The organism is Collimonas humicola (assembly GCF_018304945.1).
Taxonomy (GTDB): domain Bacteria; phylum Pseudomonadota; class Gammaproteobacteria; order Burkholderiales; family Burkholderiaceae_D; genus Collimonas; species Collimonas humicola.
The window spans coordinates 741,775-799,445 of the sequence record NZ_JAGQEE010000001.1 but is presented as its reverse complement, the minus strand read 5'-3'; the positions used below and the strand labels follow the sequence as shown (position 1 = coordinate 799,445).

Below are 57,671 nucleotides of genomic sequence, written 5' to 3'. Positions count from 1 at the left end.
CACATACAGCAACTGGTTCAGCTTAAGGCAAGGGCTGTCGGCGGCGAGGCGGTTGACGTCGGTTTCAAAGGTGGCCAGATTGACGCCTACGACGAAGCGATATTTCGGTCCGCCCGGTTTGCTGGACTTGTCGCTCATGATGGTCTCCGTTGTCTGCATCGAGGGAAGCGCGCTTAACAGCTCGCATGATCATGGCGTTCGCCAAGCGGCTGTACGGTCTCGCAACACTCGCACGCCGTTTCGTAACGACACAGCAAAAATGCGCGTTCCAGCTTGCCGACGTCGTGGCCGACAGTCAGCACCATGGTGTGGTTCTTGCGGCGCTGATCGATAGGTCCGATATCGACTTCGGCGACCCCGTGATATATCTTGGGCCATTCGCTGGTAGTGACGCAGTTGATCTCCGTTTCGGCGGCGTCGTCGCAATCGTCGTCCGCATGGTCGATGGTCACTTCGACCAGATGGGAGTCCTTTACGTCTTCCTGCGCGCAAGGACAGGCATCGATCTGCGGGCAGTCGTCGCGCTCGTCGCAGCGCTCTTCCAGCTCAAACAGCACTGCCAGCTTCGATATCCGCAGCGCCGGATCGGACGGCAGGAACGGAAACAGCTTACGGCTGAGCGGCAGGCGCATGCTGCGTTCCCTTGCCTGTTCAGCGCCGCGCCCGCCCTCGCGATGCTGGGGCGGACGGCGCTGGAACAGCTCCCAGGCGTCCGGATAATCCTTGCGCAAGTCGATCAGGATCCAGCCATTGCCCGGCAGTTTCCGACGGGCGCTGTCGCTCGCTGCCGCGCGCAGCGATGTGCCGCCTTCGCGCGCTGTGTAGTTCATATGCAGCACCAGGTCGGTCAGGCTATCCATGTCAAAGTAGTTGTTTTCCGGCGGCATTTCTATGCGCCAGCAACTGACCGCGCCGAAAAATTCAAACGGCAGGTGCCGCTCGTCGTGGAAGTTCAGCTCGAACAGGCCTGCGTCATTGCGCCCGCTGGAGGTGGCGATGGCTTCGCGCGCGCCATAATGCCGTACAGCGCGCCGGTCGTCGCCGCAGAGCGCGTAGTGCTCATGCGCGGCATGGCTGCAGCCGCAATGATTGCGCGGCCGCTCGTGACAGCACTCGGTGACCGGGCAAGGCAGGCAAGGATCAATGCGAGTCCTGCTGCTCAGCAAGGTCAGGCGGCAATGCACGCCGGTATAGGGGCCGGTGACGCAGGGGATGGTCAGGCTGACGTTCTTGATGCGGCGCATGTACTGGCCCGGATAGTCCATGTCGAACATCCATTCAGGGATTTCTATTTCGCAGCTGCCCGTGATTTTCAGGCGCAGGAACTGCAGGGGAAAATGCAGCGCCAGCGAAACATGCTTGGTCAGCTCGTATTCGCGCCGGTTGCAGGCCGCATATTCGGCATCCATCCGTTGCAGCGCCAGCTGCAGTCGTTCACCGGCCAGCAAGCCTTCATGCAGATCGTCCCAGCACTCGTTGCCGATAAACTGGCGGCCGCTGCAGCCCAGTTCAAAGTTGAAAGCCCGCTGCGCTTCCAGCGCCAGATAGCGCGCCAGTTCGAACATCTTCCAATGCAATGCGGCGGTTTCCTTTTGCAGATACAGGTACAGCTCATGGTTGGTGAATTTGTCGCGCAAGGCGTCCAGCACCTCGCGCGATTGCGCAAGCTGCGTTTGCTGCAGGTTGAGTTCTTCCAGCGCCGCGCTGCGGCGCCGTTCGGCGCCCAGTATCTGGATTTCCTCCTGCTCGATTTCGATATCCAGGATCTCCACCTGGTGCACCCAGTCGTCCAGCCGCCGCTGCCAGCTGGCCTGGGTCAGGTCGAGGCCGGCATTGACGCTGGCAATCTCTGCGAACTCATTGGTGATGCGGGCGATGGCCTGGAACATCTCGCCCAGCTTGGTGCCCAGCGGCAGCCAGGTCTCTTCGCAGGGAAAGCCGACGAACAGGTCCGGGATCAGGCGCATCGCTTCGCCCGTGGCTTCAATCGGGATCGCCGACGAGCGCAGGTCGAGCGATGAGTTGGTGTTGCTTTGATAGTTCAGCTCGCCGTTGTTCAGGCCGACATCGATCAGGTGCTTGTAATAACGCCGGTTGGTTTGACTGACTTCCTTGGTTTTCTCCAGCGCCTGCACTTGCCACTCGGCGTCGCGCCATTGGTCTTGCCGCACTTTGATGGTCAGGTCGGCCAGCTGCGTTTCATGGCGGCTGCGCATCGCCGCCAGGTATTCGGCGTCGCCATTGCTGAACGCCGACAGCAGGGCCGCACCCTGTTCGCGTACCCGGGAACTGGCCTCCTGGGCCTTCTGCAGCAGATAGACATAGCGGTAAGGACTGTGGGGGCGGCACCATTCGTCATCGTCGCAGATGGCCTCCTGCATCGCTTCGCAGCCGCAGTGCTGTTCCAGCGTGGCGCAGCGGCATGGGGCCTGGCCAAAATAAGGGGCGCTGCAGCTGCCGCAGGCATCGGCGTTGCGCAGGCGGGTATCGCTCAGGCAGCGATGCACCAGCGCCAGGCCGTCTTTGACATGGCAATACAACTCCATCAGGCGCGGATTAAGCGGCGGAATCAAGGGTTTGAAAACGGCCACCGTCTGGCTTGGCGGCGGCGCATGGTTGAGCAGCACGCGCGGACAGGGGCCGAGGATGGTCGCCGCCGTGTCCAGCACCAGCCGCGTTTGCTGCGCCGATTCGCGCGAATTCTGGCGCAGCAGGGCCTGCGACCATTCCACCAGGGTTTCCAGATAGTGCAGCAGGATCGAGCGGTCGCGCGCGACTTCGGCCGAGATATGGGTGCTGTCGCAGCACATTGCCGCCGGCGGCCTGACGCCGGCGCCGCCGGGCGTGGTGTCTGCCGCGCTCGCCTCGGCGACGGCAAGCGGAGTTGCGTCACGTGCGGGGGCGGCGGTTTCCAGCGCCGCTATGCCGGGCGCGACATCGCCAGGCGGCAGGCTGGTGACCGGCGGCACATTGGCGGGCGGCTGGCGGTCGCTATCGCCTGAGCAATGCACCCAGCTGTTGTCGACCTGCAGCGGATTGTTGACCAGCTGGTACCATTTGAGCGCCGGTTCGAAGCGGCAATGGCAACGCAGCACGCCGGCGACCGCCAGCGCCGGGCTGAACAGAGATGCCGGAAACAGGCGGTCGCCAGGCTCGACGTAGGCGAAATAGGGATAGGCCGGCAAACCTGCAGGATAGGGACTTGCCACGGCCGCCGGGTCCGCCACCAGCGGCAGCGCGAGGCAGTCGTCGTCCGCCATGTCATAGCGGAAGCCGGGAGCGTCGCTGCCGTTGTAGCCGGCCGGGACAATACCGTTGCTCACCGCGAATGTCAGTGAATCGCCGACCCGGCCGACATAGGCGAGATCCGGCTCGGTGCCGGGCGTCAGCTGTACCAGGCCGTCGCTGCGCCGAGGCTGCCTGAATTCACCGTTGTGCACGCGGCACCAGGCCAGCTGGGTGGCTGCAGCCGATTTCCAGTCGAGCAGCGTCGGCAGGGCTTGATCGTCATGCCAGCGCGGCGAGGCTTGCTGGGTCGGGTCGTAATATGCATCCTGCGGCGGCGTGTTGAAAATTTGCGCGGGGGCCAGCCAGAAATAATATTCATCCACCAGCGGCGGATGAATGCAGCCGCATTCGTTGCAGCACCCCGGCTCTTCATGAAAATCGCTGGCATGAAACTCCGCTGCGGCCGGCGGTATGCCGCCCGCCGCCAGCCGCACGAACTTGATGCCGAGGCGGATCGCCGCCTGGATCCAGAACGGCAGCTTGTCATTCAGCGTGACCGCACTGGCGCTGGCCGATACGCCTACGCCAGCGGGATTATGGTTGCCGCCGCCGGTTGGCGGCAGCGTTGCTGCCGCTCCGGTATCAGGCGCAAGCCAGCTTGGCCTGGCGTCGCGTTCCGGCGTGCCAGATACGCCCAGGCCTTCTCGCGGCGGCTGCAGCAGGCGCAATGCAGAGGCGTCGCGCTTTTGCAGGAATTTGACTGCAGGATGGGCCGGCGGCAATGTTTCCGGCCAATATTCGAGGCCGCCCGGCTCGGCGATGGTAAGCGTCGAACGGCGCAATTTCTGCTCAAGGAATTGAAAAGCCTCAATCTTGCGTGCCTGCTGCAGTTCGTCCCAGTCGATCCAGTTTTCCTTGTACAGGCTCCTGCATTTGCATTTTTCCCAGGTCCGGTACGAGGCGAATTCGTGTTTCCATAGCTGCACGAAAGCGGCGCCGGCCAGCCAGTTGCCTTCCAATCCCAGCCGCGCGCGCTGCACAAAATTCTGTACCGCTGTGACGGCTTCTTCGATGCGGCTGGCGCGTTCGCAACAGCCGCTTTCGACGTCCAGCAGCAGCAAGGCGCTCAGGTCCTTGGCGCCGCGGGCATGGTCGCCCCACGGCAGCGCTACGCGCTGCATGCCGCACAGGTAGGCCAGCAGAGCGGCGCGGGCGCGCACGCGCAGCTGGTCGTTGAGGCGCTGAAGGTCGGCATAGCGGCGCGGCTCGTGGTTTTCCAGGTAACCGTCGTCAATGAAGCGCACCAGGTTGGCGTCGCCGCTTGCGGCCTGGCCCGGCAAGGCCTGGCCGGGATCGTCGGCCGCCCACAGATCGGGTTGGGCGGCGCCGATATGACGCGGCGTGAAGTGCCGCACCAGCTGCCTGACCCAACGGTCGCCGTGCCAGACGCGCACACTCCAGCGGTCGTCCTCCAGGTCGGTGGTGCCGAGCGCGCGGACAGGCGTGGCTTGACTCTGGAAGTAGTTCAACACCAGGCTTGCATGGAGCGCATCGACGTCAAGGTGGCGCAATAGCTGGGCCGGATTGTCCGGCTGCTTTTCCAGCGCTTCTTCAAATAGCAGCCAGGCCGGCCGTTCTATGGCCTTTTCGCGCTCGTGCCGCATGCAGCTGTAATCGAACAGCCGTTCCCAGTTATCGAACCAGGCCTGTTCGCGCTGGACGCTGGGGGCAACCCGTTGATCCTGGCTGGCCGCCGGCGAGTGATAAAAGTCTTTCAGCGGTAGCAGGTTGAAGTCGAAATCGGCGGCGTGGCGCATGAACGCTCCAGCCGGCGGCGGATTGCGATAGAAGCTGACGCCGGCAAACAGCGCGGCGTGGTCCAGCATGTAGCCAAGTTCGGATTGCTGGTAGGTTTTCGAGGACCGGCCGGACAAGCCGAAGCGATGGGTAAACAGCAAGGCCTTGAAGGCGCGCTGATAGGTGCGGCGGATGTCGCGCAAGCTGCTGGCGTAGCGCAATTGCAAAAATAGCGCGGCGCTGCAGTATTTGCTGTTGTCCGGGAATTTGACCGCGTGGTCCAGGCGCTGGTCCGCCTCCTCGCGGAACAGGCGGCGTAGCGGCAGGGCTTCGGGCCGGTCATGGGTGTCGGCGCCGCAATACTTCACCTGGAAACCGGTGTGCTGGGGATGCAGGTCGTCGGCTTTAGAGAAATCCGCAGCGGGCTGGATGAATTCGACCACGATATTGTAGGCGCCGCGTTTCAGGTGCAATGCCGAATCGGCCTGGCCATGGCGCTCGTGCGGATGATGGCTGTCATGCCAGCGGTGATGCAGCACGACCCAGTTCTTCTGGCCGCGGCTGAGCGTAACCCGCCAGTGGCAGTGCTGCGCGCGTTCCAGGTCGGGCTGTTCGCCGTCCGGCGTGGGAGCGCCGGCGCTGAAGGTGTATTTGCCATCCTCGTCGACCAGCAATATGCCCGACCAGTCGACGCCGAAACTTTCCGCGCCGCCCAGGTCCCTGCCATGCTGATCCTGCACGGCGAAACCATTGCGCACCACAACATATTTCAATTGCGCAGGACTCAGATCCAGGTCCATTGCCGGCAATATGGTCGGGGCCGGCGCGTTGCGCCGATTTTTTTCATGGTCGAAAGCACTCATCGGACCGCGCATCTCGCGCCACACCGGCGGCGTGGACGGACCGTCGGCGCGCCTGAACTCGCCGAGCAGGCCGGTGCCGGTCAGGCCCAGCAAGGCGGCGAAACTGCCGCCGCTCGGCGGCGGCGTCCAGGTTACGGGCGGCGTGACGCCGCTGTCGGCTTCCCAGCTGCCCAGGGCCAGGTTGCCGTCGGCGTACAGGCGTTTCAGTATCAGCCAGGCGGCCGCCAGTCCGCTGGCCGCATCTTGCCATTCTTCGCCGGTGACCGCGGCCACATGCTGCGCCAGATGCTCGGCGATCAGGTGGCAGCGCCGGTAGGTCAGGGCGAACTGGCGCCGGAACCAGGCCCAGCGCTGCTCTTCGTCATGTTCTTCTATCAAGTGTTTTTCGGCCGCGCTGAAATCCGGGAAGAGACAGGCAAACGTCGCCAGGTCGACCCGCGGCATGTGGTACAGGTTCTGCACCGCCAATTGCTCGCTCGCCGTCAGGTCGCGCAGATGCTGCAGCTTGTCGATGACGGCCTGGTCTTGCAGCGGCAGCTGGGTCCATAATTCGGAACTGGCGCCGTCGAAGCGGAAAGGCCCGTCGGGCGGGAGATTCCACATGGCCGCGGAAGGCGCCACTAGAGGGGTGCGGTATTGGCGTTCAGCCGCCGTCACCGCGGTACCGCTGTGTTCCAGTATGCCGGGGAAGAAGTGTTGTCCCAGCGATGCCAGATAATCGGGATCGCCGGCGGCGACCTGGTAGCCGAACTCGTTGCGCAAAGCGGCCTCTATCCGATGCCAGCTCCATTTGTGCTCGTCTTCTTCGCCGATATCGGCTTCCAGCAATTTATGCCGCAGCTGCCACAGGTCGTGATGACTGTCGTCGTCAGGATATGCCAATGGCGAATCCTGCGCTTCATTGCTGTCTTGCAGGGGGAAGGGATCGTCGCCGTCGAGATGGTCGTCGGCGCTGAACAGATACAGGATTTCGCCGATGCCGAACTGCGAACCCGTGATCTTGGCCAGCACTTCGGCGAACCGCAAGGTGGCAGCCGGCTTGCTGTGCCAGGTATCGGTCGGGTTGCCGGGATCGAATCCGGCCAGCTTCGACAGCGGATCGAAATTGGCCTTCAGCAGCTTGATGAATTGCGGATCGCGCCTGTGCTTGCTGCGGTCGGCATGCGTGTAATGGCGCTTGGCGAATTGCTGGATATGCTCGACCAGCTGATCGAGCGCCCAGTTCCATTTGGCCGCGCCGCTGCCCACCCACAAGGCCAGGATATGCGTACGGTTGGCGCCATGGGCGCCGGCGGCATGGCTGCCGTCGGACAGCTTCAGGCGGAACTGGTCACGCAGTATCTGGAATGCTGTCAGCTGGCGGATGAAATCCGGATTGATCGCATTGCCGATGAACAGCTGCAGCACTTCGCAAATATCGCACAGCTGCGCAAAGCTGTAACGGGCGCCGCATACCTGTTGCAGTTTGCGCCACAAGCGCAGGAAAACCGCCAGCATGCGCAGGGCGTCCTGCTGGCTGGCCGGTTTCAGGAAATGAATCAGGTAGTGCTCCAGGCAGCAGGGCTCGCAATCCGGCAACCTGCCGCGGGCGGCCTGGTCGGGATTGACGCGTTGGCCGTCGGCGTTATTCAGGGCGCCATTGGCGCTCTGCCGGCTGCGGTCCTCAACCGCAAACGTAAAGCACATCGATTTCTGCAGTTCCACCAGTTCGCAATAGCTGAGGCCGGTGCGTTTCAGGAATTCCGGCAATTGCAGGGCGATCGCGGTCCAGGCCACGCCGCCCGGCGTGGGGGTGTCGAAACCATACAGTTCATATAGCAGCAGGCGGCCAGGCGTAGGCACCTCGGCGATATCCTGGGTGAAGAGCAGGGCATATTCCTCGGGATTGATGCCCAGGTATTCGATCGCAGTGTCGATGCGCACCGGATAGCGCCACAAATGGCTTTGGAAGGCCGGCGCAGCCAGGCTCGGGTCGAGTGCGAACTCGGTGATTTCCTGGCGGAAGGTGCGCATCGTTTCGAAACGGCAGGTGCCTGCCTGTTCCAGGTAGCTGCGACAGATATCCAATGGCTCGGAGTAGGGCAGGCCGGGCGCCGAAAAATCCAGTTTAAGTTTGTCGTAGGCGACCGGTTGAGCGACCGGCACCGCCGGCGCTGAATGTTCCGGCAAGGCCTCCAGCAACTGGCAGGCCTGGTGGCAATCGTCCTGATCATGATCCTGGCCTTGGCCGGCCGTCATGCATAACTTGTGATGGCCGAGATGGCCGCTGGCGGTGTCGTACACCGCGCCTTGCGGCGTGGCCGGGACGATGGCGGCGAGATGCTCCAGGTTTTCATTGACGATGTCGATCAAGGGCAGCTGCGTTTCGGCGTTGGCGGCGCTGACCTTCAGGCTGCCCAAGTCGCCGCGGCGGGCGGCGACAGCGTCGCCCAGCGTGATTTTCCCTTTGGGAGGCGCGGCGGCAGGATCGCGGCAAGTCGAGGCTTCGGACAGCGCCAGCAATTCATGCAGGTATTCCACCGGTCCAAGCGGCGACAGATAGCAAGGCGGAATGCAATTGACCAGGCCGCCGGGATTGACCGGCTGGAACGGTTGCGGCGCCGGCGCAGGTTGCGGGCCGACGGCGCCGGCCTTGGCGTAGATCAGCGCGGCCTGGTCGAACGCTACCGTGCCGCGCAAGGCGTCGCTGAAATCGTCCAGGCTGAGCGGCAGGACATCGTCGGCGCTGGTGAAGCCGCGCGCATACAGCGCCTCGGCCACGGAGAACGCCAGGCTGGGCGCCGGCGGCATGACATTGGAAGCCACTCCGGCCAGCTGGCACAGGCTGTTGATCACATGCACGCGCTGATTCAGCCAGGCTTGCGCCGCGGGATCGCCCGGCAAGACCAGCTGTACCGCGCCATCGACCGCAGTGTCGTCAAGCGCTGCGGCGCCGAATGTGAACGGGCCGGTCAACGCGACATACTGCACGACAAATTCGCCGATAAGATCGACCGTCGGCAATGCCAGTATCGGCGCCGCGCCCGCGGCCGCGCTCGGCATGGCGCCGAGGCTGGGGTCCATATCGAAGAATTTTTGCACGCGCCGGATAAACGCCGCTATCCGCGCCGCTGGCGTGCCGGGGGCGGTGAATGGCGGCAGCAGGGCGGTATTGCTGAACAAATTTTCCCATTGGGTTGCCGACAACGCCGCCAGGGCTGCCACCGTGGCGACCGGCAGCGCCGCGATGGCGGCCATCAGCGGCTGGAAACCGAGGGTCAGGGCGCACAGCACCAATTGCAGGTAAGGCGCCGGTTGGGCGGTCAGCTCTGGCGTCCAGAATTTGACGGCGTCGTCGCCGGGTGCGTAGTTGCGCCAGGCGGCGGCGCTGGGAAAGGCCAGCCAGTCGTTGACCAGCGGCAGTACGCTTGCATCGAGCTTGCATGACGGCGCGACCGTGCCGGACGCCGGCTGCAAGGCATCGAGCCGGCGTACCGCCTGCGCCGGGTTGATGGCGGGGGCTGGATTGACGATGCCGCTGTCGAGCGCGCTGGTGAGCACCGGCAGCAGCCGTTCCTGGTTGTCGCGCACGGCCATCAGGAAACGCTGGCTGGCGTTGAGCTGTATCGATAATTGCGCGCCCAGTACGTAGAAGTATTCCGCCGGGACCGTGAATGCCGGCACCAGCGGCCCGCTGCCGCCGCTGCCGTCGACCAGCAGCACCTGCGCAGTACTGATGGTGGTGCCGACGTGGGGGCCGCCGGGATATACCGGAAAATCCAGCATGGCCGAGGCGGCGGCGGTGCTGCTGGCTTCGCACGCGACTGCCGCGCTGAGAGCGTAGATGTAGCGGGCCAAGCTGTCGACCTTGGCGTTATGGGTGGCGTAATAGCTGTTGAGGTTGCCTTCGAACTGTTGCCGGTTTTGTTCCAGCGGATTGGTCAGTGCGCCGTCATTGGCTTCAAACGTATACATCGCGCCGATGGCATCCCAGGTCGATGGCGGAGAGAACGCGGGTATATCCGGCAACGGATCTTGCGGCCCCCAAACGATTTCGTATGCGATGTGCCTGGCTTGTTCCGGCTTGAGCGCATCCAGCGCCGGGACTGGCCCCTGATCCGCCGCCAGCACCAGGTTGACAGCATCTTTCAAGGCTTTGAAATTGGGCGGCGCACCGTCGCTGCCGATGTCTACGTTCGCCAGGCCGGCACCAATCGGATGCGGCAATTGCAGGTAGAGCGCTGCAGACATGCTGGGGAAGGCGATGGCAGGCGGCAGCGGCCCGGGGCTGGTCTGGACGTCGTAGTACAACGTGCCATCGATGACGGTGGTTGCGCCGCGCACGATTTCTATGCGCAGATCTGGCGAGACATATTCTTTGTAACCGGCAGGTTCGTTAATCTGGATGACCGCCGTTGCTACTGCTTCTGGTTGAATCAGAGGCAGCGTGGTGAAGTGCTGCACGATACCGGTGGAGGGATCTGGAATCCACGGCGGTCCCGGCGGCGCGACATACGTGGCGGAACCGATCAGTTGCCCGGTTTTCGGATCGCCGACATTGAGGTCGTACACATTGATGACCAGTCCGGCCAGCCAGCTGATGAAAGTAACCCCCTGGGTTGGTTTGTCGGGGTGAAGCCGGATGGCGATCAAGGCAGACATGACTGACTCCTTTACAGGTGTGGCGCCCAACAAATTTCTATGGCGTGCGTGGGCATTTTTCCTTCTTTTAAATAATCTTAGTGCGTTACTACTTTGACACTGTCGCCAAATGCCGGATTAAGGAAATAATGGATCACCATCCTGATCGGCACCAAGCCGGTTTCCGCCTGGAATTGCTGGCTGTAGCGGAGCGATTGTTCGGACGCCTTGGTAAGCATTCCCTGGTCCATCATGTTTCCCCAATGCGTCTTCAATTCGATTTCCAGCGGCCCGCGCACCAGGTCGATGCCCCGCGCCGCCGCGCCCATCGCGTCGTGGAAGGCGGTGCCAGCCCTGCTGGCGCTTTGCGGATCCCGGTTATTCAGAAACACGTCTTTTGCGGTTTGAGCAGCCTGCGTCTCTTGCGCCGTGAAGGTGGAACTGGATTGAATAGTCACATTGGAAAGTTGCGGCACGCTGCTGGACAGGCGCGGCGCGAGCGACTGCACCTCCTGGCTGATTACCTGGGCTTCATTTTCCAGCGCGGGACCGATGCTTTCGACGACTTCGCCAGCTTCCTGGATAAGCTGCTGCCCTGCAGGCGTATTGGCAGCGTAGCCGGCGGTGGTTGCCGCAGTGGTGAGGCCGGTTGCTTGTGCGGTTGTCAGGCCGGTGGCCGTCGTGCCTGCCACGGTGGCTTCGGTGCCGACCACTGCCGTGGTTGCTACGGTGGCTTCGGTGCCCACTACTGCGGTGGTGGCCACGGTGGCCTCTGTACCTACGACCGCAGTAGTTGCCAAGGTGGCTTCAGTGCCGACCACCGCAGTGGTTGCTACGGTAGCCTCCGTGCCACCCACCACCGCAGTGGTCGCTATGGTCGCCTCGGTGCCGCCGACAACTACCGCTGCGCCGCCGACCACTTCCAGCGCCAGGCCCGCTGTGGCAATGGTTGCCGCCCCGAGCGCGATGCCTTCTGCTACATGCTGGGCCGTCTGGAGTTTGCTGTCATCTTGCAGAATCGAGCTGCCGACGTAATCGCCATGCACCAGGTATTGCGCAAACGGCGATGACGGTCCCAGATGGCTGCTGAACCAGCCTGGTTCGTCGTCGTCCAGTCCGCTTGGATCGATCCGCCTGGTCGGAGTGTTTGAAGCATATGCATACAGATTGGGGCTCGCCGTTATGCCGGCTGGATCGCAATTTATCCAGCGCCCCAGCCATGGCGCGTAGTAACGCGCGCCATGATAATAGAAACCGTTTTCTTCGTCCCGTTCCTGGCCGGTATACCGGTAGCGTTTTGCAGTGTCTACCTGACCGCGCACCGCCAGATATGAGGAATTTCCGTAGGGCGTATATTCTTCGTAGGTGAGGATCCGAGCCTGTTGATCCAGCTCCAGGCAGGAGGAACCAAGATGATTGTTGAATTGATATCGCATCAGTTGCAGCGGAGAGCCGTCATCGCCTTGCGTCCGGCTTTCTATCAGCGCTACACGCTGCTTGTCATCCATGATATGCAAGGTTTCGCGTTCCAGGTCGATGGTGTCGCCGTCGTTTTTGTATTCCCGGTAGATTTCGAAACCGCCGAGATAAATTCTCTCTTTCCAGCGCAGCGATGGCTGCCCGGCCGGTGCGTAGCGGGTCGTCACCTTGCGTACCCGCTGTCCGCCGGCGTCGTAGACGTACCAAGTGGTCTCCGGCGCGCCGTGGTGGGCGATCTGTTGCGCGCTGGCTTGCAGCTGGTCACGGTAATCCCATTGCATCAATGGCAAATGCGGCATGGCCGTGATGTTGCCGTGCAAGCCGGCCAAACCTTCATAACGATAAGCTGCGGCCGTGCTGCCGGTTTGGGCATTTGATAGCGTGCTGCTTAAGCGGTTATTCGATTGCCCGCTTTCCAGCGGACTGCTTTCTTGGTAGGTGTAAATGCGTTTCCAGCCGGGCTGGGTGGGATCGCTGCCGTGGTGCTGCATGGCGAGGATGTTTCCCACTGCGTCGTAAAGATATTGCTCGGCATATCTTCCCATCGCGTTACCGTCGCCAGGCTGTGGCAAGCCAGAGCGCAGCCCGTCGTCATGGGAATGAAGAAAACCCTCGCCAGTTTGCCCCAGATGCTCGCGACCGCTGCCTTCGATCAGGCGGTAGATGGCATCGTAGGTGTAATCATTGCTGGGCCTGGCGACGTGATTACGGAAATAGGCGAGCTGTTGCGCATCGTCGCGAATGTGTGTGATATTTCCTGCCGGATCGAATGTGTAGTGCAATTTTTGAAGTTGGCATGCATCGCCAGGGAGAGCAGCGTCGCGCCGTGTTTGCAGCCGGGTAAGGCGGAAGCTCAGTGTGTCGTAGTCATAGGAAGTACTGGTGCCATTGCCGTATTCAATGACAGTACGCTGGCCTTTTGCGTTATACGCGATGTGCTTGACAAAAATTGTCGCCTCGGCCGATCCACGCAAACGCGCTTCGACTCTTTCGACCAGGCTGTTTTTATTGTATGCGGCGCTGACTATGCTGCCGTCCGGACTGATGAGCAAGATCGGGCGGTTGTACGCATCGTAACGTGTATGGCTGGTGTAAGCCGCCTTTTCCAGGGCGACGGCGCGATTCCAGTCCAGTGCGTTCCTGTATTCGCAGGCGAGCCGACGCCGGTTGTTCAGCAAATTACCCTTGAAATCGTAATCGTCGCTGGTAACGACGCCTGCCTGGTCGAACACTTGTACCGATCTGCCGCGCAAGTTGTGCTTGAGCGGATTGTCCCAGCTTTCGCCGTACTCGGTGCGTTCGATCAGCAACTCTTCGCCCGCGCCCTCGCGCAGGAACGAATCGGTCGGCCGTCGCAACGCATCATAGGCAGTGCGGAATTGATGGGCACGGCTGTCCCAGGCGCGTATGGCTTTGTTCGTTACATCGTTCAATAGCCAACGTTCACCCGCATCCATGCTGGCCTGATGAAGGTGATTGCCGCACAGGTCGTAGTCGTAGCGTACGACGATGCGGCCATTGGCGTCGGTGACTTCGCGCTGATTGCCCTGGATATCGAAATGGGTGCGGCTGGCGAAGAATGCCTCGATGGCTGCATCCTCCTCCGCTGACTTTTCTTTGACGGCAGTGGATAGTAATGAGGTAAATGGGGCGGGTGAGCGGTTGTGCGCAATATTAAGCATCATGCGTCCCAGGGCATCCGCGTGAGAAACCCCAGGTGTAGCGGCGTGCATGGCAGCTTTACGCGCAGCGTTTTGCTCTTCATGACCGAATGCGCCGAGGATCCGATAGTCGTACCAGCTCGGTAAATAGTCGAACTCCGGCAAGCGCTTGAAAAATGCACCGATATCAGGATCATCTTCAGGATGGCTTATCAGAACGGTGTCGTTGACGTCCCAGCTTTCCTGCCGCCAGGGATCGAATTTATTTTTTTCAAAGCTGTGATTCGGATGCAAGGTCGCCACCACCCGTTGCATCGGATCGTAGAACAGGACGGAACTCACGCCAGCCAATTTGCCAAATTTAAAACCATGGGTATCATCAAAGAAGGATTCATATTGACGAACTGGCTTGCCTTTGTTGTTAAAGATAGTCCAGCCGTCAGTTATCCAACGTGAACCGACGTCGGCTCCGCCTGCGATCACCGGCCCGTCTTCCGCCTCTATCTTTTTCTGGATCTCGCGCCCAAATCCGTCTGCATAGCTGAAGCCAACCTGCATTTGGCTCTGTTGCCCGGCTGCCAGATCGCTTGCGTGGGTCGCTCGGCTCAGGGTCGCGGAGTAGGCCGGTTGCTGGGTCCGGCAGAAACGCTCCGGATCGTAGATTGTGCGGGCGCTGGCTTCGGCAAGAATCTCGGTGGCGAATGTGCCCTTAGGGTCGGCATAAAAGCGCTCGCATTCGGCTGTGGTGAGATCAGCTTGGAAGCCAGCCAGGCTATCTCCTATATTCTCGGAAATCTTACCCATGACCGCCGCCCCCGTTACCGCACCTAGCGCGTCGAACGCAACTTCCGAGCGATTGCCGTTAGCGTCGGTTATGACCTGTGGCCGCAACACGCGATAGTCGTTTTTTGCCGACGCGATATTGCCGAGGGCATCGACGGTACGGGTCGCAAGCAAGTCGTGTGAATCGAAATCGGCAAGGCTGCTATGTCCGAAAGGATTTTCAAAGCGGCGCGGCAAAAAGAAATGTTGCCTGGCTTGTATCAACTCCGCGGCCGCGGTGGCATCAGGATCAGGGTGGAAGAAAATCTTGCCGCCCGGGATCCACCAGCAACCGTTTTTTTCTGCATCCACATACGCACCGCCGTCCGGCGCTTTGCTGCCAAGCACGGCGGCCGGCTCGGGCAGCAGCGAAGTTGGCTGTTCTCCGACGATCTGAGCCGTCGTGGGATCTGTTCTGACAGGACGTGTGAAAGTCGTTGCCAGCAAACCTGGCGTGAACGCCAATGTATAGCTTTCCCCAGGCAGCGCCAGCGACTCCAGCGTGCCGACCGGCAGCAAGCGGTCCAGCCGATTGCTGCGATACACATTGCGGCTTTGCTTGAGCAGGCGGCGATATGGCGCATCATCCTTGGCTCCCAGCGCTTGCCAGTCTTCAAACGGCAGATCGTGTTCGCCATCGCCGGCGCGTGCGACTTGCCTGGCGATTTCATCGAAACTGAAAAAATTGGTGATATCCGCAAGACAGCGTTCAGGCTTGACATTGATCAGTTCGAACAGCTGCGCTTTGCAAGGCAGGGGGGCACGATAGGCATCGGCTTCATGCACTGCATTGGTGTAGCTGTTTTCCGTGAATGTCAGGAGTATCCGCGCTTGCTTGTCGCGATCCGCCTGTGTCAATTGCGGTGACAGGTCAGGGAATCGGCGGCCATAGGCAATGGCCACCGATCTCAGCACATTGCCGTAATTGTCGACTGCAAGCGTGACGCCATGCGCAATGCGAGGGTCCGCATGCAGATTGTTATCGGTTTGATCGTCAATCCGGTACAGCTTGCGGTCATAGTTGAAGTTGAATGATTCGCGGGCGTGCGTAAAGAACACGGCATGGCGGTTGCGTTGCCTGGGCTGCACCAGGCGGATGGTGTAATTATTGTCGGTTACTGCATAGGGGCGGCTTGCGGCGGCGCTTCCGTCCAGCGCGTAGACTTCTTGCCTTAGCATCGCCCCCTTCAATGATCGGCATGCTTCGCGCGCTTCTTCCGTCGTCAGGTGCTGCGGCAGCACGGTATCGGACAGTTGCATTGCTTGCGCCTGCTGTTCGCTTAACCGTGCTTCGCCATGCATCCCGTCACCTTCCCGATAATACTCGTGCGCCAGTTGCTGCGATATATGCTTGCCGTGCAAAAAAGCGCCTGTTTGAAACCAGGTTTTGGTGAGTATCGGCGGCACATTGGAGGCCGCGTCGAGGTTGGCTGCGGCGGGAAACTGGTCGCTCTCGGTCAACGTGGCAAACTCCTCGGTGTCGCACTGGTCGACCCTGGCGAAGCCGCGAAACTCTCGTTCCACGCCATCGTAAAAGCCGTGATGATAGGAATAGCGCGATACAAAGCGGTTGCGGCTGACGTAGTCGTAGGTTTCAACCCGCTTTACCACATGCACAGGAAACGGCAGGCGGGTAATCCACGGTGTGCCGGCGCTCTTGTCGGCCAGGTAGAATTCGGTCGACGAAGCGTATTCCAGGCGCGTTTCCGCGCCAAGATTGTTATTGGCCCGCACCAGGAGATGCGGCTTTTGGCCGCACATCAGGTCGACATAGCGCAACTGTCGCCCCGCATCGTGCAGCAACGGAGAAGACCATAGCAGGCATGCCGTGCCTCGTCCAAGGAAGTCGGTGACGGTGATGGATGCAACATTATCGACCGCAGGAAAGCCGCGCAGCAGGCGTGCATCGCTCCAACTGTTGCCGGCCTGGTTGAGGAAGACTCTGACGCCGTCTTTAGCCAGGTAGAGAATGTCGGCGGTGCCGCCGCCATCGGTGTCGGCCAGGCGGATGCGGTTTTGATCGAATAAATCAGGCGTATCGAAATGCGGCGCGTTGTCCATCGTGATCTTGGCGCCGAAACGGCCGTAGCCAAGATTGGGCCAATAGCAGATATCGCCGTTGCGGATGCGGACGATGTCGGACAGGCCGTCGCCGGACATGTCGGCCAGGTAGATGGATTGTTCGAGGTCGGCAAAGACTATCCGTGGCCCGGCTTCTTCATCAAGCGGCGCCGCTATGCGCAGGCCAGGTCCGAAGCCAGACCTTTGCAGGGACGGATGCCAGGTAAATGCATTGTCTTCCGTGACCAGGACATCCGCGACGCCATCGCCGGTGAGGTCGACAAAGCGCAGGTTGGGATCTTGCCAGTCCCTGACCGGAAATGCCCGGAACGGACGGAATCCTTCCCAGCCTGCATCCATCGTCCGTCCATGAAAACCCGCCAGCCCCAGATCCGGCGGCGCCAGTGCTACCAGGTCGAGCGTGCCTTCGCCAGTGACGTCCATCAGCATCTGGCTGGTATTGCTGGCGCCGGCGGCGTCCAAGGTGGCCAGCGCCGGGCGTGCAGGCACTACCTGGGTAAGGCCGAAACGACCGTCGCCCAGGTTCGGTTTATAGAACCATGCAGCTTCCTGTGCGCTGAGCACGCCGGGGATGCCTTCGGCATCCAGATCCAGCCAGCGGTTGGCGCTGCCGTCGATGCCGCCGGCCAGGCCAAGCAGGTTGTCAGGGCTTACTTCCTGCAACCGGAATCCTTCGAATTCAGGATCTTCCAGCGGGCTCGCGGTATAGGCTAGGGTCAGAGGCGGCAGGCTGCGGGTCAGATAGCGTTGTTGCTGTGCCGGCTCTCTAGACTGCTGTTCCAGCTTGTGTCCGCATAGCTGAATCTTGGTGATGAAGGAGCCGATGGCTTTTTCGTGGTATTCGAAGCCCATGGAGCGCACCAGGCATGAGGCGACTCCCAATTCCTGCGGGAAGTGATGAAACATCAGGACGCGGCGGCACAAGTGGTATTGACGCACTTCAAAACCGGCCCGATAGCTTGAAAACGGGTCTTTGCGGATCGCTGCCGAATCGCTCGCGCTGTCGCCTGCTTGCGCAAAAATGCGGCCATCCCGATCCGGCGGCTGTTCCCGGTAATGGCCTTCGCCATAGTCGAATACCAGTTCGAACATCCAGCCGGCTGGATGAAGATCGCTGTGCTCCAGCAGCGGCACGCGGTTGCCGTAGCGGATCCGTTTGATATTGCGATTGGCCGAACGCTGCCGGTTGCGCTCATTGCTGCCGGCGACCGCGAGGTCTTCATCGACGGCCGCGTAGTCGTAGATGATAGCGTTACCTTTGTTGTCAAAGCTGCGGCAGATAAGCCAGCTGAAGATGCGTGCGGGATTGGCCGGATCGGCAATGCGAGAAGCTGGATCGATGCCATACAGCGTCAGCGTGTTGTCTTTGGAAATCGAGCGCCAATGTATGTCGCCATCTGCGATGCGGGTCCAGCGTTCTATCTGTGCAAACAAGCCTTCGATGCGCGGACGATAACGCTGGATGCAATAACCGTCGCGCTCCAGCTCGTCGGGCTGCCATCGCCCGTTGCCGTCGCATTGCAGGACCGGCACCAGGTCTTCCGCGCCCGAGAGGACGAAGATGTCCGGCTGCCGGCTCTGTCCGCACTCTGTGCCGGCGTCGGCGGCGTGCTCGTCGTGACTGTCGTAATAGCGGGGGATGCCCTTGTCCGTGCGCCTGCTGATCATCGGCAAGGATGCATTCCAGCCCATGCCGAAGCAACCGTTGCCGCTGCCGGAGTCGTAGCTCAAGGAGAGTTGCGGGCCGAAGCCGGAACGTCCCGGGCTCAGCGGAAGAGGCAAGGTCAATGAACCTGTGCCGGTGACGGGATTGGCGTTGAATTTTTCGTCGATGCCGCGGATGGCGCCGCCGCCTTTAGGGATGCTCAATTGGGGCGGCGTTATGCCAGGCTGCGGCGGGTCGGAGTCAGCTTCCCCGTCAGATGCGGCAGTGTCGGCAGCCATAGCTTCCCCCCATTCAGTTATGCTTGAGCACTACCGAATTCTGATCACGGCGCAGTAGATATTTGCCGTATAGAAATATAGGCAGCACGCCATGCTTTTACAAGATTTAAAACCAGATTTTGTGTTTCCCGCAGCGCACCGATAAAGTGCGGGAGCGGGCGCTCTTCGCACTTCCAAATGACTGCCAATGGCCGGCAGGACGATCGTTTTCTGGACCCGGCGCGGCAGCCGATTTTGGGTCCGGACGCGCCTGGGCAGAAGATGATGGAGAATGTGGCAAGCAAGCATGCCGCAATCTCAAGCTGTATCAAACCATGCACGGAGAAAACCATGAACCAGCGATACGATGCAATCATCATCGGCACCGGACAGTCCGGTCCCTCCCTGGCAGTGCGGCTGGCAAGCGCCGGCCGCAAGACCGCCATCATCGAGCGCAAGAATTTCGGCGGCACCTGCGTCAATACCGGTTGCATACCAACCAAGACCCTCATCGCCAGCGCGCGCGTGGCGCACATGGCGCGCCGCGCCGCCGAATTCGGCGTCATGATCGACAGCCCGGTGGGGGTCGACATGAGAAAGGTCAAGGCGCGCAAGGATCAGGTTGTCAGCCAGTCCAACCAGGGCGTCGCCAGCTGGCTCAGGAGCACGCCCAACCTCACGGTGATCGAAGGGCACGCGCGCTTTGAGAGTCCGCGCAGCGTCAGGGTCAATGGCGAACTGCTGGAAGCCGACGAGATTTTCATCAATGTCGGCGGCCGCGCCACGGTGCCCGACCTGCCTGGGCTGAAGGATGTCGATTTCCTCACCAATTCCAGCATGATGGAGGTCGATTTCCTGCCGCGGCACCTGGTGATAGTCGGCGGCAGCTACATCGGCCTGGAATTCGCGCAGATGTATCGCCGCTTCGGCAGCGAGGTCACAGTGATAGAAGGCGGCCCGCGCCTGATCGGACGGGAAGACGAGCAAGTGTCGGCAACGGTCAGGGAAATCCTGGAAGCGGAAGGCATTCACATCAGGCTCGCCGCCGCCATCCAGCGGGTGGAGAAGCGCGGCGATGCGGTGCTGCTCGCCGTCAGCGATAACGCGGAGTCGTACCAGATCTCCGGCTCACATCTGCTGCTGGCGGTGGGGCGGGTCCCGAACACCGGCGACCTCGGCCTCGACCAGGCCGGCATCAAGACCGACGCGCGCGGCTACATCGTGGTGGACGATCAACTGCGCACCAGCGCAGCCGGCGTCTGGGCGCTGGGCGACGTCAATGGCCGCGGCGCATTTACCCATACTTCCTACAACGACTATGAAATCGTGGCGGCCAATCTGCTCGACCATGCCCCCCGCAGCGTCGCCGACCGCATCCCGGCGTATGCGCTGTTCATCGATCCGCCGCTTGCCAGGATCGGCATGAGCGAGCGCGAAGTGCGCGCCAGCGGCCGCGCTGCACTGGTCGGCACGATGCAGATGGCAAGGGTAGGGCGCGCCCGCGAACGCAGTGAAACCCAGGGATACATGAGCGTGCTGGTGGATGCGGAATCGAAGAAGATCCTTGGCGCCATGCTGCTCGGCATCGAAGGCGATGAAGTGATCCATGCGATTCTTGACGTCATGTACGCTGGTGCGCCTTACACCGCCATCCAGCGCGCGATGCATATTCACCCGACCGTTTCCGAGCTGGTGCCGACGCTGCTGGGAGACCTGAAGCCGCTGCAGCCTTGAGCTGTTGCTGTTGATTTTGCGGCAAGCCTGATTCCGCGCTATATCCGCTCTATAAGCCTTTGTTGTCAAAGGCTTATATTCCAAGCTATGTTCAATCTGTCTGCTTTTGGCTGCTGTAGTCGTACAACGGCAAGCCAATCAGGAAGGTTGCGCCTGCGCCTGGCGCGCTATGGGCGTCGAACCAGCCCTGGTGCCGTTTGACCACTGCATGCACCACCGAGAGTCCGAGGCCGCGGCTGCGCGCCGGCAGTTGCGTATCTTCGCGCGCTGCCTCGCGCGACGGGTTGGAGCTTGACATCAGCTGCGCCAGCCTTGATGCGCTGATTCCCTCACCTTCGTCGCTGACCGCCAGCACCACTTCGGCGTTATCGGCAGCTATATTCAGGCAAAGGCTGACTGTACCTCCCACCGGACTATGGCGTATGGCATTGTTGAGCAGGTTGAGCAGGGCGCGCGTCAGCATGACCGGATCCACCCGGATCGGACAATCATCGTCGCCTAGCGTAGGCACCAGCGAGATTCCCCGTACTTTCGCGTACGGCCAAGCCTGGTCGATGGCATCGAGCATGATGGCGCCGGCCTCGGTCTCCGTGAAGCGGTAATCGCCAGATTCGGCCTCAGCCAGGTCCATGAAGCCTTCTGCCAGTCCCAGCGTGCGTTGCGCTTCGCGCCGGATATCGTGGACCAGGCGCGCCACGCCGATGCCGGAACCGGGCTGCTCGTACAGATTCAGCAGGCTCAGGATCGACACCTGCGGGCTGCGCAGGTCGTGCGAGACAAAGCTGAGCCACTGCTCGCGCTTGCGTTGGGTCAGGCGTTCGATCGTGAGATCCTGGAGCACGGCCAGCCAGGCGCGCGGGGCGCCGGCGCCGCCCTCAAGCCGGGCGCTGCGCAGCCTGAACACCTTGCCCTGCGCTGTCGTGTATTCGCCGCTGAAGGCTTGCGACCAGTGGACTGCCTGCTGCGGATGGCTGCCGGCGATCTGGTGCAGCAATGATGGCAGGCTATGTCCGCGCAGCGGATCATGCGCCACGTCGGAGGGCGGCTGCGCCGGCGCCAGCAGCAATTGCGCCGCGGCGTTGCTCTGGCTGATGCTGCCGTCGTCCTGGCAGATCAGCACGGCCACCGGCATCTGCCACAAGCCTTCGCTGAGCAAGGCTTGCATTTGAGACAGGCGGTCTATCGCGCGGTCCAATGCCAGCGTCTGGTTTTCGACGGTATGCAGCGCTGCTGGCACCGGCCCGGGCGCAGGTTCGAATGCGCCGGCAGGAATGGCGTTGAGAGTGCTGACCCGGTCTCCGAAAAACAGCAGCAGGGAATTGAGCTGGCGCCAGCTCCAGAGGAAATAGGCTAGCGCCACGCCCAGGATAGGCGCAGCCGGAGGGAGCCAGCAATGCCGCCAGAGCAGGCTGACCACGCACAAAGCGAGCCATCCCAACGCGGCGCCGCAGGCAAAGGACAAGGCGTTGCGCGCCGTATGCAGGAACAGCAGGAGCACCAGCCAGATCGGAAACGCCGTCCATGCGAACAGCAGGCGGCCCTCCGCGAAAGTGATGGCGCGGTCTTGCTGCAGCACGTCGATGGCGTTCGCATGCAGCTCCAGGCCCGGCATGCGTATCTGCGGGCCTACGCCGGCGACCGGCACGTCGTCGCCCAAGCCGGAGCCGCTGACTGCCCCGATCAGCAATGTTTTCCCTTGCAGGAATCCCGCCGGGACTTCGCCGCGCAAGACACTGACATAGGGCACGGTGCGGTAAGTCCTGGAGGCGCCGGCAAGCGCGAAGCCGAACGGTTCACGCCGCTGCCAGCCGGCGGCAGCCGACGCTTCGAGCATGGCGTGCGCAGAAACAAGTTGAGGCGAAGCGATCAGTTCGCCGACATATGGCTGCAGGTCGCCGGCGCCGCCTTCGCGGCGGAACAGCCGGCGCGCGATGCCGTCGGCGTCGGGAGTCAGCTTGGCATGGCCGAGGCCTTTGGCGTTGCGGGCAAACTGGGCCAGCGGCGGGATAAAGCTGGCAGCGCCCGGCTGGCTGCTGCCGGTTTCGGCATAGCGCAGCGGCAGGAATACCGGGAGCTTCAGCATCGCCGCCGCCAGCTCCTGGTCCGCCTCGGGCTGGGGGCCCGGCTTGTCGAGAAACAGGTCGAGCAGGACGGCGCGCGGCGCGTACGCGGACAGGCGCTCCAGCAGTTGCGCATGCACGCTGCGCGGCCACGGCCAAGGCCCCAGTTCGTTCAAGCTGCGCTCATCGATGCCGATCAGCAGGATATCGGGCGATGGTTCGTGCACGTCAAGGCTGATCAGCTTGTCGTAGATCGCCAGATCGGCTTGCGCCAGGCCAGGCTGCTGGCCGAGCCACGCCATGAGAGGCGGCAGCAGCAATGCGATCAGCGCGCATTCGATCAGGAAACGATGTTTCATCGGCGCCTCAGGGAACAGGTACTTCAAAGCTGCCGCTGAAAGACGGTGCGGCGGCCGCAGCTGCAGACGCATCCTCGGGAGCGTCGCCGATGGCAATGCTGCGCCAGTAATACTTTCCCGGTACCACGAAAGGTCCTACTGTCACGTTGGTGCCATAGAATGCCGCGTCTTCCGCCACCAGCGGACGAAATTCCGCCGTGCGCGCCAGTTCAAACCTGAATTTTTGTCCCGACCGCCCCGGCCAGCGGATCTTGTAACGGCCATTTCCCAAGCTCTCCACGCCGCTTTTCCGGGAGGCGCTGGCTGCAATGTATACAGTGCTGTCGCTGGGCAAGCCCTCAAGCTGACGGCTATCGAAAGCGGTAAGCCGCAGATGGTAGAAACCCGCGTCGAGCGTATCGGGCAGCGTAAAGCGGGGCAGGCTGGAGCGCTGCTCATGCATCAGCTGCAGGAAACGGTCATCGCGTGCGAGTTGCAGCCGGTAGCCGCTCGCCTCCGGCTGCGGCGTCAGCAGGACATCGCCGTCGACAGCGGCTTCGATGCGCTCCGGCGCCGGCAGCAGCGGGTGCGACTGCATGGCGCCGCTGCCGGCCAGCAGCGAGCCTTGCGCGACGCCGACCAGGAGCTTGCGCGGGTCTGCCGCGATCTCGTCGGCTGCGACCTTGCCTTCAATCACCTCAACCGCAATCACATCGTCTTCGTCGCGCACCCGGAAATGGGTGCCGCGCACTGCCAGTTCGGCAGACTTGGTGCGAATCTCGAAGTGCCTGCCGTTCTGCTTTTCCACATGCGATTCCAGGCGTCCGCTCAACAGCTCGAATTGCACCTGCTGGCCATTGATCACCAGCACTTTGACAGCGCTGCTCGATGGCATGACAACATGGCTGTCGTCGGCCAGGGTCATGCTCAGGAACGCGTCCTGGTCAGTCACCAGCACGTCGCCGGCCTGCACGCCGGCGCCGCGCGTCAGCGGCCGTTGCGCAGCGTTGCCGCGCTTGAGCCAGGCCGAACCGGTCAGTTCCGTCACGAGCGCCACGTCGCCGCCCAGCACCAGCACCTGGCCCAGCTTCAGGCGTTCCGGAACCCGCACCGCATTGTCCTTTTGTATCTCTTGCCAGTGCAGCGGCGATTGCTTGTACTGGCGCGAGAGATCCCACAGGGTGTCGCCGGGCCGCACCACATGGGTCTGGCCTTGCTGTGCCCATGCCGGTCCCGCCAGCGCAAGCGACAATATCAGCAGAAGATTCCGGAGGGGCGCCGGCGGCCGGCGCGGAACGGCTCCGGCGGTTGGTTCAAGCGGCGGGTGGAGCGGCATCTTGTATGTTGTCATCGGTTGTTTCTAGTCGATAGCCCTGGCCGTAGACGGTTTGCAGGCGCAAGCCGCGGGCCGCGTATAAGCCCAGTTTTGCGCGCAGGCGGTAGATCTGGCTGTCCAGTGCCCGGGTTGTCAGTTCGCCGTCATGTCCCATGCTTTCCATCAGATAAGCGCGGGATACCGCCTGGCCGAGTTTGCGGAACAGGGCAAGCGCCAGCCTGAATTCGCGTTCGGTGAGTTCGAAGCGCTGCTTTTCGCCATCCTGCTCCACGCTGATGCTGGACGAGGGGCGGTCGAACACCCAGTTGCCGTAGCGTTCCAGCGATTTCGACACAGCAGGGCGATTGCGCTGCAACAGGCGCCGCACCCGCGCGGCCAGCTCCAGCGGCCGCAGCGGCTTGACGATATAGTCGTCGGCGCCGATGCCCAGCGCATTGGCGACATCGTTCTGCGACGAGCGCGAACTGAGCATGATCACCGGCGTTTCACTCTGCTGGTACTGGCGCAGCCAGTGCAGCAAATCGACGCCATCCAGGTCCGGCACGTTCCAGTCGAGCACCAGCAGGTCGAAGGTTTCGCGCCGCAGCGCCCGCCGCAAAGCCTCGCCGCGTTCGAAAGTGACGCAGGAGACGCTCTCGTCGTCCAGCGCCAGCTGGTGTTCGAGGGTGTGGACCAGATACTCCATCTGGTTAGGTTCGTCTTCAAGTACGGCGATGCGCATTGGAGCAGCTTCGGTTAAGTGGTTGGAGAGAAACAGACGATTGCCCCGATTGTAGTCCGCAACACTGCATGAAATTTACAAATTCTTGCATGGGTCCTGGCAATCGGACAGACTGAAAGCGGGCGGACTGGTGACAGCCGACCGTCCTTGCTTCCGGTACAAGATCATACAAAACACAGCAATGCTCATGATTGTCTCGCGAGAATTCGTCAGAATCTGCTGCCCAGCCAGGCCCGCAGGCGGCCAGTACAATATTTAATTCATTTGTGCAACTAAATGTCATCATAAAGCAGAATGCAATTCTGATGAATTCTCGCAGAACGATTTCGACGGATTCTTTTTTTAATAACATCGCTCCATGCAAACTCAAGACAAGGCGGCTAGCAGTATCGTCAGGCTGAAAGTGTCAGGGCTAGTGGGGCAATTTCAGGAGATGGAATCATGGTTCAAGCAGCTCGGGCTGTAATCCTGCGGACGGCGACGAAGTCCATATTGCTGTCGGTGGCCGCTGCGGGTGTTGTCCTGCTCGGCGGCTGTGCCGATCAAGGCCTGGCCGGCATGTCGCGAGAGCGAGCCAGTCTTGCGGCGCCGCAGGATAGGGATTTTCCGAATCCGAGTTCTTCCATATTGCGGCAAGGTACGGTCCCCACCACCGAAGCGTTGCGCCTGATGCGCATCGGCATGGATAAGGATCAGGTGCGCCAGCTGCTGGGTCCGCCGCATTTCAGCGAAGGAGTATTTGGCGTCCGCGAATGGAATTATCTGTTCCGCCTGCGTGGCAGCAAGGAGACGGAGGATGTGGTTTGCCAGTACATGGTGCGTTTCGACGGCAGTGTGCGCGTCAACGGCATGTACTGGCGCGACCCGGATTGCGCATTGCTGGTCGAACCGCCGCCGGTTGAAGCGGTCCAGGCGAAGGCCGCAATGACGCCGCAAAAGCTGACCTTGAGCACGGACAGTTTGTTTGGCGCGCAGGGCAAGGAATTAAAGGACATGCCGCCGGAAGGCCGCTTGAGAATCGAACGCCTGGCAAACGACATCAAGCGCAATTTCAGGCGCATCTATTACGTGGTCGTGACGGGGCATACCGACCGTCTCGGCTCCGAGGCGGACAAGATGGCGTTGTCGCTGGCCCGGGCCGATGCGGTAAGCAAGCTGCTGGCGCAGCAAGGCATCGACGCCAAGGTCATCCGCGTTGCCGGCATGGGCGACCGGCAGCCGCTGGCGCAGTGCCCAGGCACGGTGAAGACGGCGGTATTGCAGGATTGCCTGCGCACCAACCGCCGCATCGAGATTGAAGTGGTCGGGGAAGAATGAAGTGCAAGTGTGTTTGAAGGATTTGTATCGGCCGGGTTGGATAGCGGCGGAGTGATGCATGTGCCGCCAAGCCATCGGTATGTTATTGCCGGAATAATTTTTCAGTAGAGATTCTCATGGACGAACTACATAAATGCGAACTGAAACTGCGCGACGATCAATGGCTGCAACTGGAGCCGCTCATGATCGGCAAGGCCAGCGATCCTGGCATGTGCGGCAGGAATAATCGCCTGTTCATGGAGGCAATCCTGTGGATGGTGGAGAACAAAGGTTTATGGCACCGGATACCTTCCCAGTTTGGCAAATGGAACGCGACTTATATGCGGTTCCGGCGCTGGACCGAGAGCAATTTCTGGCGCTTCCTGACGCAAAGCGGGATAGAAGATCCTGGCTTGCGGCTGATGCTGGGAGAGATTGCCGACTACGCTGATTTATACACCCGGCGCAGGGAATTGCGGCGGGTCAGGAAAAACTACAAGAAGCTTTATATGGCGGAGTAGGTACAGCGAAAGATGTCGGCCGCCCCGGATTTGGGGCGGTCGCTGATCGGTTTTAATTGTCAACAAATGTTATCTAAAGGCAAGTCAAGAAGACGACGAAGCCAAATCCCACGCTAGTTGCGAACGGTTCAGCACGCATACGGCAAGTTCGGTTTTGAGTTGATCACGCCATCGCCCTTGGTCAGGCACTGCGCGAATGGGGAGGCGTGCGTTTTGAGAAAAATGATGTCCGCCAATCGTCTTGGCAATTGAGGTGCAGCAACTTTGTCGCCAACGGCAGCCCGGTAAATTCCTCATGAGAAATTTATATGTCAATCAATGTAAAAGAATAGATTTGATTGCAAACAATTGTTAAATAAAAATAACTTTGAAGAAGGAAGGTGCTAGCTTTCGTCAAAAGCCGAAAAGGCAAGCGATGAGGCATCAGATCGACAACCCTAGTTTGCCTCGGGGTGAATCGCCAGCGTTACTTCTCTATCCAGCTATTTCAATGTGCCGGCTTGAGAAAGGGTTTCCCTGGTCTGGTCGAACGAACACTGGGTTCTTGTCGGATATCAATCAGGTCCGGTTGCGGCAACAGTCAAACAATAAATTATCCGCTCCGGTTTTTTTTCAGTTTTCTTCAGGTTTTTGCACTACTGCAACTAACCCGACTAACATTTTATAGTTGCATTTATAATAATTTTTTGGCGGGGAGCCAATCATGAATAAAGTTTTTCGTACAGTCTATAGCGAGACCCTGAATGCTTGGGTTGCAGTTTCTGAATTGGTTGCGGCTAAAGGCAAACGATCGGGATCCAGTTGCGCCGCTGGCGTGCCTGTTATGGCGAGCGGTTCTGCATGGGGAGCTTTTTTCGACGGCGGATTTTCATTAAAGACTTCGGTGATGGCGCTGATACTGGCGCTGCCATTGTCCGGGTATGCCAGCACTATCAGCAACTCCGGCGGCTCTGGTTGCAGCAACACATTCACAGGTGCAGATGGTACGGTCTTTACGGCGCCTGGCGCTGGACCTACGTATCAGACCGATGGCAATGGCTATTTTTCGACGGTTGCTGGGTGCGGTGCCACTGGGGGTAATCATCTCGCCGTAACTTTGTTCGGTGCGGGTACCCAGGTTACGGGAGACTACGGTACGGCATTGGGTTTTATGAGCCAGGCTGGAAATCTGGCAACAGCGGTAGGTACGCAGGCGATTGCCTCAGGCCAAAATTCGGTAGCTCTAGGAATCTTGGCCAATGCGTCAGGGGCTCTCGCTATCGCGATTGGGGATCGCGCTAATGCCTCCACGGGCGCCAGCGCCATCGCAATCGGTTTTAATGCGATTGCTTCGTCGCCTGTTGCAACTGCTGGCGATTCTCTTGCGATCGGAACGGGGGCGCAGGCCACAGGCCAGGACGCTACTGCAATCGGTGGGCAGACCACCGCGACTGCCACCAATGCCATTGCAATAGGCAATAACGGTACGACCGCCACCGGAGTGGGCTCCATTGTCGTCGGCGTCGGGGCCAGCTCGACAGGAATCAGTGCAACCGCCTTAGGCACTGGCAGCAGCGCCACAGCGAATTACGCGACCGCATTGGGCGGGACAGGCGCCGCCGCCACCATCGCGTCCGGCATAGGCGCCACGGCAATCGGCACGAATGCGACTGCAGGTGCAGCGGCCGCGGCGCCGAATTCGATCGCCATCGGCGGCCAGTCGTCGGTCGGCGCAGCTAATACCTCGGGCATCGCGGTCGGACGTGGCGCTACTGTCAATGGCGCATTCGGTATTGCGCAGGGGGATGGCATTGTCAGCGGCGCAACCGGCCAGAACGTGGCGATTGGCTCTTCCGGCACGACTGCAAATTCCGGCACGGCAGCTGGCGGAGCTGTCGCAATCGGACGTGGGCAGAGTGCCACCGGCAACGGTGCGGTTGCGATCGGTGATCCGAACGTATCGAACGGTACCGGCGCGGTGACACTGGGGGCGAATAACACGGCAGCTGGCAATGTTGCCGGAACTACGGCTGCCAACGGCGCCGTCGCCATAGGCAACGGGAATACCGCAATAGGGCAAGGCTCGGTGGCGCTCGGCAATGCGAGCAATGCGGCCGCGGCTGGCGGTGTGGCATTGGGCGACACTGCTGTCGCGAATAACACCAACGATGTTGCCTTGGGCTCGCACTCGGCCACGGCGGCGCCGCATACCGGCACGACAGCGCAATATGGCGGCACCGCGGCAGGCGTGGAAGCTGCGGCGTCGACCAATGGCGTGGTGTCGGTGGGGGCTGCGGGTACTGAGCGGCAGATTCAGAACGTCGCGGCAGGCGTGATTTCGGCCAGTAGTACCGATGCGATCAATGGTTCGCAACTGAACTCGGTCGTCACTGGCGTCAACAATCTAGGCGCCACGACGGCGAGCACGCTGGGCGGCGGCGCGACCTACAGTCCGGCGACCGGCAACATCACTGGTTTTAGCCAGCCGATCAATAGCGTCAGCGCTACCGGCGCAGTGACGGGGCCGACGGCGCAGACTACCGTCGCAGCTGCCTTGACAGCCCTTAACACCAATGTCGACAACACCGCCAATATCGCGGTCAAGTACGATGCGGCCGGCGGCAACAAGATCACACTGGGCGCCACCGGCGGCGCCGGTGCGGGTGCACCGGTGACGATCACCAACCTGGCGCCGGCGGCACTGAATGCGACCAGCACGGATGCCGTGAATGGTTCGCAGCTGTTTGCAACCAATAGCTTGATTAACAACATCAACAACGGTGCAGGCATCAAGTATTTCCACACCAACTCGGTCCTGGCGGACAGCTCGCCGACCGGCACCGACGCGATCGCCGTGGGACCGGCAGCCAGCGCTTTCGGCAATGACTCGATAGCGCAGGGTCTGAATGCAGTGGCCGGCGTCAGCGGCACACCGGCAACGGCGAACGATATTGCCTTGGGCAACGCTGCCAAAGCGACTGGCGGCAATTCGATCGCCCTCGGCGCCGGGGCCAACGCTAGCGTTGCTGGTTCCATTGCGTTGGGTCAGTCGGCAACCACGACCAGCACGGCATCGGCAGCTACCGGCGGCACCGGCAGCGTGACCAATGCCACGATCGGCAGTACAACCTTTGGTCCGTTCGCCGGCGCCAGTTCGGGCGCAGGCGTGATAAGTGTCGGTGCGTCGGGTTCTGAACGCCGGATCCAGAACGTCGCCGCCGGACTGATTGGCGTCAGCAGCACGGATGCGATCAATGGCAGCCAGCTGTACACCGTGGCAAGCACTGTCGGGTCCAACATAAGCAGCTTGTCGACCTCGACCTCAACCGGTTTGAGCACGACTAACAGCAGTGTGGCTTCGTTGTCGACATCGACCTCGACTGGTCTGAGCACGACCAATAGCAATGTGGCCTCACTGTCGACATCAACGTCGACGGGCTTGAGCACGACCAATAGCAATGTGGCTTCGCTGTCGACCTCAACGTCGACGGGCCTGAGCACAACCAACAGCAGCGTCGCGTCTTTGTCGACGTCAACCTCAACGGGCTTGAGTACAACCAACAGCAGCGTCGCATCGTTGTCGACCTCAACCTCGACCGGCCTGAGCACAACCAACAGCAGTGTGGCTTCGTTGTCGACCTCGACCTCAACCGGTCTGAGTACGACCAACAGCAGCGTGGCTTCGCTGTCGACATCAACCTCGACTGGTCTGAGTACGACCAACAGTAGCGTGGCGTCCTTGTCGACATCAACGTCGACAGGCTTGAGCACGACCAACAGCAGTGTGGCTTCGCTGTCGACGTCGACCTCGACCGGCCTGAGCACAACCAACAGCAGCGTCACATCGCTGTCGACATCGACCTCCACCTCGGTCGTTTCGCTGTCCACCGGCATCAGCACGGTGCAAGCCCATACGGACAATCTCGGGAACAGCACCGCGAGCACGCTGGGCGGGGGCGCCACTTACAATCCGGCGACCGGCGCGATCAGCGGCTTCAGCCAGCCGATCAACACCGTGAGTGCCACCGGCGCCGTGACTGGGCCGACGGCGCAGACCACGGTTGCCGGTGCTCTGACTGCATTGAATACCAACATCGACAACACCGCCAATATCGCGGTCAAGTACGATGCGGTCGGCGGCAGCAAGATCACCCTGGGCGCCACCGGCGGCGCCGGTGCGGGCGCGCCGGTGACGATCACCAACCTGGCGCCGGCGGCACTGAATGCGACCAGCACCGATGCCGTGAATGGTTCGCAGCTGTTTGCAACCAATAGCTTGATCAACAACATCAACAACGGCGCAGGCATCAAATATTTCCACACCAACTCGGTCCTGGCGGACAGCTCGCCGACCGGCACCGATGCGATCGCCGTGGGACCTGCCGCCAGTGCTTTCGGCAATGACTCGATTGCGCAGGGTCTGAATGCGGTCGCTGGCGTCAGCGGCACGCCGGCAACGGCGAACGACATTGCACTTGGCAATGCGGCTAAAGCGACTGGTGGCAGTTCGATTGCGCAGGGTACAAACGCGACTTCCTCCGGAGGCGGTGCTGTTGCAATCGGACAAAGTGCCAACGCCAGTCAGAACCAGGCATTGGCGATCGGTACTTTGGCCAATGCCTCTGGCCTACAGTCTACGGCAATCGGGACGGGGGCGGCCGCGAGTGCTGGGGATGCGGTGGCGATCGGACAAGCAGCTTCCGCACAAGGCAGTAATTCGAGCGCGCTTGGCGCGAGTTCCAGCGCTGCCGGGGTGGCGGCGACAGCCATAGGCAATGGTGCAAATGCTGCGGGGAACAATTCGGCCGCTTTCGGGGTTGGCGCGATAGCATCTACCCTGAATGCGGTCGCGCTTGGCAGCGGGGCCAATGCCGGAGCGTTGAGTAGTATTGCAATCGGCGCCGGGGCCAACGCTAGCGTTGCTGGTTCCATTGCATTGGGTCAATCGTCAACCACAACCAGCATGGCATCGGCAGCAACCGGCGGCACGGGTAGCGTGACCAATGCCACGATCGGCAGCACAACCTTTGGACCGTTCGCCGGCGCCAGTTCGGGCGCAGGCGTGGTAAGCGTCGGCGCGCCGGGCACTGAACGCCGGATCCAGAATGTCGCCGCCGGACTGATTGGCGCCAGCAGCACGGATGCGATCAATGGCAGCCAGCTGTACACCGTGGCGAGCACTGTCGGTTCCAATATAAGCAGCTTATCGACCTCGACCTCAACCGGCTTGAGCACGACCAACAGCAGTGTAGCTTCGCTGTCGACCTCGACTTCGACTGGCCTGAGCACGACCAATAGCAATGTGGCCTCGCTGTCGACATCAACGTCGACTGGCCTGAGCACGACCAACAGCAGCGTGGCGTCCTTATCGACCTCGACCTCGACCGGTCTGAGTACGACTAACAGCGATGTGGCGTCGCTGTCGACATCAACGTCGACGGGCTTGAGCACGACCAACAGCAGTGTCGCTTCGTTGTCGACCTCAACCTCGACGGGCTTGAGCACAACCAACAGCAGCGTGGCATCGCTGTCGACCTCGACTTCGACCTCGGTCGTTTCGCTGTCCACTGGGATCAGCACGGTGCAAGTCCATACGGACAATCTCGGGAACAGCACTGCGAGCACGCTGGGCGGCGGTGCGGCCTATGACCCTACCACAGGCAACATCACTGGCTTCAGCCAGCCGATCAACAGCGTCAGTGCCACCGGCGCTGTGACTGGTCCGACGGCGCAGACCACGGTTGCAGGTGCTCTGACTGCATTGAATACCAACATCGACAACACCGCCAATATCGCGGTCAAGTACGATGCGGTGGGAGGCAGCAAGATCACCCTGGGCGCCACCGGCGGCGCCGGTGCGGGTGCGCCGGTGACGATCACCAACCTGGCGCCGGCGGCCTTGAATGCGACCAGCACCGATGCCGTCAATGGTTCGCAGCTGTATGCGGTCACCAGCGGCAAGGCGGGTCCTTTTGTCTCGGACAACAGCGTGACCGCAGTGCAGCCGGTGTCGAGCGGCGCCAATGCCAGTGCCGGCGGCTTCGGCGCCACGGCAACCGGCGCTGCTTCCACGGTGCTGGGCAACCAGTCCACCGACAACGGCAACGCCAATGCGACGGTACTGGGCCAGGGCGCCAGCATCGCGGCTGGCACGGCCGGCAGCAATGTGGCGCTGGGCCAGGGCAGCACGGTGGCAGCCGCAGCAGTGCCGACAGCAGGTGCGACGATTGGCGGCACGGCCTATACCTTTGCCGGCGGCGCGCCGACCGGCGTTGTGAGCGTCGGCAGCGCCGGCTCTCCACGTCAGGTGACCAATGTGGCGGCGGGCCAGCTGAGCGGGACCAGCACCGATGCGGTGAATGGTTCGCAGCTGTTTGCCACCAATACAGCCATCAACAACATCAACAATGGCGGCGGCATCAAGTATTTCCACACCAACTCGGTCCTGGCGGATAGTTCGCCGACGGGCACTGATGCGATCGCCGTGGGGCCTGCCGCCAATGCTTTCGGCAATGATTCGATAGCACAGGGCTTGAATGCGGTTGCTGGCGTCAATGGCACGCCGGCGACGGCCAACGATATTGCCTTGGGCAATGGCGCGCAAGCGACCGGCGGCAATTCGATCGCCCTCGGCGCCGGGGCCAACGCTAGCGTCGCTGGTTCCATTGCATTGGGTCAATCGTCAACTACAACCAGCGCGGCATCGGCAGCTACCGGCGGCACCGGTAGCGTGACCAATGCCACGATAGGCGGTACAACCTTTGGTCCGTTCGCCGGCGCCAGTTCGGGCGCCGGTGTGGTAAGCGTCGGTGCGCCGGGTACTGAGCGCCGGATCCAGAATGTCGCTGCTGGACTGATTGGCGCCAGCAGCACGGATGCGATCAATGGCAGCCAGCTGTACACCGTGGCAAGCACGGTAGGCTCCAACATAAGCAGCTTGTCGACCTCGACGTCAACCGGTTTGAGCACGACTAACAGCAATGTGGCATCGCTGTCGACATCAACATCGACGGGCCTGAGCACGACCAATAGCAACGTGGCATCGCTGTCGACATCAACGTCGACGGGCCTGAGCACGACCAATAGCAGTGTGGCGTCGCTGTCGACATCAACCTCGACAGGGTTGAGCACGACCAACAGCAGTGTCGCTTCGCTGTCGACCTCGACCTCGACTGGTCTGAGTACGACCAACAGCAGTGTGGCGTCGCTGTCGACCTCAACCTCGACTGGCTTGAGCACAACCAACAGCAACGTCACTTCGCTGTCGACCTCGACGTCAACCGGTTTGAGCACAACCAACAGCAACGTGGCATCGCTGTCGACATCAACCTCGACTGGTCTGAGCACAACCAACAGTAGCGTCGCATCTTTGTCGACCTCGACCTCGACAGGGTTGAGCACGACCAACAGCAGTGTAGCATCGCTGTCGACATCAACCTCGACTGGTCTGAGCACAACCAACAGTAGCGTCGCATCTTTGTCGACCTCGACCTCGACAGGGTTGAGCACGACCAACAGCAGTGTAGCTTCGCTGTCGACGTCGACCTCGACCGGCCTGAGCACGACCAACAGCAGTGTGGCGTCGTTGTCGACCTCAACCTCGACTGGCTTGAGCACGACCAACAGCAGCGTGGCTTCGCTGTCGACGTCGACCTCGACCGGCCTGAGCACAACCAACAGCAGCGTCACATCGCTGTCGACATCGACCTCCACCTCGGTCGTTTCGCTGTCCACCGGCATCAGCACGGTGCAAGCCCATACGGACAATCTCGGGAACAGCACCGCGAGCACGCTGGGCGGCGGCGCGGCCTATGACCCTGCCACAGGCAACATCACTGGTTTCAGCCAGCCGATCAACACCGTGAGTGCCACCGGCGCCGTGACTGGGCCGACGGCGCAGACGACGGTTGCAGGCGCTCTGACTGCATTGAATACCAACATCGACAACACCGCCAATATCGCGGTCAAGTACGATGCGGTGGGAGGCAGCAAAATCACCCTGGGCGCCACCGGCGGCGCCGGTGCAGGCGCACCGGTGACGATCACCAACCTGGCGCCGGCGGCCTTGAACGCGACCAGCACGGATGCCGTCAATGGTTCGCAGCTGTATGCGGTCACCAGCGGCAAGGTGGGCCCTTTTGTCTCGGACAATAGCGTGACGACGGTGCAGCCGGTGTCGAGCGGCGCCAATGCCAGTGCCGGCGGCTTCGGCGCCACGGCAACCGGCGCTGCTTCCACGGTGCTGGGCAACCAGTCCACCGACAACGGCAACGCCAATGCCACGGTACTGGGCCAGGGCGCCAGCATCGCGGCTGGCACCGCCGGCAGCAATGTGGCGCTGGGCCAGGGCAGCACGGTGGCAGCCGCAGCAGTGCCGACAGCGGGTGCAACGATTGGCGGCACGGCCTATACCTTTGCCGGCGGCGCGCCGACCGGCGTGGTGAGCGTGGGCAGCGCCGGATCTCCACGTCAGGTGACCAATGTGGCGGCGGGCCAGCTGAGCGGGACCAGCACCGATGCGGTGAATGGTTCGCAATTGTTTGCAACCAACCAGCAGGTGACCGCCAACAGCACGGCGATCACCAACATCAACAACGGCGGCGGCATCAAGTACTTCCACGCCAATTCGACGCTGGCCGACTCAACGGCAACGGGCACCGATTCGGTCGCCGTGGGGCCTGCAGCAGTGGCAACCGGAGCAGGCAGCTTTGCCGCCGGCAATGGCGCGACGGCGAACAACGCCAATGATGTGGCATTGGGTGCCGGTTCAAGCACAGCGGCCGCAGTGGGAACGGCGAGCACAGTGATCAATGGCGCGACGTTCAATTTCGCAGGTGCTACCCCAGCATCGACGGTGAGCGTTGGCAGCGTGGGTAATGAGCGCACGATCACCAATGTGGCGGCGGGCCGTCTCAGCACCAGCAGCACCGATGCGGTGAACGGTTCGCAGCTGAACGCAACCAACACGGCGGTAACCGGCCTCGGCAATACCCTCAACAACATCAACAACGGCGGCGGCATCAAGTACTTCCACACCAATTCGACGCTGGCCGACAGCAACGCGGCGGGTACCGACAGCATCGCCGTCGGACCGGTCGCCAACGCCTACGGCAATGATTCGATCGCCCAGGGCCTGAATGCGGTGGCAGGCGTCAACGGCACGCCGGCGACCGCCAACGACATCGCGCTGGGCAATGGCGCGCAAGCGACAGGCGGCAATTCGATTGCGCAAGGGACTGGAGCGATAGCCAATTCCGCCGGCGCCATCGCCATCGGCCAGACGGCGACGGCAACCGGCGGCAAGGCGGTATCGATAGGCGTGGGCAATACTGCCAGCGGCGACGGCGCGGTAGCGATCGGCGATCCGAACACTGCGACCGGCACGGGCGCGGTCGCATTGGGCGCCAACAATACCTCTAACGGCCAAGGCGCCTTGGCGCTGGGGAATGCCAATACGGCGACCGGCCAGGGTTCGGTAGCGCTGGGCAATGCATCGCAGGCGAACAATGCCGGCGCCATTGCTTTGGGCGATACCGCGACGGTGTCGGCGGCAGCGACGCAAGGGATTGCCATCGGTGCCGGCGCGTCTTCCAGCAATGCCGGCGCAGTAGCTTTGGGCGCAGGAAGCACCACGACGGCGCCAATAGCAACAACGGGCGCGACCATCAACGGCACTGCCTACAATTTTGCCGGCATCACGCCGGCAAGTACGGTGAGCGTCGGCAGCGCCGGCAATGAGCGCACCATCACCAACGTTGCTGCCGGCCAGGTCAGTGCGACCAGCACGGATGCGATGAATGGTTCGCAACTGTTTGCAACCAATACGGCAATCAACACCCTGGGTACGACGGTCACGAATATCACCAACGGCAAGGCCGGACCATTCGTGTCGGATAACAGCGTAACGGCAGTACAGCCGGTCTCGAGCGGTGCCAATGCCAGTGCCGGCGGCTTCGGCGCGACGGCGACCGGCGCCGCGTCCACGGTGCTGGGCAATCAGGCGACGGATAACGGCAACGCCGACGCCACGGTGCTGGGACAAGGCGCGAGCATTGCGGCTGGCACAAGCGGCAGCAATGTGGCATTGGGCCAGGGCAGTTCGGTGACAAGCGCGGCGGTAGCGACCACCGGCGCGACGATCGGCGGCACTGCCTACACCTTTGCCGGCGGGGCGCCGGCAGGCGTGGTGAGCGTGGGCAGCGCGGGGGCTGAACGTCAGATCACGAACGTGGCGGCAGGGCAGTTGAGCGCGAGCAGCACCGATGCTGTGAACGGTTCGCAATTGTATGCAACCAACCAGCAGGTCACCGTCAACACCACCAACATCGCAGGCAATACGACGGCGATCAATAATCTCACTGCGGGCAAGGCTGGCCCATTCGTGTCGGACAGCAGCGTGACGGCGACGCAACCGGTCTCGAGCGGCGCCAATGCCAGCGCCGGCGGCTTCGGCGCGGTAGCGTCGGGAACCAACAGCACGGCCTTGGGCAATGGCGCTCAGGCTACCGTTGCCAATAGCACCGCCGTTGGTCAAGGGGCGACGGCCAGTACGGCCAACAGCGTGGCATTGGGCAATGGTTCGACCACCGGAGCTGCGGTTGCGACGACTGGCACCACGATCAAGGGCACCAGTTATACCTTTGCCGGAGCAGCCCCAGTAGGGGTGGTCAGCGTGGGCAGCGCTGGCAGCGAGCGGCAGGTCACCAACGTGGCGGCCGGCCAGTTGACCGCCAGCAGCACCGATGCCGTGAACGGCAGCCAGCTGTTCGCAACCAATACCGCGATCAATAACCTGACCTCGGTGGTGGCGCTGGGCCAGACCAAGTACTACAGCGTCAATTCGACTGGCGGCAGCAATGAGCATAACGAAGGAGCGACGGGACTGGACGCGATTGCTTCCGGCAAGAATGCCGCTGCGACCAGCATGAACGCGGTGGCGATCGGTGCCGGCGCCAGTGCGACAGCCAGCGGCGGCGTGGCGCTGGGCGGCGGTGCGACGGCTGACCGTGCCGGCATGAACGGCGGCAAGGAGCAATTCTCCAATACCGCGGTGGCCTCCACCCAAGGTGCGGTTTCAGTGGGCAGCGCCGGCAACGAGCGCCAGATCACCAACGTGGCGGGCGGTACGCAGGCAACCGACGCGGTCAACGTCCGCCAGCTGCAAGCGGTGCAGTCAGGCGGCGTGCGCTACGACACCAATCCTGACGGTACGACCAACTACAGCAGCGTCACCATGGGCAACGGCAGCTCAGCTGGCCCGGTCACCATCCATAACGTCGCATCGGGGACTGCGCCGACGGATGCCGTCAACGTTTCGCAACTCAATACCGGCATGGGGGCAGCGGTGCAGCAGGCTAACCAATACACTAATTCGATGACGATGCAGTTGCAGAACAACATCAACGACGTCGCGAAAAAGGCTTATGCCGGTGTTGCCGCGGCGATGTCGCTGGAAAGCGCACCATACGTGCCTGGCAAGTGGACCTATGCTGCCGGTGTTGGCTACTACCAGAACCAAAGCGCGCTCGGCATTTCCTTGCGCAAAACATCGGATAACGCGCAGTGGAGCGTCTCGGGCGGCATTTCGGGGGCAACCTATGGCGGCGTGGCGGCGCGGGTCGGGGTTGCGGGGGTGATCAATTGAGTAAAACGAAGCCCTGCACGATCGATGCACGACGCAACGCGTCCGCCAACCGATTAATTTACCGAGGAACGGTGATGCCACTCTCATTTACTACCATCAGGCGTGTCTTGAGCATACTTGCGCTTTCCTGTGCAAGTTTTGCGGCAGTCGCCGCGGAGGCCGACGAGCCGAAATTCCCGGCGCTCGACAGTTCTTACCTGAAGACCGGCGACTTTGTCGGCCCGGACCGTGTCGGGCGCGTTCGGCCGGGCCTCAACAAGGACCAGGTGCGCCTGGAGATCGGCAATCCGCATTTCAGCGAGGGGATCTTTGCGGTGCACAGCTGGAATTACGCATTCAATTTCTATACCGGCAAAGGCGACGCGTACGTGACCTGTCAGTTCATGGTCAACTATGATTCGGACGACCATGTCGCCTCTACTCGCTGGAAAGACCCGGATTGCCAGAAATACGTCAATCCGCCTGGCTCGACGACGGTTCTGGCAGACCAGCCTTACCATCAGCGCGTCACCCTTGCCGCCGACGGCTTGTTTGCCTTCGGTAAATCCGGCCTGGCCGACCTGACGGGGCCGGGCCGCGAAAAAATCGATAGCCTGGTGAGCCAGCTCAAGCAGGATGGCGTCAAGCTCACTTCCGTGGTTGTGACAGGCCACACCGACCGGATCGGCACCGAAACTGCCAATTTCACCTTATCCAAGGCGCGGGCTGAAACCATCCGCAGCTACCTAGTGCAGCAAGGCCTGGACGACAAGGCGATCAAGGCCTATGGCGCAGGACTGTCGCAGCCGCTGGTTCAGTGCGAGGGCGAAGCCGTGACGCCGCAGCTGGTGCAGTGTTTGCAGCCTAACCGCCGCGTCGAGATTGAAGTCTTGGGAGAGAAGTAGAGGGCTGGCATGAGCCTGCTGGAGAATGCGCAGCGGCCTGGCCTCGATTCGATGGGGAGAGACAAATGATTTCATTGTTTAAAAAAGCCGCCGGCATCTGGGCGATCGCCATGATCGGCTTAGCTTTGTCTAATCCGGCGTCGGCCCAGATAGACGGCTCGATCGACAGCGCCGTCGTCACTGCGACCCAGTGGGCGGCAATGGCCGATGCCGGCCAGGCCGACCGCATGTGGGACCAGAGCGGTCCTGCCATGCAGAAAAACATCAGCAAGGATGGATGGGTCAAGTACCTGGGGGCGGTGAAAAAGGACCTGGGCACTATCGGCGGACGTCAATGGGTGCAGATAGTGCGCATCACCGATCCGCCTAGCTTGCCGCCGGGCGAGTACATCAATATCGCATTTTCATCGCGCTTTGCAAAAGGCATGGCGGTGGAAAAAATCTCGATGCTGCAGACGACGGGGCAATGGATTCCTGTCGGTTACATCATCACGAAAATCGACGCCGGGGCGGCAGCGCCGAATGCGGCCAAGACGAGATGAACTGATGCTCATGCGTACGGATGAGACAGGCAAGATGCAAATTGATTGTTATCGAATGTTATGTACGTGAGGTCATTGCAAAGTGCTTTTGGCGGCTAGCGCTGTGTCAGAAAAACACGGAATATTTCCCGTCAACATTGAATTTGAAAACTCTTGTGAAATGCCGCAAACCCCAATAGACATGCGGCGCGCTACTCCCTAAGATTATTCTTAATGCAATTTTGCAGCAATGCTGTTCCTGGAGTACGTAATGGACGTTCACATCGAAAACTGTTTCATCGATGAATGCATAGAGAAAATTCAAACGCTGGCAGCGCTGTCCCTCTACGGCGATAGCGTGGAGCTGGCAATCCTGGTCGTCATCCACGAGGCATGCCGTTATCTCATCTTGAGCAAGCCGGGCGATCCCGAGCTTAATTTGCTGGCGTTCAAAGAGCGGCTTGCCAAGCTGGCGGCCCATACGCATCGCAGCCTGCCGCATTACAAGAAAACGCTGGCGTACGCAGCCTCGCTCATCGTGATTCATCAGGTCTGACTACGCGATCTTGCCTTGCTTAACGCAAGGCTCTCTTTGCTGCAACCATAACGTCGCAAAATTATCGCCAGCGACATCCAGCATTTCAATTATCACTACGGCCTCAAAGCCAGCGAAGCCGGCGCCGAGCGGGCGGCTTATGCTGGCAAATCGACCGTGAATAGCAAATTCGGCGTGCACGCTGACTATCCGCTGCCGGCTCAATCAATATCAATGCTCTTTCGACATGGTCAAAATATATGCCGTGTGGCGAAGAAACATATATATAATTTCCACGGGGAAAATCATGCCAATTGGCAACCAGGCGCTGTTCTTGGTTAAAACACCCGTCTCTCAAATATCCCCAGTCCGAGTTGATCTTGATTTAACGCAGCCGAGTGCGGCCACAAGCATTTTCGCAAGAAAACATTTTTTGGCCGGACAGTCGCGGTCCGCAAAGTAAGGTTTTTTCTTTACCCTCAAGAGGTTCAAAAATGACAATTTTTGGAGAAGAAAATGAATCGGAATCTTAGTAGATTTGGATTAATCCTCAGCTTCGCCTGCTTTACCATGGGCTCGGCTTTCGGCGCCACCGTCACAAGACAGATAGCCAGCAGCGGCACGGTGAAGATTCCAGCCACGACCGTCGGCGTCGATGGCTTGTCGTCGCCCGAAACATCGCCGGTATTTTCGAACGTGCCCAATCTCGCGGACGGCCCCACGGCTGCAGGTACCAGCGGAACGAAAAGCACCGCCAGCGTGCTCGCGCGCGTGGCGCAGTTCAAGGTCAACCGCAGTATCGCTACGGCGCGGGGAAAAGGGGAGTGGACCGAGGCATTGAACAAAGATGCGCCAGACCGCCGCGTAGAAGTCAGTTTTGACGGCGAAAACTCGCGCAACCAGCGCCTTGCAAACAACGGCAACCAGTTTTCCATAGAGCCGCCGGACCAGGGGCTGTGCGCCGGCAACGGCTACGTCATGGAATCCCTGAACGACGTCATGAAGATCTACAACCGCAAAGGCGCGGCATTGAGCGGCGATATTGCATTGAATACGTTCTATGGCTATGCGCCGGCAATCAACCGCCAGGTCACTCCGCGGGTTTTCGGGCCGTCGATTACCGATCCGGCCTGCTATTTCGATCCTGACGTCAGGCGCTGGTTTCACCTGGTGCTGACGCTGGACACCGATCCCGCTACAGGCGCGCAGACAGGCAGCAATCACCTGGACCTCGCGGTCAGCTCGTCAGCCGATCCGCTCGGGAGCTGGACCGTGTATAAGATTGCGGTACAGGATGACGGCACGCAGGGCTCGCCGCAGCATCCGAATTGCCCATGCCTGGGCGACTATCCGCACATCGGCGCCGATGCCCACGGCATCTACCTGACAACCAATGAATTTCCGTTTTCTGGGGGATTCAACAGCGCGCAGATTTATGCAATCTCGAAAAAAGCGCTGGTCAGCGGCGCTGCCTCGATTCAAGTGGTGCAACTGGACACTGCCGATTTTCTGCTCGACGGCAATCCGGGTTTCACGGTATGGCCGGCGGTATCCCCAGCCGGCGATTTTGAACGGAACAACCGAGGTACCGAATATCTCTTGAGTTCGGTGGCAGTGTTTTCCAACTCCGGCAACGATAATCGCCTGCGGGTGTGGGCGCTCGGCAATACCAAATCGCTGGACGGCGCCACGCCCGCCCTGACGCTTTTGCATAACGTCGTCAACGTCGATACCTATGGCGTGCCGCCGGCGATTCCGCAAAAACCGGGCAACGCGCCCCTGCGAGATTGCCTGAACGACCGCAGCCTGGCGACGCCTGCCGGCGTCGGCTGCTGGAACTATCTGACCGCAGTCCAGCCGGCGGTCCCGGAAACGCTGGTGGCGATCGATCCAAACGATTCGCGCATGCAGCAGGTGTTTTTCACCGGCGACCGCTTATACGGCGCACTGGACACCGTCGTCAATGTCGCGGGCCAGGAACAGACCGGGATTGCCTATTACGTGCTGAATCCGTCCGTATCGGCCAATCTTGCCGGCGCCTCGGTCGTCAGGCAGGGCCAATTGGCGATTGCCGGCAACAGCGTCACGCGGCCGGCCATCGCTGCTCTGCCTAACGGCAAGGGAGTGATCGGCTTCACCGTGGCTGGCGCAGATCATTATCCGAGCGCCGGCTATATCCACTTCAGCCGCGACCAGGGACATCGAGGCGAATCGGTCAAGGTGATTGCAAACGGACTCGGGCCCGACGACGAATTCGGCTCCTATAACGCCTTTGGAACGCCACGCAGCCGGTGGGGCGATTATGGCGCGGCAGCGGTCGACGGCAACGATATCTGGATCGCCAACGAATACATCGCGCATGCTTGCACCCTGGCGCAATACACCGATCCGGCAGCGCTGTTCAGTTGCGGCGGCAGCCGCGTCGCCCTGACGAACTGGGCAACGCGCATCAGCCGGATCGAGCCTTGAAGCCTGGACGATAGTTCAAATCATCGACGGCTCCCATGTGGAGCCGTTTTTTTCCGCGATGAACTTTAATTAATAGACCACTTGGAGCGATTCTGACCTTTTCCCAATATCCGATTATTGTTTTAGAATAATTTTTCGTGTCCAACCCTATGGAGAAGCCATGCGTAACTCTTGCTTGTTGGTGCTGTGCGTTTTAGCATTTTCTGTGAATGCCCAGACTCGTACCCAAGCCGCCGGTGCAGAACTGGTGAAGAAAAAGGAATTGGAATGTGCGCAGGAAAAGGCCAGGCTCGATGCCGCAAAACAGGATCTCGACAGCCAGAAGCGCCGCCTTGATTACGTGGAGTCTGGCCAGACTGTGTCGCCTGAGCGAACAAGGCAGGAGCGCCTGCGTTTGAATGCCCAGCAATTTCGTGATTATCAGGCCCGGTGCGTGGAACAATAACCTGCAGTGCCGGCTGGATGCGATCAATATTTATATTTCGTCAGCTAGTCACGGTCCGGAGCGCCAAGCGGAAAGAAATGGCGATACGGACGTGCCTCATCGATCGTCCGTGCGACCGACGGCCGGGCATTCAGGCGACGCCGATAGGCGCGCACGCTGGGAAAAGCAGCGCCGATGGGGTGAACCCAGTCTGCATAGAACAAGGCAGGGGCCGCAGAACAGTCGGCAAGGCTGAAACTGTCGCCGGCCGCCCACTCGCGCTTCTCCATCCGGCGCTCAAGCCAGGCATAAGCCGTGTCGAGGTTCGCGCGAGCACGCGCCACCGCATCGGCGTCGCGTTTCTCCCCGCGCAGCGCGTCGGCGACGATGGCCTGCATCGGAGTGTGAACATAGTTGTCGAAAAAGCGATCGGCAAACCGCACATCGAGCGCTGCCGCCGCATCAACCGGGAGCAGCCGCGCCGGACCCGGATGATGAAGATCCAGGTATTCGACGATGATCGTGGACTCGATGACCGTCTTCTCTCCATCAACCAGGACAGGAAACTTCTTGAAAGGCCATAGCCGTTCCAGCTCAGCCGCCGAGGCCGCATCGCCAAGGTCGACCACATGGAACGTGAACGGCGTGTCGTTCTCGTAAAGCGCAATCAAGGCCTTCCAGCAATATGAGGCGAACGGATGGGCATAGAGGGTCAGCATCATTTCAGGAGCTCCTAATTGGAATTGTGGGGAAGTGCGGAGAAAATAAAATCCATGCAATTTGCCGGTTGCGAAACGCTATAGCCGAGATAAACCGATGCAAGCGGCGTAAATCAATATCATGCCAAGTTGCCGATCGATGGCGTTGCCAACCGAGTTGCGTGATGGCCCGGAGCCGGCGACTTAGCTGGCCAGGGATCGGCCCACGCCGGGATGCGCATCAACATGTCGAGCCAGCGAACGATATGGGGAAACGCCTCCAGCGGCATTTCCGATTCGCGCCAGTAGGTCGCCATCGAGGCAAGCTGGAAGTCCGCGATCGTCAGCCTGTCACACGCCACAAAAGTACGGCCCGCCAGGTGGCCGTCCAGGACCTTTGCGAATTTCACACAATCCGCTACGCTCGCCTTCAGCGACGCGCTGTCCGGCGCGCCGAGCCCGAATGTCGCCCTGACGATATGTTCGAAATAAAACGGCGAGACGGCGGGGGACCAGTGGCAATCGTTCCAGGACAGCCAGCGTTGCACCTCGACTTGCTCAGCCGGATTGTGAGCGGGCCACATGTCCGACCCTGTCTTGATGCAAAGATAGGTCATGATGGCCGAAGACTCCCATAGCACGAAATCGCCATCGACCAGCGTAGGCGCCTTCATGTTGGGATTAAGGGCCGCATACTCGGCTGTCTTGAGCCCGCCAGCCTTGACGTCGATTTCAATAAACTCCGCCTTGGCGCCGAGATGCTTGGCCAGCGCCAGCACGCGCTGCGGCGCCTGTGCCTTGATCCAGTAGATTTTCATGTCGGTTTTCCAGTTTGAAGATTGGCAAACGCCTCGGCGATCCGCAGCGGGGCAGTGGGGCGCGCATACATTCTTTCCAGGTAAGCGCGCAGTTGAGGATGCTGGTCGATCAAATGATACTCATTGGCCCAATCCATCAGATACGCCGTCACGCAATCGGCTACGGTGATGGTATCGCCAACGATGAACTGCCGTCCCTCCATGTGCTTATCCAATATGGCCGCCATGGCAACAAACTCCTGGCTCGCGCGAGGGATTTCTTCGGGTAAGCGCTTGTCTTCCGGGTACAGCCAGCTGTGGCGCGTGATGCGCCACAACGGCTGCTCAAGTTCAGTCATGGCAAACATCACCCAGCGATACGCTTGGGCCAGCTGCTTGCGGTCGGCGGGAAGCAGCCCTTTATCAGGGTATTTTTCGGCCAGGTAGATGACAATCGCCGCGGATTCGGTCAGCACCATATCGCCATCGACCAGCACCGGCACCTTGCCGGCAGGGTTGAGGCGGAGGAACTCGGGGCGATGCTGTTCCCCGTTCAAGAGGTTGACTGGTATGAACTCGAATTCGGCATCGAGCTCGTTTAATGCCCACAGCACACGCAGTGAGCGGGTGGCGGCAAATCCATAGAGTTTCATCATGATGTTCCCTTTCAGGTTCAGCTTCAGCTTGGTTGCTGATAACTAGTCGAATGGCGACGGGCGGAATCGACACTGTCGCGAATTATTTTTTTGCGTGAATCGGCGGTTCTGGCGCGTTTCCATACTAAGTACGCGGTTGCGCTCTGGTCGGTTGCTGAGCCGGGGGCAAGCGCATAGAAGGGAAGATATGAAAACTATCAGTTCAAGGCGCGGGTGCCGTGACGCGTGCTCGTTTTGTGCTGCTGGCGTTAACAGCCTAGTCTGTACATGCGGTTTCTGACATCGAATCTGCGCAAGCGAAGCTGTTCTTGCGACCAGCCCGATTGTTTGATGTTTGAAGCTGAGTCGATTGATTTGATTTCTTCAGCGAGATAGTAGCATTGGCCTTGCGTGTTGCTCGTCAGACCGGGCGCTGACTCACCAGCCATTGCCACGAATCCCGGCGTCTTGATTTCGGCGTCGATGCGTGCGCGCGTATCAGCTATTGTGTTTTTGTCAGGACTGACAAATCCTCCGCTGGTCTCATGGATCTTCACGGTTTCCGTACGCGTCGAAGTTGGGCACGGTTTGTCGGTATATGTAGCTTTTCCATTCGATTCGCATTTTACGATTTGGCTCGGCTGCACAGTCATTGCGTCTTGCGGCGTTTCTAGCGCTGCCGCGTAATTTTCATTGGCTGGCCGCACGCTTTGCGACTCTATTTTTGCGGGACCATGAACGACCGCTACGTCAGAAGTTGAATTCGCCATCAGATAAATTCCTCCGCCCACGATGACGAGCGCCAGTGCCATTGAGACTGCCATACTGACTAGATTTCTCATGATCGCCCCCCAATATTTGTGTTGCCACTTTACAATATTTTTGGTGATTATGTTAATAAGCATGCATGGCAGCGGATTGATTATCACCCGCTGGTTTTTAGCATGATGGTCGAATCCAATGTCGCCCCCCGCAAAGAGGACATGTTCTTTGATCGCGACGAGGAGGACAGGGAGATCCTGCGCGACGCTTTGCGGCGTGCGATCCCGGCATCTCTTCTATCGAGACCTTGCGCCTGCTGGCGCATCGGCTGGTTGCGGAACCTTAGGCGATCCAAGTTTTCCGCAATCCCTTTGAAGCCGTGATCATGTAATATCTGTGGCGGATGATCGGTCACGTAAATCGATTCTTTTTCAATAGATGTCTCCAAGGAGGCGATATGAAACGTGTTGTTGGCATCGGCGGCGTGTTTTTCAAAGCAAAGAATCCCGAAAAACTGAGCGAGTGGTATCGGGATCATCTGGGTTTCAACCTGAAAGAGTGGGGTGGTGCGGTATTTCAACCGGACGCCGCCAATGGCCCCATCGACCAGGAAAAAACGGCATGGTCTCTATTTCCAAGCGACTCGGACTATTTTGCGCCGAGCACTCAAGCTTTCATGATCAATTATCGCGTAGATGATTTACATGGCTTGCTGGCGCAGTTGCGCGCGGAAGGCTGCGCTGTTGATGCCAAGGTTGACGAGTCGGAATTCGGCAAATTTGGATGGGTGATGGATCCCGAGGGTAACCGGGTCGAGCTATGGGAACCCCCAAGATTTTGAATGCAGTCGCGGACGGTTGCTGTTTTGCTGACCAGGCCGAGTTTGACGCGCCGCCTCAATCGCTCGGCCAACTCTGGCACTGACAGGCCCATATCGCAATAAATAAAAAGAGCCACGACTGCAGCGCGGCTTGGGTTTTGGTACTTGTTGTGGCTGTAGCGATACACTCATGCGACTTGCTGCATGGGAAATATGGCGGCGAGAGCCCACCGAACGTGAAAAGAATATGCTGTTAGATCTGTCTCAAATGACGGAACATCGTCCTGGACCCAACTGGCTTACGAACGAAGCAACCCAGCGCGTGCTGAACAAGATTCGTCCTAGGGCGCAGGAGCTCGCTGCGAGAAAATAAATGCGGCCAAATTGCATGCTAGTTCTGAGCTCTACTGGGATAAAAGCGACTCCTGCATCCATAAAGATTTCAGGAGTCGTTGTCTTTTAAGGTATTTGCATGGCTAGCCGCGCATGAATGCGTCATTCTTCCATTGGCTATCCACGCTTGGTGAACGCGAGAACGCGGCCACAAAAGTGGGATAACTCCTGATCATTGATCGCAGCGAGCTCATAGGCGGGATTTGTGTCATGGTGAAAGCGGTTGGCATAGGCCAGAATGGCGCGGACCTCATCGATATCGACCTGACTTAGTATTTGATTCAGTTGACCGACGCGCTGCAGGCAGATTCCGAGGAAAGGTCCGAGCAAAGTCCCTGGCGGGAACGGGGCCGGATAGGCAACTCGCATGAAGGCTTCGAGGATGTGACGCAGCGCGGCGGCAACTCGGCGCTCTGTCATCGGATCAGCCGCATGCAAATAGGCCGAAACGAGGGCATGGCGGCGGTCATGCTCGGTGATGCAGTCTTGATTGACATCCCAAGCGGCGAGATTCGATCCTGTTCCTTCGCGGTGGATCAGGATTGCTTGGCGCGCAGCCGTATCAGCTCCGTCCCACAATTGGCACAAAAACGGCTTGGAATGCGAAAGCACGATCACCTGGTGTACGCGCATCAGCAGACGACGCATTTCCTGGACCGTCGTCAGCGAGCGGTGCTCATCCAGACTTGTCATCGGATCGTCTATCACGACGATCTTTTGATCGAGCTGCGGATCTTGGTCTAGTGAAGCGAAGAAGAACGCAAGTGCCAACGTATTACGGTCGCCAGCACTAAGGGTGTTTCGGAAGGCGGGGCCGGCGTCAGCCAATAGAGCGACCGGCACATTGTTGATCACCACGTTGTAATTGCACGACGAGCCGCCACGATTGTTGACAGGATTGACCGAAGCCAGGCGGAAACCAGCATTGAACCGCTGCAAATAAGTGTTGATCGCTGCCTCGTAGGCAGGAAAGGTATTCTGGCGATAATTGTCGAGTGTGGCGCGCGCCTGGCTGCGAAGGTTCTCGGTGACCGTCTTCGCAGCTTTCTCATCTAAATAGTCTTGGCACAAGCCGCTAATTGGATCAGAGTAACGGGTTCTAATCGCTTGTAACCGTGTCAAATCCGCAGCCAGAGCGGCAAGGTTCGCAGCTGCAGCCTGCTGTTTGACGAAAGCGATGGTCGGATTGGTGGCCTGAAGCGCATTGGATAGAGCTATAACGTCGTCACGACAGGCGCCATAAGCACGAATGGCGGTAAGCGAACCCACTGAGAGCTCCATATGCTCTAACGGTGCGGCTGCCTTGGTACGCAAGGTGGTCAGAACGGCATCCCTGGCTGCGATCCAACATTCCAGAACGAACGTAGTGTCGATTAACACTTCGGGAATTTCCGTGAAGGCATTCCAGAACGCCTGGTTCTCCTTAGCGATATGCACGGCGTGCTCAAAAGTGGCGGTAATATCGCCGCCGTGCATGGTATTGATGTTCTCTCCAATTTCACTGATAGCGTTTCGTAGTCCACGGTAAGCGTCGCTGAAATAAGCTTGATAGTGGGCAATCAGATCAGAACCCGCGAGATCCTGCGCGCAGAAAGGGCAGGCACGGTGATCATGCTCATTGGAGGCTTCTTCGACGAGCCCCATGCCATCGGCAACCCAAGTCTCGCCGCCATTACCTAGGTTGCGCAGATGATTGCGGATACGTGTAGCTGCTTCAGCTTCAAGGTCAGGGAGCGTGCGAGCTAGGAGTTCATTGAGTGCATCGGGGGCAAAGGCTGGAAGCGAGAGTGCCTGGAAGGCTTCTCGCTGGCGGATGGCTTCGACCGATTGTCCGGCCGCAAGATTACGCTCGGCTGCTTCGATAGCGGCGTCGATGTCAGGATTGGTGGGTAACGCACAAAAATCGTCAACGGTCATGCCGCCACGTGCGACGGTAGGGATCGCAATGTTTTTCTGTGTGAGCGCTCGGTTATGTTCCTCAATGCGTTGCACATGCTCGCGCAGGGCCGCATTGAGTACGACGCCCTGAGAGCCGAGGATCAATTCATGTAGATTCTGGCGATGTCCTGCATCGATCTCCACACCCGAGCAAACATTGGCAGCGACGAAGGCATCGTCGAAGATAGCAATTTCTGGCATGGGTGCGGCCCACGCGCCATTCTGAAACTGCACCACACCGGCAGTTACACCAAGGACGATGTGGGGCGGATTGGCGGTGCCTAAGCGATGGCGCTCAAAAATAAGATTCGCCGAGCCGGTCGATAGAGAACGGAGGATCGAGGCAAGTGTAGTCTTGCCGCGTCCATTTTCCGCGTAAATGAGCGTTAGCCTTGCAAATGGAAGCTGTGCGCCAGCATTCACGGAGTCGAACTGGCCTATATTTCGCAGCAACTGAATACGTTCGAGCAAAATTACCCCCGTTGTCCCATCAAGAATCAATAGGCATATGGTTATTGTTGTTATATGTTACATCCACGGCGCGTATATTGTTTCCCTCTAGAAAATGAAAAGCTGGACCAGTTATCTAACGCAATAGCTTGAATACTACTATATCTTCGCATAATTTGCGTTATGTAAAATTACGAAAATGCCATAAATCTCTTTGTTTGCAAAAGCCTACATGGCAATCTTAAAGTGGTATCTCAAAAAGCGCTCTAACCTAAAACTTAGTCCGACTCTTACCTAATCGTTGGTTCGGATTCACTTTTTGCGGTTTGTGACATCTCGGACTCACAATTAGGTAATGTCTCGTTCGGATTTATTTCGGAGGCATTCTTAGGTAAAGCCTGGCGCCCGATATCCGATGCCGTAGCGCTCGTAGCGCGGCACCAGCGGGTACGCTAACGCGAAATCCGCCAGGCTCATACACTTCTCGTGTACTCGAGCACGAAGGACAACGCACGGCGCGGATTGTCCTGGGCGATGCAGTCGCCGATGCTCTCTAGATCCCTTTCAGCCTCCACTGTGAGTCAAACGATCATGCCGCTTTATCGGCCAAGGCGCGATACTTCGCCTCAAGCCGATCGAAAACCTCTTCCGCCGGCTTCGTGTGACTGAGGTCGGCATCAGCCAGGCCGCGCGCAATCGTTGCATCTAATGCGGCGAGGCGAGCTTCTCGATCCTGCACTAGCCGCACGCCTTCGCGCAGCACTTCACTTTTTGAACCATAGCGGCCCGTCTCGACCAGGCTCGCGATGTAACCCTCGAGTTGTCGGCCCAGGTCTGCACTAATCATGATTGTCTCTTCAGAATTCGCACGAGTCCTATGCTACCAAATTGTCGGAAGTCTGATATCTCTGAACCGCGATTTTAGTTTAATCAATGAGTTACGTGACCTGCCCTCCTCTTCCAATTCCTTGAGGTACTTGTGGAGGGGCGGCCGGGATTCGTGCAGAATTTGTCAAAATCTGTCCTAACCAATTGTTTTCAAATGATTTGTGCCTTGTAATTCATCGGCGGTACTATCTGATCAAAATCTAATCCGCCGGGCAGCGCGCGACATTATCGGCGGTCGCCGGTAAAAACGCCCGCTCCACCTCAAAATGTCGGATCGCCGTTTGGTATTCTCAGACCAGATGTCCGATGGCAAAGTCGAACTCAGTTACGGCCCGTTTGGTTACGGTAGATTGCCATTCGGGACGAAGATCGGAATCTGGCACTCCCATTGTCCAACTCCCTTGACATCTAGCTTGAACCTAAACTTCACCCAGTCGCCAGCACGCACGGCATCCAACTGTTCAATCTCCTCGACGTGCAAAACACATTGAAGCTGCGTGAATCGGCGGTCATCAACAGGGTCCCGGTACGGGACGCAAGCGAAACGAATGACCTCGAGTCGTATCCATCGAGACAGCCAGGGTGAGCCTTCAAACGCGTCGAAGTATTCCTTGAACCTGGAACCCATTTTCGGATGAAACGGCGACTCGCCCAGAAGCGTTGAAAGGCTTACTCTTCAGTGAAAATCGGAATTGGCGAAGTTCATATTTAAGCGGTATTTCCATATGACTCAAGCGATGCCTGATAACTAGATTAGTGCAGCAGCTTTTGAATACTTTGTATTCGAACGCCAAATACATTTTTTGAATCGTGACTCATCGCATGCAAGACCTGCTTCAAATACAGTTTTCCCTGTTTATCGCGAGTGACCGCGTCCACTAGAAGCTCGAACAAATCGTCATCGGCCGTAACATACCCAAAGACAAGTGGTGAGAGCTCACGGCTGACAAACAAATTTGCAACCCCGTTCCTGATGCGTTGACACGGGTCCCAGTCAAACCATAAAAAAGACCACGGCAAACGTGATTCAAGTAGTCGCCAAGCCTCGATAGGTAAGCGACTAGCCGACGCTGCGGAATGTGTAGAATCGAATCCTAATTTTGCCAGCTCGGCGGCGTTGCAAGACTGCGAGCCAAGTGCGCGACTCAAAAAATAGGCATTTAGATAGAGCAACGCTTCTTCTTCTACCAAGCCAATAGCCCCCCTACTCGCAATTAACCAAGGATCAATACCGGAAATATTTGGCGCGGCATCGGGCGGCATAACTTGTGCAATAGCCACAAGCAGCGCGCGGAACTTACTTGAACTGCTAGAAAGGTACATTGCTACAGCTTCTGGATCACTCACTGAGGCCGCGATCCATTTTTTATAGTACCTATGATCGCTCTCTTGGTTGAACGCCGATTCTACCGCTTCTAGTATCCTCAGTGCCCCAAATGCGCGAGCAGTGCGTATTGCGAGATCGTCCCGCTGAGCAGAAATCAAAGCTGCCAACGCTGGTAAACAGAGTTCTTGAGAAGATGCAATGACAGCGAATGCCTCATCAATATCAATGGCTTCCCCTGACCAAAAGCTTGGTTCCGTGACTATTTCAGGGCGATGACCAAGCGCTACATGCATCAAAGCAGGTGCACGACGCAAGCCGTCAAAAAGCTCTGTGATGGACAGTGCTTCGAATGTACGTTGTGGCAGTGTGCCAAGTACCCCACCCGTCCCAGACAACGTGACTAAACGGTTAGGATCTCGGGCCCACACAGCACGACCTATACGCACGGTACCCTTTTGCAGAGTTTCCGAATCGACCAACTCCAAGTGCTGCAACAGAAAATCGAGTGCCGCATCGTCAAATTCAATGGATTGCGCAAGTGCCGCGCTGGCGACCATCGTCCGCGCAGCGCGCGCTTGTTCTGTGCCCAGCTCGTTTTGAAGCAACGCAATTGCCTCGTTGAGAGCGTCTGGTCGGCTCTTGAATCTGCCCACTAATTGATGAAGTTGACACAGAGAACGAAAGGTCTCTCGTCCGGTAGCAACGTCGGCGCCAATTTCTCGGATAAAGCTGCGTAGCCCACAGACATCTGGTCGAAGCAGGTCGGAGATCGTATCGTCGAGCCAAGATCCTTCCGAATTTTCTATGTTTTCCGCTTCGACCGCATTAGGGAAGCGCGTTCGAAGGCTTCTGTCAGTGGATGGTAATAGTTGCAAGTCAAAATTGTTTCCCTCGGTAGAACGATCCGCTGCCGACAGAGTACAAAAGCGAAATGCGCGACGTAACCGCGGCCATTGCTGAGACCATATCGCCAGTAAACTTTTTTCGATATCTACACCGACTGGTCGTGTCGCCGTAATACGGCTGCGCGGCTTTCCGTAGAGTCCCGCCAGCACTTGACGACTCCATTCTCGAGCATTATCTGGCAATGTAACGTCTATGGAATCGTCGCCAAGGGTCAACACATTTCCATAGTCTTCGAATAGGAGACTGTGCGGTCTTTGAAAAAGCGTCACAAGATTAGCCAACGACGGTAGCGTCGCTAGATCTGAAAAATCAATGAGAATCGTTTGTGTCCAAACGCAGCCTGGTCGCGGCATTTCCGGTGCGGACCAAGTGCGCGCCAATGCATATACGCCAGACTCCAATAGCGGGTATCCAGTGAGATAACCAGTTTCGTCGACGCGAGCACCGGGACCTGAGATGTCACTCAGTAAGAGCATTGTCTTGATGTCCCGCGGTTTCAATTTTATCGATGCAACAAGCTGACGATGGCCGTCGGCGTATCCATGCAACACTTGATGGATCTTTGGCTGTTCTTGACGTTTTAACCCATGAGCCATGACAGCGGCTCCGTTAAATCATGCGTCTTGGCAACGTCACCTCCAATTAGCTCAATGCGCGTCGACGGACGATCAAGGCTTCTGAGTTCTTTCGCTTCGGCCATTGGCTCAGCATCTACCTCAACCGAGTCATAATCACCACCTTGAGCGCTCAGACCATACGTGCGCCAGACCCAGCCATCGGCACCTCGTCGAAGGTATTGAGCCAAGAGGGGAAGTTTTGTGTTGAGATATTCTTGTGGGGTGAGGCCTTCACCACTTGCCTTGTCCCAAGCCGATAGCATGATTGCCAGTCTTCGAGGCCCCACATCAAGAGGTGGTGTACGAAGAAGCTGCATCAAATCAACTAGTTGCACCTGCGTCGGCGCAAGGCGCGGATGCCATTCGACCGCTTCGCCTTCTAGCACATTCAATCCGAGAGACTTAGACAATGCCACCTCATCAACTACCCATTTTGGAGGTCGGATAGTATCGGAGTGAATGAATAATAGTACGCCGCCGGCCTGTAGAATCTCGGCGATCTCCGATTCGCAGTCCCGATCTTCCCACATGCGTCGATAAGCTTCTCCTGGAACATCTGGAAACGTAACGCGCACCGGTCTATCACTTTCATCGACCAGATTCATGCTCACCAAACGGGTGCCTCCAACTGCGGTACGATCCTGCACTTTTGCGTCACGCCAGCGCGCGGCAATTTCATTTAAATGAGTGGCATCGCCAGCGCGAAGGGTGTGAAAACGCAGAATCGTTTCAACATCACGCTCCATGATAAGGTGCCAAAGCGCTGCCAGAAAAGTAGTCTTTCCTGACTCCGGCAAACCAATGATAACGATGGAGTGTTCAGACATGTATACCTCGTTTAAGTATCTCTCGCCACCAGTCGCGCAAAGGCGCGCCTAGCCGGTGCTATTGTTGTAAGACTTTGGGTCCGAGCGAACGTCGGCTTGAGCCAGAAACTAAGCAGATCGGGAATTCCCGCACCGCGCTCCAACGCATCTGTTTCCGGTGAAGCTGTGACCTTAAATGTCTCAATTACCGAGAACGCATGCCCAAAAATTCTCCTTATGTGCGCTGACAGAGAATCAAAATCTGCTGCAGCCCTTGCGTGGTGAAGTGATTCTTGCACGATGTCGATCTTCGTTAGTACCAAAGCTAACCGATGGTAGGCTTGAATGGCACCTCCATCGACGAATGCTTGGAGAATCATCGTGATTTCGCTACGCAGATTGTGCCGAGCGCCAAGATCAAGGAGGCGCTTTCCGTCAATGAGGACAGTTAAAGAATCAGCGCGCCGGATTTCTGGAAACGCATCGACCATCGAAGCGTCATCAGTTGTTTCGCGGTATTCCTCTCCGGCCCGATCACCCAATGCGAGTATAAGTTTATCACCGGCTAGACCACCGCCAAGCTCGAGATGATAGAACCGTACCTCACCTCGTGGAGTACGGTTCATATGAGGTGTGCCTCGGCGAGACGCGGCACGAGCATCATGACACGTGTGTTCAAAAGCATGCAGCGTTTGCGAGCGTGCATACTCGATTCCAGACAACGCCCCTTCCTGAAAAAGATCGTAGAGACTGGCGATCAAGCTAGTTTTGCCAGCATCGCTGGGACCGACAATCGCGATTACGCGAGCATCTCCGGTTCGCAACAATCTCGATGTTTCAGCAAGCGTTAAAGTGCCGGCACCAACTAGCGCGACTCCCAAAGGGCCGTCAACTATTTCAGTTTCGTCTGACCCGACCTCAGAGTGACTCTCTAACTCACGTCCGTAATGTGGACAAGCCGCAAGGTCAATTCCTTCTATACAACGACCGTTCTCGGCCACACGACAGCCCGGATTGGCACAAATCAACATGACGCTATCATTATCGTCTGTCATATATCACTCGAACAAAAGGAGTAGACGCTCACGATAAAAGGACATCCCAAACATGAGAGGTGAAATGGCATGTGTTGCGCTGACACCTGTTGCGGCCGCCCAACCAGGCACCCACGCCTCGCCTGCCCCCGTTTCAATCTGCCGCTGGATCGCAAAGTGCAACGGCGTAGATACGGGCGAGAGCTCTTCCTCGATAAAAGTCTTCAGCCAATCAGCGCCAGCAGCATTAATCGCAGTAGGGATCGCAATTTTTTTCCGATCTTTCAAGCCGGCTCTGGACAACAGAGCTTTGACTGAAGGCGGTCCGGGTAAAAACTGGGTGCTCTCCGCCAATTCTTTGGCGAAAGCCAGCGGCTGGAGATCAACGGGGACGGCTTCGAATGAGCAATCATGGTCCCAGCTGCGTTGCCCCATGAGCCACCAGAGCATTTGAAGTTCCTCATCCTGTATGCGCACAAGTTTGTCCATCGCCTCGATCATGGTCGATTGACGTTGAGTCATAATTTTGACAGCACTGCGTGCGGCATCGGCAGCCAACGTAAACGCTTGTGCCACGCCGTCCCAATTCGGAATCTCACGGACTTTGGCAACGGCTTTTTCAAAGTCAAATACTGGCACCGCCGTATGGCGAGTGAGCGCAGGACGCTCGCGATTCTCGGCGGATATTCGATTAATTGCGTTTTCCGCGAGTAATCGAATATCCATCGGCAGATCCGCAGTACGCGCGCCGCCGAGCGCTGTGGTCGTCACAGAGAGTGCGGTTGCCGCCCCAACATCTCCTCCCCGCTCCATCAGCACGGCCAAACAAACACTTGCAAGTACCTGCAGTTCACGATCGTTTCCAGACATTTCAAAGGTGTCGTCGGCATCTTTGAACGCTTGACGGATAGGTAGCAGCCCTTCAGCGACAGGAACTTGACGAGTCTTAAATGCAAGTCTGATAAGCACCTCTACCGTTCCACGATCCGCATCGTCGACGATCGTAGCGACCCCTTCCCATCGCGCCTTCCGTCGTGGTAGGTTCTCTTCTAACTGGATGGCGGCATGCCAGCGAGCAAAATCCGCGTGCATTGGTAGTACATCGTCGTCGGTCATTGCTACTTCTCCCGTTTTGTAATTTCGTGCGCCAATTGATCCAGTAAGTCACGTTCACCGGCGCGTAGCAACGCTCGTCCGTAACGTTCTGACTCAGGTAACTGCAGTTCATCTCCCGTAATCAATCCAAGGTGGAGCGTAATTTCTCGGCGTTGGCTTACGGTCAAATTCCAGAATCGGAATACGAGGTTCCGTGTGATCTCGTTGCTCATCGCAGCCTCCACATCAGTGTTGGCATCAACTATCGGTACTGTTTCCGGCGTGATAGTTTGAATGGGGGGAGTCAAAACCACAGGTATTACCTGGCCAGGGATCAGGATACTCTTGTGAAAGACCGCATCTCCCTGCGGAGTGACTACTGGGCGAAATTGGTCTGGATTAGACTGCCACTGCATGAGATGGGCATTAATCTCTAGTTTCCGCTCCCGCCCATTTCCGACGACGCGCAAATCGATCAAATTGTAGCCGGGGTTCCACCCTGCTTCGTGGCGGTCAGGATTAACCGCGCCAGCGCTGAACCTGACATAGCTATCGTCCCTGGTAATTCGTTGCCGGTGCTTATGCCCAAAAAGATGAATCGCAGCACGCCCACAGATGGCGTCGTCTACCTCATCTTGATCCAAGAACCAATCAGGTGGGTGATGGCACATTACTAGATTGATCACGTCATCAACGGGATCTAACACCGTTTGAAGCGGACTCAGATAGAGACTTTCACGCGTATCATCTTGACCGTCAATCCCAGAAAGCAATGTCGATGTTAGTCCGTAGATGCGCAAATGCACGCCATGCTCCAGTGGCAGGTCTTGCTTCCAGTACAAGTGCTCTGGAGGATAAATTTGGCAACTGAACAACTTGGCAAAATCGTTGTAGGCTGCAAGGGGCGCCAGTAACGCCCGCCCAGTGTCAGAATCACTGAACTGCGCGCGGAGTTCGCGCTCTCTTCTTTGTGGAGAGGCTTTCGCAATTGCCGCTTGAACATTTCTTACCGCTGGAGTTTTGATTGCGACGCCACGGTCGACATCATGGTTTCCGGGAATCACAAATACACGTTCCAAGGGGCATCCTGAAGCTTCGGCGAGTTCTTTTAACCATGCGAACGCGACTTCATATTCCCTTGGATCCCCCTTGAAGGCAATATCGCCGCCAACCAAGATCGCGCCAACTGCGCCCAGCTTGCCCGCCCGTGCACGTACATCTTGCAACATCCGTGTTCGATACGGTCGCTCAGGGTCTAGTGCAGGATTAAGGCAATCAGGCGCCCGGAAATGAATGTCGGAAATATGGAGCAGCAGCATATTATTTTGTCTTATATATACCAGTCCAAGAATGTAACATCTTCCGACGCGATGTTGCTCGAAATTAATGCCAATATGGCAAATTATTGCAACTTACGTACATGAGGTCGTGCCGAGATATGCCATAAGCGTAAAAGTAATAAGGAAGATGATTTTCATGTTGTCTCTGGCATTAACTGCTTCACAGGGTAAAGTTTGACAAGGCGCTGGGTTGCCGATTCCGCCTTTGGTTTGCGTGTCGGTCGCGTC

The 57,671-nt window shown here is 59.1% G+C and carries 28 protein-coding genes and 2 pseudogenes (2 of these 30 only partly in view); 12 read left to right on the top strand and 18 right to left on the bottom strand.

The annotated features are described in order from the left end of the window. The 3 genes from KHU30_RS03615 to KHU30_RS03605 form a co-directional block, all read right to left on the bottom strand. Positions 1–138, bottom strand: the 5' portion of a protein-coding gene (locus tag KHU30_RS03615; protein ID WP_211441257.1) for a hypothetical protein. It extends 123 nt beyond the left edge of the window; the window shows 138 of its 261 coding nt (coding positions 1–138); its start codon is at positions 136–138; the stop codon falls past the left edge of the window. Positions 139–173: 35 nt separating this feature from the next. Continuing rightward, positions 174–10,529 (bottom strand): Tc toxin subunit A-related protein, encoded by a 10,356-nt coding sequence (locus KHU30_RS03610; RefSeq protein ID WP_211441256.1) that lies wholly within the window; start codon positions 10,527–10,529, stop codon positions 174–176. 77 nt (positions 10,530–10,606) lie between these two features. Further along, a complete protein-coding gene (locus KHU30_RS03605; protein ID WP_211441255.1) occupies positions 10,607–18,421 on the bottom strand; it encodes a SpvB/TcaC N-terminal domain-containing protein in 7,815 nt (2,604 codons plus the stop codon). Positions 18,422–18,826: 405 nt separating this feature from the next. Between KHU30_RS03605 and KHU30_RS03600 the strand changes: the two genes are divergently transcribed. After that, on the top strand, positions 18,827–20,209 hold the full coding sequence (locus tag KHU30_RS03600) for an FAD-containing oxidoreductase (protein ID WP_211441254.1): 1,383 nt from the start codon (positions 18,827–18,829) through the stop codon (positions 20,207–20,209). 91 nt (positions 20,210–20,300) lie between these two features. Here the strand turns inward: KHU30_RS03600 and KHU30_RS03595 are convergent, their stop codons facing one another. The 3 genes from KHU30_RS03595 to KHU30_RS03585 all read right to left on the bottom strand — a co-directional run bounded on the left by KHU30_RS03595 (position 20,301) and on the right by KHU30_RS03585 (position 24,664). Further along, positions 20,301–22,628 (bottom strand): CHASE2 domain-containing protein, encoded by a 2,328-nt coding sequence (locus KHU30_RS03595; RefSeq protein ID WP_211441253.1) that lies wholly within the window; start codon positions 22,626–22,628, stop codon positions 20,301–20,303. 7 nt (positions 22,629–22,635) lie between these two features. Then, on the bottom strand, positions 22,636–23,859 hold the full coding sequence (locus KHU30_RS03590) for a FecR domain-containing protein (RefSeq protein WP_211441252.1): 1,224 nt from the start codon (positions 23,857–23,859) through the stop codon (positions 22,636–22,638). 61 nt (positions 23,860–23,920) lie between these two features. Beyond that, complete coding sequence (locus KHU30_RS03585) at positions 23,921–24,664, bottom strand: response regulator transcription factor (protein WP_211441251.1); 744 nt, start codon at positions 24,662–24,664, stop codon at positions 23,921–23,923. Positions 24,665–25,105: 441 nt separating this feature from the next. On the opposite strand from KHU30_RS03585, the gene KHU30_RS03580 reads away from it, so the two are divergent. From KHU30_RS03580 to KHU30_RS03545, 9 genes and pseudogenes are all read left to right on the top strand, one after another. Continuing rightward, on the top strand, positions 25,106–25,981 hold the full coding sequence (locus KHU30_RS03580) for an OmpA family protein (protein ID WP_211441250.1): 876 nt from the start codon (positions 25,106–25,108) through the stop codon (positions 25,979–25,981). Positions 25,982–26,097: 116 nt separating this feature from the next. After that, positions 26,098–26,481 carry a transposase gene (locus tag KHU30_RS03575; RefSeq protein ID WP_211441249.1) on the top strand — a complete coding sequence of 128 codons (384 nt, stop codon included), beginning with the start codon at positions 26,098–26,100 and terminating at the stop codon, positions 26,479–26,481. A 703-nt stretch (positions 26,482–27,184) separates the two neighbouring features. Continuing rightward, positions 27,185–27,256, top strand: a pseudogene (locus KHU30_RS25825) (ESPR-type extended signal peptide-containing protein); the annotation flags it as partial. Between the two features lie 327 nt (positions 27,257–27,583). Further along, positions 27,584–38,104: pseudogene (locus tag KHU30_RS03570) on the top strand (hypothetical protein); the annotation flags it as partial. A gap of 74 nt (positions 38,105–38,178) precedes the next feature. Continuing rightward, positions 38,179–38,988, top strand: a complete 810-nt coding sequence (locus tag KHU30_RS03565; protein ID WP_211441247.1) for an OmpA family protein — start codon at positions 38,179–38,181, stop codon at positions 38,986–38,988. Between the two features lie 65 nt (positions 38,989–39,053). Next, positions 39,054–39,530: a DUF4019 domain-containing protein gene (locus KHU30_RS03560; RefSeq protein ID WP_211441246.1), complete on the top strand. Its 477-nt coding sequence runs from the start codon at positions 39,054–39,056 to the stop codon at positions 39,528–39,530. A gap of 250 nt (positions 39,531–39,780) precedes the next feature. Then, entirely contained in the window at positions 39,781–40,065 is a 285-nt protein-coding gene (locus KHU30_RS03555) for a hypothetical protein (RefSeq protein WP_211441245.1), read from the top strand. Positions 40,066–40,560: 495 nt separating this feature from the next. Beyond that, complete coding sequence (locus KHU30_RS03550) at positions 40,561–42,513, top strand: hypothetical protein (protein ID WP_211441244.1); 1,953 nt, start codon at positions 40,561–40,563, stop codon at positions 42,511–42,513. A gap of 160 nt (positions 42,514–42,673) precedes the next feature. Next, positions 42,674–42,958 carry a hypothetical protein gene (locus tag KHU30_RS03545; RefSeq protein WP_211441243.1) on the top strand — a complete coding sequence of 95 codons (285 nt, stop codon included), beginning with the start codon at positions 42,674–42,676 and terminating at the stop codon, positions 42,956–42,958. A gap of 44 nt (positions 42,959–43,002) precedes the next feature. Here KHU30_RS03545 and KHU30_RS03540 read toward each other — a convergent pair whose 3' ends face one another. The 4 genes from KHU30_RS03540 to KHU30_RS03525 form a co-directional block, all read right to left on the bottom strand. Further along, a complete protein-coding gene (locus tag KHU30_RS03540; RefSeq protein WP_211441242.1) occupies positions 43,003–43,659 on the bottom strand; it encodes a glutathione S-transferase family protein in 657 nt (218 codons plus the stop codon). 116 nt (positions 43,660–43,775) lie between these two features. Further along, positions 43,776–44,453 carry a glutathione S-transferase family protein gene (locus KHU30_RS03535; RefSeq protein WP_211441241.1) on the bottom strand — a complete coding sequence of 226 codons (678 nt, stop codon included), beginning with the start codon at positions 44,451–44,453 and terminating at the stop codon, positions 43,776–43,778. Beyond that, positions 44,450–45,085, bottom strand: coding sequence for a glutathione S-transferase family protein (locus tag KHU30_RS03530; RefSeq protein ID WP_211442186.1), 636 nt, complete (start codon positions 45,083–45,085; stop codon positions 44,450–44,452). The genes KHU30_RS03535 and KHU30_RS03530 overlap by 4 nt, the downstream gene beginning before the upstream one ends. 251 nt (positions 45,086–45,336) lie before the next feature. After that, complete coding sequence (locus KHU30_RS03525; protein ID WP_211441240.1) at positions 45,337–45,879, bottom strand: hypothetical protein; 543 nt, start codon at positions 45,877–45,879, stop codon at positions 45,337–45,339. A gap of 48 nt (positions 45,880–45,927) precedes the next feature. Between KHU30_RS03525 and KHU30_RS03520 the strand changes: the two genes are divergently transcribed. Beyond that, on the top strand, positions 45,928–46,212 hold the full coding sequence (locus tag KHU30_RS03520; protein ID WP_211441239.1) for a hypothetical protein: 285 nt from the start codon (positions 45,928–45,930) through the stop codon (positions 46,210–46,212). 74 nt (positions 46,213–46,286) lie between these two features. Continuing rightward, on the top strand, positions 46,287–46,670 hold the full coding sequence (locus KHU30_RS03515) for a VOC family protein (protein ID WP_211441238.1): 384 nt from the start codon (positions 46,287–46,289) through the stop codon (positions 46,668–46,670). 489 nt (positions 46,671–47,159) lie between these two features. On the opposite strand, the gene KHU30_RS03510 is transcribed toward KHU30_RS03515, so the two are convergent. The 8 genes from KHU30_RS03510 to KHU30_RS03475 form a co-directional block, all read right to left on the bottom strand. Next, positions 47,160–49,451 (bottom strand): AAA family ATPase, encoded by a 2,292-nt coding sequence (locus KHU30_RS03510; protein WP_230427168.1) that lies wholly within the window; start codon positions 49,449–49,451, stop codon positions 47,160–47,162. Positions 49,452–50,019: 568 nt separating this feature from the next. Beyond that, the gene (locus KHU30_RS03505) at positions 50,020–50,277 is read right to left on the bottom strand and encodes a type II toxin-antitoxin system ParD family antitoxin (protein ID WP_211441237.1); all 258 of its coding nucleotides are present in this window, start codon (positions 50,275–50,277) and stop codon (positions 50,020–50,022) included. Between the two features lie 794 nt (positions 50,278–51,071). Then, a complete protein-coding gene (locus tag KHU30_RS03500; RefSeq protein ID WP_211441236.1) occupies positions 51,072–53,147 on the bottom strand; it encodes a GAP1-N1 domain-containing protein in 2,076 nt (691 codons plus the stop codon). Beyond that, positions 53,132–53,995 carry a TRAFAC clade GTPase domain-containing protein gene (locus tag KHU30_RS03495; protein WP_211441235.1) on the bottom strand — a complete coding sequence of 288 codons (864 nt, stop codon included), beginning with the start codon at positions 53,993–53,995 and terminating at the stop codon, positions 53,132–53,134. Before KHU30_RS03495 ends, KHU30_RS03500 begins: the two co-directional genes overlap by 16 nt. A gap of 11 nt (positions 53,996–54,006) precedes the next feature. Further along, positions 54,007–55,029 carry a TRAFAC clade GTPase domain-containing protein gene (locus KHU30_RS03490; protein ID WP_211441234.1) on the bottom strand — a complete coding sequence of 341 codons (1,023 nt, stop codon included), beginning with the start codon at positions 55,027–55,029 and terminating at the stop codon, positions 54,007–54,009. 3 nt (positions 55,030–55,032) lie between these two features. Then, positions 55,033–56,124 carry a GTPase-associated system all-helical protein GASH gene (locus KHU30_RS03485; protein WP_211441233.1) on the bottom strand — a complete coding sequence of 364 codons (1,092 nt, stop codon included), beginning with the start codon at positions 56,122–56,124 and terminating at the stop codon, positions 55,033–55,035. Positions 56,125–56,126: 2 nt separating this feature from the next. After that, complete coding sequence (locus KHU30_RS03480) at positions 56,127–57,422, bottom strand: metallophosphoesterase (protein WP_211441232.1); 1,296 nt, start codon at positions 57,420–57,422, stop codon at positions 56,127–56,129. Positions 57,423–57,577: 155 nt separating this feature from the next. After that, positions 57,578–57,671, bottom strand: partial view of a hypothetical protein gene (locus tag KHU30_RS03475; RefSeq protein ID WP_211441231.1) — the final stretch only. Its footprint extends 149 nt past the window's final position; the window shows 94 of its 243 coding nt (coding positions 150–243); the start codon falls outside the window, past its right edge; it ends in the stop codon at positions 57,578–57,580.

Bases quoted from the DNA above. Each gene is read 5' to 3' on its own strand.
- KHU30_RS03610 (WP_211441256.1), bottom strand. From the start codon at position 10,529: ATGTCTGCCTTGATCGCCATCCGGCTTCACCCCGACAAACCAACCCAG.
- KHU30_RS03600 (WP_211441254.1), top strand. From the start codon at position 18,827: ATGAACCAGCGATACGATGCAATCATCATCGGCACCGGACAGTCCGGT.
- KHU30_RS03595 (WP_211441253.1), bottom strand. From the start codon at position 22,628: ATGAAACATCGTTTCCTGATCGAATGCGCGCTGATCGCATTGCTGCTG.
- KHU30_RS03585 (WP_211441251.1), bottom strand. From the start codon at position 24,664: ATGCGCATCGCCGTACTTGAAGACGAACCTAACCAGATGGAGTATCTG.
- KHU30_RS03580 (WP_211441250.1), top strand. From the start codon at position 25,106: ATGGTTCAAGCAGCTCGGGCTGTAATCCTGCGGACGGCGACGAAGTCC.
- KHU30_RS03575 (WP_211441249.1), top strand. From the start codon at position 26,098: ATGGACGAACTACATAAATGCGAACTGAAACTGCGCGACGATCAATGG.
- KHU30_RS03565 (WP_211441247.1), top strand. From the start codon at position 38,179: ATGCCACTCTCATTTACTACCATCAGGCGTGTCTTGAGCATACTTGCG.
- KHU30_RS03560 (WP_211441246.1), top strand. From the start codon at position 39,054: ATGATTTCATTGTTTAAAAAAGCCGCCGGCATCTGGGCGATCGCCATG.
- KHU30_RS03555 (WP_211441245.1), top strand. From the start codon at position 39,781: ATGGACGTTCACATCGAAAACTGTTTCATCGATGAATGCATAGAGAAA.
- KHU30_RS03550 (WP_211441244.1), top strand. From the start codon at position 40,561: ATGAATCGGAATCTTAGTAGATTTGGATTAATCCTCAGCTTCGCCTGC.
- KHU30_RS03545 (WP_211441243.1), top strand. From the start codon at position 42,674: ATGCGTAACTCTTGCTTGTTGGTGCTGTGCGTTTTAGCATTTTCTGTG.
- KHU30_RS03540 (WP_211441242.1), bottom strand. From the start codon at position 43,659: ATGATGCTGACCCTCTATGCCCATCCGTTCGCCTCATATTGCTGGAAG.
- KHU30_RS03535 (WP_211441241.1), bottom strand. From the start codon at position 44,453: ATGAAAATCTACTGGATCAAGGCACAGGCGCCGCAGCGCGTGCTGGCG.
- KHU30_RS03530 (WP_211442186.1), bottom strand. From the start codon at position 45,085: ATGAAACTCTATGGATTTGCCGCCACCCGCTCACTGCGTGTGCTGTGG.
- KHU30_RS03525 (WP_211441240.1), bottom strand. From the start codon at position 45,879: ATGGCACTGGCGCTCGTCATCGTGGGCGGAGGAATTTATCTGATGGCG.
- KHU30_RS03515 (WP_211441238.1), top strand. From the start codon at position 46,287: ATGAAACGTGTTGTTGGCATCGGCGGCGTGTTTTTCAAAGCAAAGAAT.
- KHU30_RS03505 (WP_211441237.1), bottom strand. From the start codon at position 50,277: ATGATTAGTGCAGACCTGGGCCGACAACTCGAGGGTTACATCGCGAGC.
- KHU30_RS03500 (WP_211441236.1), bottom strand. From the start codon at position 53,147: ATGGCTCATGGGTTAAAACGTCAAGAACAGCCAAAGATCCATCAAGTG.
- KHU30_RS03495 (WP_211441235.1), bottom strand. From the start codon at position 53,995: ATGTCTGAACACTCCATCGTTATCATTGGTTTGCCGGAGTCAGGAAAG.
- KHU30_RS03490 (WP_211441234.1), bottom strand. From the start codon at position 55,029: ATGACAGACGATAATGATAGCGTCATGTTGATTTGTGCCAATCCGGGC.
- KHU30_RS03485 (WP_211441233.1), bottom strand. From the start codon at position 56,124: ATGACCGACGACGATGTACTACCAATGCACGCGGATTTTGCTCGCTGG.
- KHU30_RS03480 (WP_211441232.1), bottom strand. From the start codon at position 57,422: ATGCTGCTGCTCCATATTTCCGACATTCATTTCCGGGCGCCTGATTGC.